45 protein-coding genes and 1 pseudogene (1 of these 46 only partly in view) are annotated in these 48,085 nt (G+C 63.0%); 34 read left to right on the plus strand and 12 right to left on the minus strand.

The window, feature by feature from the left end; genetic code table 11:
• The 3 genes in view from DBO86_RS20915 to DBO86_RS20925 are tightly spaced (at most 43 nt apart) and all read left to right on the plus strand, a layout consistent with a single transcriptional unit that may run on beyond the window.
• Positions 1-867: the 3' portion of an MFS transporter gene (locus tag DBO86_RS20915; protein WP_096825764.1), read on the plus strand. Its footprint begins 354 nt before the window's first position; 867 of the gene's 1,221 nt are visible here — the last part of the coding sequence; its start codon lies beyond the left edge, outside the window; it ends in the stop codon at positions 865-867.
• 43 nt (positions 868-910) lie between these two features.
• A complete protein-coding gene (locus tag DBO86_RS20920; protein ID WP_108234724.1) occupies positions 911-2,155 on the plus strand; it encodes an aminotransferase class I/II-fold pyridoxal phosphate-dependent enzyme in 1,245 nt (414 codons plus the stop codon).
• Between the two features lie 14 nt (positions 2,156-2,169).
• On the plus strand, positions 2,170-2,376 hold the full coding sequence (locus tag DBO86_RS20925) for a hypothetical protein (RefSeq protein ID WP_125873882.1): 207 nt from the start codon (positions 2,170-2,172) through the stop codon (positions 2,374-2,376).
• A gap of 121 nt (positions 2,377-2,497) precedes the next feature.
• On the opposite strand, the gene DBO86_RS20930 is transcribed toward DBO86_RS20925, so the two are convergent.
• Together DBO86_RS20930 and DBO86_RS20940 are read right to left on the minus strand one after the other, a co-directional pair.
• On the minus strand, positions 2,498-3,463 hold the full coding sequence (locus DBO86_RS20930; RefSeq protein WP_096825767.1) for a GlxA family transcriptional regulator: 966 nt from the start codon (positions 3,461-3,463) through the stop codon (positions 2,498-2,500).
• Between the two features lie 421 nt (positions 3,464-3,884).
• Complete coding sequence (locus DBO86_RS20940) at positions 3,885-4,139, minus strand: hypothetical protein (RefSeq protein WP_244185586.1); 255 nt, start codon at positions 4,137-4,139, stop codon at positions 3,885-3,887.
• Between the two features lie 365 nt (positions 4,140-4,504).
• On the opposite strand from DBO86_RS20940, the gene DBO86_RS20945 reads away from it, so the two are divergent.
• The 4 genes from DBO86_RS20945 to DBO86_RS20965 all read left to right on the plus strand — a co-directional run bounded on the left by DBO86_RS20945 (position 4,505) and on the right by DBO86_RS20965 (position 8,602).
• Positions 4,505-5,053, plus strand: coding sequence for a rhomboid family intramembrane serine protease (locus DBO86_RS20945; protein WP_039964876.1), 549 nt, complete (start codon positions 4,505-4,507; stop codon positions 5,051-5,053).
• A gap of 254 nt (positions 5,054-5,307) precedes the next feature.
• Complete coding sequence (locus DBO86_RS20950; protein WP_074858014.1) at positions 5,308-5,847, plus strand: YaeQ family protein; 540 nt, start codon at positions 5,308-5,310, stop codon at positions 5,845-5,847.
• A 72-nt stretch (positions 5,848-5,919) separates the two neighbouring features.
• Positions 5,920-7,629, plus strand: coding sequence for a single-stranded-DNA-specific exonuclease RecJ (gene recJ, locus DBO86_RS20955; protein WP_108234725.1), 1,710 nt, complete (start codon positions 5,920-5,922; stop codon positions 7,627-7,629).
• A gap of 232 nt (positions 7,630-7,861) precedes the next feature.
• Entirely contained in the window at positions 7,862-8,602 is a 741-nt protein-coding gene (locus tag DBO86_RS20965) for a tellurite resistance TerB family protein (RefSeq protein ID WP_108234726.1), read from the plus strand.
• A gap of 14 nt (positions 8,603-8,616) precedes the next feature.
• Here the strand turns inward: DBO86_RS20965 and DBO86_RS20970 are convergent, their stop codons facing one another.
• Entirely contained in the window at positions 8,617-10,389 is a 1,773-nt protein-coding gene (locus DBO86_RS20970) for a SulP family inorganic anion transporter (RefSeq protein WP_108234727.1), read from the minus strand.
• Positions 10,390-10,568: 179 nt separating this feature from the next.
• Here DBO86_RS20970 and DBO86_RS20975 point away from each other — a divergent pair, with 179 nt between their 5' ends.
• Entirely contained in the window at positions 10,569-12,215 is a 1,647-nt protein-coding gene (locus tag DBO86_RS20975; protein ID WP_108234728.1) for a GMC family oxidoreductase, read from the plus strand.
• A 201-nt stretch (positions 12,216-12,416) separates the two neighbouring features.
• On the opposite strand, the gene DBO86_RS26880 is transcribed toward DBO86_RS20975, so the two are convergent.
• Positions 12,417-12,635, minus strand: a complete 219-nt coding sequence (locus DBO86_RS26880; protein WP_244185588.1) for a hypothetical protein — start codon at positions 12,633-12,635, stop codon at positions 12,417-12,419.
• Between DBO86_RS26880 and DBO86_RS27365 the strand changes: the two genes are divergently transcribed.
• The 10 genes from DBO86_RS27365 to DBO86_RS21020 all read left to right on the plus strand — a co-directional run bounded on the left by DBO86_RS27365 (position 12,546) and on the right by DBO86_RS21020 (position 21,082).
• Entirely contained in the window at positions 12,546-12,836 is a 291-nt protein-coding gene (locus tag DBO86_RS27365) for an autotransporter outer membrane beta-barrel domain-containing protein (RefSeq protein ID WP_482764209.1), read from the plus strand. The genes DBO86_RS26880 and DBO86_RS27365 overlap by 90 nt on opposite strands.
• Positions 12,731-13,210 carry an autotransporter outer membrane beta-barrel domain-containing protein gene (locus tag DBO86_RS26885; protein WP_425266818.1) on the plus strand — a complete coding sequence of 160 codons (480 nt, stop codon included), beginning with the start codon at positions 12,731-12,733 and terminating at the stop codon, positions 13,208-13,210. Before DBO86_RS27365 ends, DBO86_RS26885 begins: the two co-directional genes overlap by 106 nt.
• A 180-nt stretch (positions 13,211-13,390) precedes the next feature.
• Positions 13,391-14,486 (plus strand): peptide chain release factor 2 gene (gene prfB, locus DBO86_RS20985; RefSeq protein WP_108234729.1). Its coding sequence is split into 2 segments (ribosomal slippage): positions 13,391-13,462 and positions 13,464-14,486, totalling 1,095 coding nucleotides; the frame shifts between segments, so codons are not numbered across the junction.
• 115 nt (positions 14,487-14,601) lie between these two features.
• On the plus strand, positions 14,602-16,104 hold the full coding sequence (gene lysS, locus DBO86_RS20990; protein WP_108234748.1) for a lysine--tRNA ligase: 1,503 nt from the start codon (positions 14,602-14,604) through the stop codon (positions 16,102-16,104).
• Between the two features lie 333 nt (positions 16,105-16,437).
• Positions 16,438-17,151, plus strand: coding sequence for a TetR/AcrR family transcriptional regulator (locus tag DBO86_RS20995; RefSeq protein WP_074858003.1), 714 nt, complete (start codon positions 16,438-16,440; stop codon positions 17,149-17,151).
• A 43-nt stretch (positions 17,152-17,194) separates the two neighbouring features.
• Positions 17,195-17,746 (plus strand): hypothetical protein, encoded by a 552-nt coding sequence (locus DBO86_RS21000; protein ID WP_108234730.1) that lies wholly within the window; start codon positions 17,195-17,197, stop codon positions 17,744-17,746.
• 8 nt (positions 17,747-17,754) lie between these two features.
• The gene (locus DBO86_RS21005; protein WP_108234731.1) at positions 17,755-19,044 is read left to right on the plus strand and encodes a flavohemoglobin expression-modulating QEGLA motif protein; all 1,290 of its coding nucleotides are present in this window, start codon (positions 17,755-17,757) and stop codon (positions 19,042-19,044) included.
• 88 nt (positions 19,045-19,132) lie between these two features.
• Positions 19,133-19,879: a TIGR00266 family protein gene (locus DBO86_RS21010; RefSeq protein ID WP_108234749.1), complete on the plus strand. Its 747-nt coding sequence runs from the start codon at positions 19,133-19,135 to the stop codon at positions 19,877-19,879.
• Positions 19,830-20,762, plus strand: a complete 933-nt coding sequence (locus DBO86_RS21015; RefSeq protein WP_425266816.1) for an alpha/beta hydrolase — start codon at positions 19,830-19,832, stop codon at positions 20,760-20,762. The genes DBO86_RS21010 and DBO86_RS21015 overlap by 50 nt, the downstream gene beginning before the upstream one ends.
• On the plus strand, positions 20,759-21,082 hold the full coding sequence (locus DBO86_RS21020; protein ID WP_003462641.1) for a PA3694 family proteiin: 324 nt from the start codon (positions 20,759-20,761) through the stop codon (positions 21,080-21,082). The genes DBO86_RS21015 and DBO86_RS21020 overlap by 4 nt, the downstream gene beginning before the upstream one ends.
• A 769-nt stretch (positions 21,083-21,851) precedes the next feature.
• Here DBO86_RS21020 and DBO86_RS27370 read toward each other — a convergent pair.
• Positions 21,852-22,079, minus strand: a pseudogene (locus tag DBO86_RS27370) (pilin assembly protein); the annotation flags it as partial.
• On the opposite strand from DBO86_RS27370, the gene ppc reads away from it, so the two are divergent.
• The 8 genes from ppc (at position 22,078) to DBO86_RS21065 (ending at position 29,408) form a co-directional block, all read left to right on the plus strand.
• Entirely contained in the window at positions 22,078-24,714 is a 2,637-nt protein-coding gene (gene ppc / locus DBO86_RS21035; protein ID WP_108234733.1) for a phosphoenolpyruvate carboxylase, read from the plus strand. The pseudogene DBO86_RS27370 and the gene ppc sit on opposite strands and share 2 nt — an antisense overlap.
• A gap of 222 nt (positions 24,715-24,936) precedes the next feature.
• Complete coding sequence (gene adk, locus DBO86_RS21040; RefSeq protein ID WP_003462636.1) at positions 24,937-25,584, plus strand: adenylate kinase; 648 nt, start codon at positions 24,937-24,939, stop codon at positions 25,582-25,584.
• A 180-nt stretch (positions 25,585-25,764) separates the two neighbouring features.
• Positions 25,765-26,118 (plus strand): HAD family acid phosphatase, encoded by a 354-nt coding sequence (locus DBO86_RS27085; RefSeq protein WP_279630314.1) that lies wholly within the window; start codon positions 25,765-25,767, stop codon positions 26,116-26,118.
• Positions 26,118-26,510, plus strand: coding sequence for an HAD family acid phosphatase (locus tag DBO86_RS27090; protein WP_279630316.1), 393 nt, complete (start codon positions 26,118-26,120; stop codon positions 26,508-26,510). The genes DBO86_RS27085 and DBO86_RS27090 overlap by 1 nt, the downstream gene beginning before the upstream one ends.
• Before the next feature lie 130 nt (positions 26,511-26,640).
• Complete coding sequence (tsaB, locus tag DBO86_RS21050; protein ID WP_074857994.1) at positions 26,641-27,324, plus strand: tRNA (adenosine(37)-N6)-threonylcarbamoyltransferase complex dimerization subunit type 1 TsaB; 684 nt, start codon at positions 26,641-26,643, stop codon at positions 27,322-27,324.
• Positions 27,325-27,437: 113 nt separating this feature from the next.
• Positions 27,438-27,782, plus strand: coding sequence for a hypothetical protein (locus tag DBO86_RS21055; RefSeq protein ID WP_106734408.1), 345 nt, complete (start codon positions 27,438-27,440; stop codon positions 27,780-27,782).
• 42 nt (positions 27,783-27,824) lie between these two features.
• Positions 27,825-28,694 (plus strand): DUF72 domain-containing protein, encoded by an 870-nt coding sequence (locus DBO86_RS21060; RefSeq protein ID WP_108234734.1) that lies wholly within the window; start codon positions 27,825-27,827, stop codon positions 28,692-28,694.
• Positions 28,695-28,706: 12 nt separating this feature from the next.
• Positions 28,707-29,408, plus strand: coding sequence for an extensin-like domain-containing protein (locus tag DBO86_RS21065; RefSeq protein ID WP_108234735.1), 702 nt, complete (start codon positions 28,707-28,709; stop codon positions 29,406-29,408).
• 251 nt (positions 29,409-29,659) lie between these two features.
• On the opposite strand, the gene DBO86_RS21070 is transcribed toward DBO86_RS21065, so the two are convergent.
• Complete coding sequence (locus tag DBO86_RS21070; protein WP_244185587.1) at positions 29,660-30,427, minus strand: hypothetical protein; 768 nt, start codon at positions 30,425-30,427, stop codon at positions 29,660-29,662.
• Positions 30,428-30,533: 106 nt separating this feature from the next.
• Between DBO86_RS21070 and DBO86_RS21075 the strand changes: the two genes are divergently transcribed.
• The gene (locus DBO86_RS21075; protein ID WP_003462628.1) at positions 30,534-31,325 is read left to right on the plus strand and encodes a class I SAM-dependent methyltransferase; all 792 of its coding nucleotides are present in this window, start codon (positions 30,534-30,536) and stop codon (positions 31,323-31,325) included.
• A 4-nt stretch (positions 31,326-31,329) separates the two neighbouring features.
• Here DBO86_RS21075 and DBO86_RS21080 read toward each other — a convergent pair whose 3' ends face one another.
• Complete coding sequence (locus tag DBO86_RS21080) at positions 31,330-31,965, minus strand: TetR/AcrR family transcriptional regulator (protein ID WP_108234737.1); 636 nt, start codon at positions 31,963-31,965, stop codon at positions 31,330-31,332.
• A gap of 91 nt (positions 31,966-32,056) precedes the next feature.
• On the opposite strand from DBO86_RS21080, the gene DBO86_RS21085 reads away from it, so the two are divergent.
• Both DBO86_RS21085 and DBO86_RS21090 read left to right on the plus strand, forming a co-directional pair.
• Positions 32,057-33,160, plus strand: coding sequence for an efflux RND transporter periplasmic adaptor subunit (locus DBO86_RS21085; RefSeq protein WP_108234738.1), 1,104 nt, complete (start codon positions 32,057-32,059; stop codon positions 33,158-33,160).
• Positions 33,161-33,166: 6 nt separating this feature from the next.
• Positions 33,167-36,241 (plus strand): efflux RND transporter permease subunit, encoded by a 3,075-nt coding sequence (locus tag DBO86_RS21090; protein WP_108234739.1) that lies wholly within the window; start codon positions 33,167-33,169, stop codon positions 36,239-36,241.
• Between the two features lie 287 nt (positions 36,242-36,528).
• Here the strand turns inward: DBO86_RS21090 and bfr are convergent, their stop codons facing one another.
• The 3 genes from bfr to DBO86_RS21105 all read right to left on the minus strand — a co-directional run bounded on the left by bfr (position 36,529) and on the right by DBO86_RS21105 (position 39,762).
• On the minus strand, positions 36,529-36,999 hold the full coding sequence (bfr, locus tag DBO86_RS21095) for a bacterioferritin (protein WP_003462607.1): 471 nt from the start codon (positions 36,997-36,999) through the stop codon (positions 36,529-36,531).
• 269 nt (positions 37,000-37,268) lie between these two features.
• Positions 37,269-38,798, minus strand: coding sequence for a glycerol-3-phosphate dehydrogenase (gene glpD, locus DBO86_RS21100; protein ID WP_108234740.1), 1,530 nt, complete (start codon positions 38,796-38,798; stop codon positions 37,269-37,271).
• Positions 38,799-39,003: 205 nt separating this feature from the next.
• A complete protein-coding gene (locus DBO86_RS21105; protein ID WP_104728832.1) occupies positions 39,004-39,762 on the minus strand; it encodes a DeoR/GlpR family DNA-binding transcription regulator in 759 nt (252 codons plus the stop codon).
• A gap of 98 nt (positions 39,763-39,860) precedes the next feature.
• Here DBO86_RS21105 and ybaK point away from each other — a divergent pair, with 98 nt between their 5' ends.
• The 3 genes from ybaK to DBO86_RS21120 all read left to right on the plus strand — a co-directional run bounded on the left by ybaK (position 39,861) and on the right by DBO86_RS21120 (position 42,836).
• Complete coding sequence (gene ybaK, locus DBO86_RS21110; RefSeq protein ID WP_104728835.1) at positions 39,861-40,331, plus strand: Cys-tRNA(Pro) deacylase; 471 nt, start codon at positions 39,861-39,863, stop codon at positions 40,329-40,331.
• 82 nt (positions 40,332-40,413) lie between these two features.
• Positions 40,414-41,901 (plus strand): glycerol kinase GlpK, encoded by a 1,488-nt coding sequence (gene glpK, locus DBO86_RS21115; protein ID WP_108234741.1) that lies wholly within the window; start codon positions 40,414-40,416, stop codon positions 41,899-41,901.
• Between the two features lie 128 nt (positions 41,902-42,029).
• A complete protein-coding gene (locus DBO86_RS21120; RefSeq protein WP_108234742.1) occupies positions 42,030-42,836 on the plus strand; it encodes a PhzF family phenazine biosynthesis protein in 807 nt (268 codons plus the stop codon).
• Here the strand turns inward: DBO86_RS21120 and DBO86_RS21125 are convergent, their stop codons facing one another.
• Together DBO86_RS21125 and argF are read right to left on the minus strand one after the other, a co-directional pair.
• A complete protein-coding gene (locus tag DBO86_RS21125) occupies positions 42,837-43,943 on the minus strand; it encodes an ABC transporter ATP-binding protein (RefSeq protein ID WP_108234743.1) in 1,107 nt (368 codons plus the stop codon).
• Positions 43,940-44,860 carry an ornithine carbamoyltransferase gene (gene argF / locus DBO86_RS21130; protein ID WP_108234744.1) on the minus strand — a complete coding sequence of 307 codons (921 nt, stop codon included), beginning with the start codon at positions 44,858-44,860 and terminating at the stop codon, positions 43,940-43,942. Before argF ends, DBO86_RS21125 begins: the two co-directional genes overlap by 4 nt.
• Positions 44,861-45,242: 382 nt before the next feature.
• Between argF and DBO86_RS21135 the strand changes: the two genes are divergently transcribed.
• Together DBO86_RS21135 and grxD are read left to right on the plus strand one after the other, a co-directional pair.
• The gene (locus DBO86_RS21135) at positions 45,243-47,351 is read left to right on the plus strand and encodes a molybdopterin oxidoreductase family protein (RefSeq protein ID WP_108234745.1); all 2,109 of its coding nucleotides are present in this window, start codon (positions 45,243-45,245) and stop codon (positions 47,349-47,351) included.
• Between the two features lie 221 nt (positions 47,352-47,572).
• The gene (grxD, locus tag DBO86_RS21140; RefSeq protein WP_003246056.1) at positions 47,573-47,899 is read left to right on the plus strand and encodes a Grx4 family monothiol glutaredoxin; all 327 of its coding nucleotides are present in this window, start codon (positions 47,573-47,575) and stop codon (positions 47,897-47,899) included.
• The last annotated feature ends 186 nt before the right edge of the window (positions 47,900-48,085 follow it).

Consider the following 48,085-nt stretch of genomic DNA (forward strand, 5'->3'; position numbering starts at 1 on the left):
ATGACCTACGTGCCTATGGGTATCCTGGTGGATCGCATGGTCGGTGAGAAGTCCAAGGCCTTTGCTTTTGCCGTGGTTACCAACGGTACCGCCATCGGTTTCATCGTGCTGTCGCCACTATGGATCTGGTTGGAGCAATGGGTGTCCTGGCAGAGCCTGTTCAGTGTGATCGGCCTGATCTTCCTGCTGCCGCTGAGTGCAGCGCTGTTCTGGGTGGCCCGCCGCGTACCATTGGCTGCGCCAGCATCCGGTGTGGAGGGCAAGGTCTCGCTGAGATTTCTCCTGGGTGACCCGCGGTTCTTCGTGTTGGCGCTGAGCTTTGCCAGTTGCGGTGCGACCATGGCGTTCATCGACGTGCATTTGGTGCCTTACTGGCAGGGGCAGGAAGTGGTGCCATCGATACAGGCCAGCAGCTTGAGCCTGCTCGGTGTATTGGAGCTGATCAGTGGTCTGTTGGCCGGTTGGTTGGCGACACGTTTCAACAAGGGAGCCTTGCTGGCGGCGTTCTATCTACTGCGTTGTGCTGCTGTGGCGCTGTTGCTGGTGCAGCCGAGCACGCTTTCGGTGTACCTGTTCGCGATCATCTTCGGCGCCAGTTATCTGGGTACCGTGGTACTGACCTCGGCCTTTTGCTTCGACCTCTATGGGAGTGCGATCAAGGGCAAGGTATTCGGTGCGCTTTTCCTGGTGCATCAATTGGGCGCCATGGCCGTGACCCAGCTCGGTGCCATGGACTACGACCGCCACCAGAGCTATCAGATGACGGCACTGGTGCTCACTCTGGTGACCCTGCTGGCCGCTGGGCTGTCGCTGACTTTGCTGCCCTGGGGGCGGAGTGCGGCTGCTCGAGAGCTGGTCAGGAGTTGAAGCGTTTGATCACTTCACATCATCAGCAGAGGATGAGGAATTCATGGATCACGATACGCCACACTCTCGCGATTTCGATGCCAGTGCGGCTCTGCATGTCGGCCGGGGAGAGGACTTTTCCGATACCTTCTGTGAGCCTTTGGCGATGACGTCCGCTTATACCTTCGCTTCGGCTCGTGATGCTTGGGAAAAGTTCACTGGCCAGCAGCCAGGCAATGTCTACAGCCGTTTTACCAATCCCACTGTGCGTGCCTTCGAGCGGCGTATCGCATCGCTCGAAGGGGCCGAAGATGCGGCAGCCTTCGCCTCCGGTATGGGGGCGATAGCCGGTCTTTGCCAGGCGCTGTTGAGCCAGGGCGAGAACATTGTCTGCAGCCGTGATGTGTTCGGTACAACCTTGAGTGCTTTGCGCAACTACATGGGCCGGTTTGGTGTCGAGGTGCGCCTGGTTGAGCTGACCGATCTGGATGCCTGGCAGCGCAATATCGATAGCAGGACGCGTCTGGTGCTGCTGGAGTCGCCGTCCAATCCGGTGCTGAAGATCGCTGACATCGGCGAAATCAGCCGCATCGCCCATGCCAAGGGGGCCTTGCTGGCGGTGGACAACACGATGCTCACCCCGGTTTTTCAGAGCCCGCACTGCCTGGGGGCGGATATGGTGGTGCATTCTGCCGGCAAATACATCGACGGTCAGGGGCGGGCGCTGGCAGGGGTGGTTACCGGCAGCGCCGCCCTGATCAGTGAGTTGCGTGGAGTACTGCGTACCCTGGGCATCTCGTGTAGTCCTTTCAATGCCTGGCTGCTGCTCAAGAGCCTGGAAACCCTCGAGGTACGCATGCAGCGTGTGGCCAGCAGCGCCTTGGAGTTGGCGCAGTGGCTGCGTGAGCAAGCTCTGGTGGAGGCGGTTTACTACAGCGGCCTGACCGAGCATCCGCAACATGCGTTGGCCTGTCGTCAACAGCGCGGCCATGGCGGCCTGCTCAGCTTTCGCATGAGTGGAGGGCAAGCGGCTGCCTGGCAGTGGATCGATGCGCTGCAACTGGTAGCGCGTTGTACCAATATCGGCGATACACGGAGCATGGTCACTCATCCGGCTACCACCACGCATTGCCGCTTGACCTGGGAGGAGCGTCAAAGCGCTGGAATTCCCGATGGCCTGGTGAGACTGTCCGTAGGGCTTGAACGTCTTGATGACCTGCGTTGCGATCTGGCTCGGGCCTTCGCCGAAGTCGAGCATGGTCGGCGCCACTCTTCGTTGAGTGTGCTGTACCGGGGGCTGGCCTCTTGAGCCAGGGGGCGTTGGTGTCGCTGAGCATCGGCGGGGTGATCTTGCTCTTGCAGGGGCTGGCATTGCTGGTTCTTGCGGGTGAAGGCTGGCGGCTGCCACGGGGGCTGTGGTGCTGGCTGCTACCGCTGACCGTCGTGTTGCTCTATCTGGTCGATCTGGCCCCGTTGTCCCAGGTGCTGCTACATCTGCAAAGTGATCTGCCGATGTTCTCCTGTTTTTAGAGGCATGATGATCCGTTCACGAGGGGTTCAAAAAACTGCCTCGATCTAGGCTTTCTGCTGCATCGCGCAGCGAGCGCACCGGTACGCCAGCAGCGTGGGGCGGTAGCCCCCCGATTGTGTTTCAGAGGGTTGCGGCTGATTTTCGATACTGCAGGGGAGGCAGAGGCATTTCCTTGCTCCAGGCCAGGCGAAAGGCTTGGCTGCTGCTGAAACCGCAACGTTCGGCGAGGGACTCGATAGGGATGCGCTGTTGCTCCAGCAACTGCTTGGCATGTTCCACTCGTAATTTGCGCAGGTATGCCTGAAGGGTTATGCCGGTGTTCTGGCGAAACAGCCGTGCCAGGTGGCGGTAGCTCAGGTTGAAGCGGCGGGCGACGTCCTCCATGGCAAGCGAGCTGGCAAACTGTTGCTCAAGATAGCTCTGTACCTCATGAATCAGTGGGTGGATGTGGTTGCGGGTCAGGTCGCGCATGCTCAACTGTGGATCATTGCCGGCGCGGCGGCGGTAGATCACCAGTTCCTGGGCCACGCGCCCGGCCTCGCTGCGGCCGAGCCGTTGGCTGATCACGTGCAGTGCCAGATCGATACCGGTGGAAACCCCGGCGGAGGTGTAGAGGTTGCCGTCTTGCACGAACAGATGGTTGCTCAGCACCTCCGCGAGGGGAAAGTGCTGCTGTAGCTGTTCCGCGTAACGGTGGTGGGTCGTGCAGCGGCGACCGTCGAGCAGGCCGGCTTGGCCGAGCAGAAAGGCGCCTGTGCAGATTGAACAGATCGCCAGGTCAGGCGTGTGGCTGGCGATTCGTTGCAGCCAGTGCGCGACTTGCTGCAGGATGCTTTGCTCGGCAGGGATTTGGGGTAATTTGTGGCCAATGACGAACAACAGGTCGCCAGCTTCGAGGCTTTCTGGCAGTGGCTCCAGCCCGGTCACACTGATGTTCTGGAAGCACTCGATCTGCGTTATCGGCCCGATGCAGCGGACGCATAACGGCGCCATGTCCAGTTCAAAACAGGTTGATATGGTTTGCAGCGGGCCTGCAAGATCGAGCAGATGAGTGTGGGGCAGTAGCAGGAACCAGACATTGCGCATCGGTACTTCCTTGTCGACAATAATAAAGTGCAGGGCAGGGTGTTACCACTTTCTGCGGTCAACAGGACGGTATTCTTAAAGCATGAAACGGGCCAGGGTTTGCAAAAAAGGCTTGCTCTGCCATAGCTCCGACGGTCGCTCAGCACTCCGGTATGAGTTCGTTCAGGCTGGCTGGAGTCGGTGAGCGATTTTGCAGCATGCGACGTTACACTCAGGGAAGTTCGCTGCGTTGGTGAAGCCGACGCCCAGATCAAACTGTGTGAAAACTACTGCGCTCGGCCATGCTGCGTTAAAAAACGGCTCAAAGTGCTCATTTACAACTCGTAAACCGCGCTTTTTCGCCGTTTTTTGCCTTGCCTGACCTGCGCTCGCTACGTTTTCACGCGGTCTGCAAGTGGCTCGGGTTTCGTTTGTGGCTGGCTCAGAGCGCGAAGATCAGCGCCAGGAGCGCCATCAGGACGATCAGTATCAGCCAGACCAGGGCGTTGAGGCGACTGGCGCGCACAACGGCTGGGCCGCGCATGTGTACGGGTGGATCGTCCTCCAGGTACTGATCGATGCGGCGTTCGGCTTCCTTCTGGTCGTTTGCCAGGTTTTCGCTGAGCAGGTCGATGGCGGCCTGGCGTTGATTGGCATGCAGCAGTTGGCGTACGGCCGGGGGGAGTTCGTCAATCATGCGGCCGATCCTCTTGGTCAGGTGAGCGTCAGTCCCTGCTGGTGGCGACTGTTGGTCGGCACCTGATGTCGTCACAGTGGCAAGCTGGCAGTCATGGAGATGCTGCAGTTACCTTTAATAAGCCCTCGTAGTCGAGATATTGGCAAGGCGCCAGTTGACCATCGCCACTGCATGTCTGCGCTGCCGGTATCGAACGGTGCTTGCAGCGCTTGCGCAGGGCACGCAAGAATTGCCGGAGAGGGCAATAGCCTCCTGTCGCGAATAAGGGTTATGCAAACGAATACCGATATTGGCTGGCGTAGTTGTGGCGTTACATGGGAGGTATCCATCTCGATCCTTTGCATGACGGCAGGCGGCGTAGCATCGTGAGGCGAGGCTGGCTGGTCGAGTTGCGTCCGCTGCTGTTGATCAGTGGCGCGCTGCTGCTGGTGCAACTGGTCAATGCTTCGCTCGGTGGCGCCTTGAACGTCTGGGGGCTGGTGCCCCGGCATATCGAGGCGCTGCCTGGCATTCTCCTCGCGCCCTGGCTGCACGGCAGTTGGGCGCATTTGCTGAGTAACCTCAGTGGACTACTGGTGCTCGGTAGCCTGGTGTTGTTGCGTTCGCGTAGAGACTTCTATTTGTCCAGCGCCTTCATCATTGTCGGTAGCGGTGTGTTGGTCTGGTTGTTCGGACGCACTGGTCTGCACGTTGGAGCCAGTGGCTGGCTTTTTGGCTTCTGGGGATTGCTGTTGGCGCGAGCCTGGTTCGAACGCAGCCTGCTCGACCTGTTGCTGGCTGTGCTGGTTTTTTGCCTTTATGGCGGCTGGTTTTTCGGTCTGTTGCCGCGTGCCGATGTCTCCTTTGAGTACCACCTGGCGGGTGCGTTTTGTGGCGTGTTATATGCCGCGCTGAGTCGCCGACAATATCGTTGAATGGACTGCAGCCGGCTCGGTGAGTAACTGGTGTGATTGCCTGGTTGGCCTGTGCCGAAGTAGCGATGCGCGCGACGGGGCAGGTGGTGTGAGGGTGGGGCGGGTTATGGCCTGAGCTCTTGCAGATAGAGCATCCTGTCGTGCCGGGCATCAGGGCGGCTCAAGTGGCTGACGATGCGCTTGTGTCCGGTCGGGCGGCGGAAGAGGTTTCGCGGTAGACTTGGCGACTTTCCCGACCAGCCAAGAAGCCCGCCATGGCCCTGCCATCGACCACGTACAAGATCGAACTGAACCTCACCGACATGGATCGCAGCGTCTATGAAAACCTGCGTTTCACCGTCGCGCGTCACCCGTCCGAAACCGAAGAGCGCCTGGCCGCGCGGTTGATCGCCTATGCGCTGTTCTATCACGAGCAACTGGCGTTCGGCCGCGGTCTGTCGGATGTCGACGAGCCGGCGCTGTGGGAAAAGAGCCTGGATGATCGCGTGCTGCACTGGATCGAAGTGGGGCAGCCGGATAGCGAGCGCATTACCTGGTGCTCGCGGCGTACCGAAAAATTCAGCCTGGTGGCCTACGGTAACCTGCGCGTGTGGCAAACCAAGTGCCTCGATCCCGTACGCAGCCTGAAGAATATCAACGTGGTCGCCCTGGGCCAGGAAGCATTGGCCGACCTGGCGCTGGACATGCCACGTTCGCTGAATTGGAGCGTGATGATCAGCGATGGTGAGTTGTTCGTCACCGACGAGCGTGGTCAGCACGAAATCCCCATTGAGTGGCTCGCTGGTCAGCGTTGAAATCATAGGGCGGGTGCAACCCGCCGGATCACTGTGGCGGGTTGCACCCGCCCTACAAGAAAAAGACCCAAGATGCGTATCGAAGCCCGTCCCTTACCCGCACAACTGCCTGACCTGGGCAATCTGCCGCCTTTGCTGACCCGTCTCTACGCCGCCCGCGGCGTGCAGTCTGCCGAGGAGCTGGACAAGGGCCTTGCACGGTTGATCCCGTACCAGCAGCTCAAGGGCATCGATGCGGCGGTGGAGCTGTTGGTGCAGGCGCTTGAACAGCGTCAGCGTATCCTGATCGTCGGCGACTTCGACGCCGACGGCGCCACCGCCAGCTCGGTCGGCGTGCTTGGCCTGCGTCTGCTTGGCGCGGCGCATGTGGATTATCTGGTGCCGAACCGCTTCGAGTACGGCTATGGCCTGACTCCGGAGATCGTTGCCGTGGCGCTGGAGCGCCAACCCGATCTGTTGCTGACCGTCGACAACGGCATCTCCAGCGTCGACGGCGTGGCTGCCGCCAAGGCGGCCGGGCTGACGGTGCTGGTCACCGACCACCACCTGCCTGGGCCGGAGCTGCCGGCGGCCGATGCCATCGTCAACCCCAATCAGCCGGGTTGCGAGTTTCCGAGCAAGGCCATGGCTGGTGTCGGCGTGATGTTCTATGTGCTGTTGGCGCTGCGCGCGCGGCTGCGCGAGATCGGCTGGTTTGCCAGTCGGCAGGAGCCGAATCTAGGCGAGCTGCTCGACCTGGTAGCGCTGGGCAGCGTCGCCGATGTGGTACCGCTGGATGCCAACAACCGCATCCTGGTGCATCAGGGGTTGGCGCGTATCCGTGCCGGGCGGGCAAGGCCGGGCCTGCGGGCGATTCTCGAAGTAGCCGGGCGCGATCATCGGCGTATCACCTCCACCGATCTCGGTTTCATCCTCGGCCCACGGCTGAATGCGGCCGGGCGCCTGGACGACATGAGCCTCGGTATCGAATGCCTGCTCTGCGACGACGAAGCCCTGGCCCGTGACATGGCGGTGCAGCTCGACCAGCTCAACCAGGATCGCAAGGCCATCGAGCAGGGCATGCAGCGTGAGGCGCTGGCCCAGCTCAAGGATCTGCCAGTGGCGGACATGCCATTCGGCCTGTGCCTGTTCGAGCCGGACTGGCACCAGGGGGTGATCGGCATTCTCGCTTCGCGCCTGAAGGAGCGCTATCACCGCCCGGCCATCGCCTTCGCCGATGCCGGCGACGGCCTGCTCAAGGGCTCGGCGCGTTCGGTGCCGGGGCTGCATATCCGCGATGCGCTGGACGCCGTGGCGGCGCGTCATCCGGGGCTGATCAGCAAGTTCGGCGGGCATGCCATGGCTGCCGGGATGTCGCTGCCGCAGGAGAATTTCGGCGCCTTCGCCGTCGCCTTCGATGCCGAGGTACGCCGCCAGTTGTGCGAGGACGACCTGACCGGTCGCTTGCTCTCAGACGGCCAGTTAGACGCCACCGAATTCCATCTGGAGCTGGCCCGCGCTCTGCGCAATGCCGGCCCCTGGGGCCAGCACTTTCCCGAGCCGCTATTTCATGGCGTGTTCCAGATCGTCAATCAGCGCATCGTCGGTGAGCGTCACCTGAAACTGGTGCTCAAGACCGAGTGCGGCAGCGTGCAACTCGACGGCATCGCCTTCAACATCGATCGCGAGGTCTGGCCCAACCCGACGCTACGCTGGGTCGAAGTGGCGTACAAGCTCGACCTCAACGAGTTTCGTGGCAATGAAACCGTGCAACTGATGGTGGCGCATATCGCTCCGCGCTAAGGCGCAAGGCTAGCCAGCGCCGCCTTGATCGCCGACGGGTTGGCTTCACTGAAAGCCGCCTGCATCCAGGGCAATAGGCGGTAGTGCAACTGCCGAAATCGTTCGACGCTGGGCGTGGGTGCTGGTGCGGGCTGTCAAGCGGCCCCGGCGGTAATATCTGGAAGCATTCAGCCGGCTGCCGGGCCAACGTCCGAGGCCTACACTCGGCGAGATTTCCTCAGGAGAATGCGCGATGAATACCCGTGGCTTGCTCGATCAACTGCTCAAATCCGGTCAGGAGATGCTGCAACAGAAAGGTGCTGGTGGTGCCTCATCCGGGCTGGGTGGTGCGCTGGGTGGCCTGCTTGGCGGCGCTGCCGGCAAGGGCAAGGGGGGCGGCAGCGATCTCGGCTCGATGCTCAAGGGCGCCGGTGGCGGCGCAGCGCTGGCCATGCTGCTGGGTAACAAGCGGGTACGCAAGGTCGGTGGCAAGGTGGCGGTGTATGGCGGTCTGGCTGCGCTGGGCGTGCTCGCCTACAAGGCCTACGGCAACTGGCAGGCGCAGCAAGCCCAGCAGGGTGGCGCGCAGCCGGTCGAGCCGCAAACCCTGGATCGCTTGCCGGCGCCGCAGGTCGAACAGCACAGCCGCGCCATTCTCAAGGCATTGGTGGCGGCAGCCAAGGCCGATGGGCATGTCGATGAACGTGAGCGGCAGCTGATCGAAGAAGAACTGGGCAAGCTGGCGCAGGACGCCGAGTTGCAGAGCTGGCTGCACACCGAGCTGAACAAGCCGCTGGATCCGGCCGACGTCGCGCGTGCTGCCAGCACGCCGGAAATGGCCGCAGAGATGTACCTGGCCAGCGTGCTGATGGTCGATGAGGAGCACTTCATGGAGCGCGCCTACCTCGAGGAGCTGGCGCGTCAACTGAAGCTGCCGCTGGCGCTGAAGAGCGAGCTGGAAACCCAGGTGCGCTCGCTGTCGGCCGGTGTCTGAGTCGTCTTCTCGTTTCAGTCTGCATGCCGGGCATGACCCGGCATCGCCTCACCCCCATGATCGTTCAGGTAGGCATCGACCGCCGCGCCAACGGTCGGTTGCAGGTGCCGTGCCTGACCGTCGTGCAGTAGGCCGAAGCGCCGCAGCTTGTCCTTGAGCGGCCCCTTCACCTCGGCAAAATGCAGTTCGATGCCGGCTTCGGCGAGCATGCGCTCCAGTTCGCCGAGCATATCGGCAGAGGTCACGTCGATGCTGGTAACCGGTTCGGCCGCGATCACCACGCGGCGTACCGGCGCCGTAGCGCTCTCCAGCGCCTGCAGCAGGCATTGCTGAAACAGCTCGGCATTGGCGAAGAACAGCGGTGCGTCCCAGCGAAACAGCAACAGACCGGGGATCTGCCGTGCATCGGGGTGTCGCTTGATGTCATGGTAGCCACGGATGCCCTCCACCTGGCCGAGCACGGTGTAGTACGGGCGCCAGCCGTCCCAGAGAAATTCGATCACCGCCAGCACCACGGCAATGCCGATGCCGGGGATCACGCCGAAGGTCACCACGCCGGCGAAGCAGGCCATCGACAGCCAGAACTCCCATTGCTGCACGCGGAAGATGCGCAGCAGATCGCTGACCACGAACAGGCCGATAACGGCGGCAATCACCACCGCAGCCAAGGCACTGGTGGGCAGGTATTGCATCAGATCCGGGGCCAGCAACAGCAGTAGAGCGACACTCAGGGCGCCGACCACGCCGGCGATCTGGGTCTTGGCGCCTGCCGCTTCGGCCACCGGCGTGCGTGACGCGCTGCTGCTGATGGGGAAACCCTGGAACAGACCGCCAGCCAGGTTGGCCGCACCCAGGGCGACCAGCTCCTGATTGGGGTCTACCGGGCGTCCGGTACGGGCTGCGTAGGTGCGCGACAGCACGCTGGTGTCGGCGAACGCGACCAGGGCAACGGCGATACCACCCAGCACTACGCTGGCCAGATCGACACCGCTGAGCCAGGGCAGGGTGAAACTGGGTAGCCCCTGGGGCAGTTCGCCGAGCACCTGCACGCCCTGGCTATCGAGATCGAACAGAGCGACCGCCAGGGTTGCCAGGGTCACGGCGATGAGGATGCCGGGCAATTGCCGGAAGCGGCTCAGCAGCAGGATCAAGGTCAGGGTGCCGACGCCGACGAGCAGGCTGTAGAGATGAACCTGGCCCTCGCTCAGCGCGCTGACGATGGCCTGGATATCACTGAGCGGCCCCTGGCTGTCGATGTAGAAACCGAACAACTTGGGCGTCTGGCTAATCAGCACGCTCAGCGCGATGCCGTTCATGTAGCCATAGCGGATGGGCTTGGACAGCAGTTCGGTGATGAAGCCCAGGCGCAGCAATCCGGCAATCAGGCAGGTGAGGCCGGCCACTACGGCCATCATGCTGGCCAGCGTCACCGCACGCATCGGATCGCCGCCGGAGAGCGGTAGCACCACGGCGAGAATCAGCGCCGCCAGGGCCGAGTCCGGGCCGAGCACGAGAATCCGGCTTGGGCCGAACAGCGCGTAGGCCAGCAGCGGCACGATGGTCGCGTACAGACCATAGATGCCCGGCACGCCGGACGCCTCGGCATAGGCAATGCCCACCGGCACCAGCATGGTGGTCAGCACCAGGCCGGCGGCAATGTCCTTCGGCAGCCAGGCCAGGCGATAGTCCCTGAGCGTTTGCAGCCCCGGAAGCCAGCGGAGCCAGCCGCGCTGTCGCGATAAGCGGGGAAGGGGCTTGTGTGGCGTGCTGGCTGGCGCTGGTGGCATCACGGGTGGGCTCTGGCAGGATTACGTGCAAGTAAAGCGCAGAGCGCAGGTGCTTCACCATAGCTGCCAGGCGATGAAGGCGCATTCAGCATGCGCATCAGACCAAAAGACCATTCATCCCGGCCCCCGGCTTGTTTTAGGCTGAAGACCAACGACAAGAACGACACGCGAGGATGCCCATGTCGCAAGCGCTCCTGGATGCCTATGACTACCTGATCGTCGGTGCCGGTCCGGCCGGCTGTCTGTTGGCCAATCGGCTGTCTGCCGACCCTGGCGTCAGCGTGTTGCTGGTCGAGGCGGGTGGGCGTGACAACTACCCCTGGATCCACATTCCGGTCGGCTACCTCTACTGCATCGGCAATCCGCGTACCGACTGGTGCTACAGCACCGAGGCCGATCCCGGTCTGCATGGCCGTTCGTTAAAGTACCCGCGTGGCCGCGTGCTTGGCGGCAGCTCGTCGATCAACGGCATGATCTATATGCGTGGCCAGGCCGCGGACTATGATGGCTGGGCTGCGGCGGGTAATCCCGGTTGGGCCTGGCGTGATGTGTTGCCGCTGTTCAAACGCTCGGAGAATCATTTTGCTGGCACCAGCGAATGGCACGGTGGCGACGGCGAATGGCGGGTCGAGCGCCAGCGTTTGTCGTGGGAGATTCTCGAGGCCTTCCGTGAGGCAGCGGAGCAGAGTGGTATTGCCAGCGTCGATGATTTCAACGGTGGGGATAACGAAGGCTGCAGCTACTTTCAGGTCAACCAGAAGCGCGGTGTGCGCTGGAATGCCTCCAAGGCCTTTCTGCGCGATATTCGCCAGCGCCCCAATCTGCAGGTGCTGACCGGCGCCGAAGCCGAACGGCTGGAGCTGGAGGGCGGTCGCGCCCGTGCCCTGCATCTGCGCAGCCAGGGGCGGGCGCTGCGGGTGGCGGCACGTCGCGAGATCATCCTGTGTGCCGGCGCCATCGGCTCACCGGTCTTGCTGCAGCGTTCCGGCATCGGCCCACGGCCGCTGCTCGAACGCCTGGGCATCGGCGTCAGGCACGAGCTGCCAGGTGTCGGTGAGAGCCTGCAGGATCACCTGCAACTGCGCCTGATCTATCGCGTCGAGGGCGTGAAGACGCTCAACCGCATTGCAGCCACCCCCTGGGGCAAGCTGGGCATGGGCCTGGAGTACCTGCTCAGGCGCAGCGGGCCGCTGTCCATGGCGCCCAGCCAGCTTGGTGCCTTCGCCAAGTCCGACCTCGGCCAGGCGCGCGCCAACCTGCAGTATCACGTGCAGCCATTGTCGCTGGAGCGCTTTGGCGAGCCCTTGCACGATTTTCCGGCCTTCACCGCATCGGTATGCAACCTGCGCCCGACCAGCCGCGGCAGCGTTCAGATTGCCTCCGTCGATACCAGCGTAGCCCCGCTGATACGGCCAAACTACCTCAGTGACGAACGGGATCTACAGGTGGCGACCGATGCCATTCGCCTGACCCGGCGCATCGTCGCCGCGCCCGCCCTGGCCCGCTACCGGCCCGAGGAATACAAGCCGGGGCCGCAGTACCAGAGCGAGGAGGACCTGCAGCGTGCTGCGGGCGAGATCGGCACTACCATCTTCCACCCGGTCGGCACCTGCGCCATGGGCCAGGGCCGTGAAGCGGTGGTCGATGCGCGTCTGCGCGTGCATGGTATCGCCGGTTTGCGTGTGGTCGACGCGTCGATCATGCCGAGCATCACCTCGGGCAATACCTGCTCGCCGGTACTGATGATCGCGGAAAAGGCCGCGCAGATGATCGCCGCCGATGCGCGAGCGGCGATAAGCTTGGTGCCGCAGTGCGAGCCTGGTTGAGGGGTGAGCGCGTGACCGCTCGACCGAGGTGCCTCGGTGGGCGTGGCTGACTGGAGGCGAACATGGCTCTGCGTGTAGCGCTGCTCGGGTTGGGCTTGTTTCAGGTCGCCACGGGCGTAGTCGCTGGCGACCTGGCGTTGGACCAGCGCGCCCTGCTCCTGGAGGGCGATAGGTTGCCGCGTGAGGCAGCCCTGGATCGTCTCAGCAGGTGCGCTTCGCTTTTCGCGAGGCGGCGCCTGAGGCCGGCGAGTGGCCGCTGTGGTCGCGCACCTGCGGCATCCAGGGGAGCTGGGACGACGCCGGCCTCGAGCGCGCGGCGAGGGGTTGCTGATGGGGATGGATCGTGCGCTGGGCGGACAGTGGATCGGTGGTGTGCTGGGTGGAGTGGCGCGTGCCCGGCTGGATCATGATCAGGGTCATGGCCGCACCGACAGTCGTTACCTTGGGGTCTACGCCGCGACTCGGGTATACAGCCAGTTGGGGTTCGGCTCGGGTTGCTGCACGGCTGGCATGAGCTGGAACGGCGCGATAACGCGTGCAGTTGGCAGCTGTTTGGCGAAAGCAGTTACGCCATGGACTATCGCAATTTCACCTTGGAGCCATTTGCCGGCCTGGCGTTAGTGCATCTGGATGCCGACGCCCGTCGTTTCGACGGACAGCGCCTGGTGGCAGCGTACGAGCAGGCTGGCTACCTGACGCTTGGCTGGCGCCTGGCCGCACCCTGGCACTGGCAACAGCGCAACTGGGTAGGGCGTGCCAGTCTGGCGCTGCGGCAGAACCTGGGCAGCGACCGCTTGCGTGACGAGGCGGTCGACGGCCAGGGCGTACTCCAGCAGATGCACAGTCGTGAGTTCGAGCGCAGCAGCCTGCGTCTTGATCTGAGTCTGGATCATGAGCTCAGCCGCAGTCTCTACCTGGGCCTGACCTATGTGGGCCATTACGCCGAAGACGCGCGCGACAACGCCTTGGTCGCACGCCTGAGCCTGAAGTTCTGAGCGCGCCCCCGCCGGTCAGCCAGCGGGCTGCCAGGGGGGCTTCGAGTCGGGTATACTCTCCGGCTTTTCAGAAACTTTGCGGTCACGGCTCTTGCCGTGCTCGGCCAGGGCAGCGCATTAGTCGCCCGGGCGAGCCGGATTGGGCCGTTTCGCGTCTTTTGCCCGAGAGTGCTGCCCACCATGGAAATCAATCCGATCCTCAACAGCATCAAGGACCTGTCCGAGCGAACCCAGTCAATTCGGGGGTATCTTTGACTACGATCACAAGCATGAACGCCTGGTCGAAGTAAACCGCGAGCTGGAAGACGCCAGCGTCTGGAACAAGCCCGAGTACGCCCAAGCCCTGGGCCGTGAGCGCGCCATGCTGGCGCAGATCGTCGAAACCATCGACGACCTCACCGGCAGCCTGGCCGATTCCAAAGATCTGCTGGAAATGGCTGCTGAAGAAAACGACGAAGGCGCCGTGAACGATATCGCCGCCGAAGTCGAGCGCCTGCGCGAAATCCTCGAGAAGCTGGAATTCCGCCGCATGTTCAGCGGCGAGATGGACCCGAACAACTGCTACCTGGATATCCAGGCCGGTTCCGGCGGCACCGAGGCCCAGGACTGGGCCAACATCCTGCTGCGCATGTACCTGCGCTGGGCCGACAAGCGCGGCTTTGACGCCACCATCATCGAGCTGTCCGAGGGTGAAGTCGCCGGTATCAAGGGTGCCACCGTGCACATCAAGGGCGAATATGCCTTCGGCTGGCTGCGCACCGAGAGCGGCGTGCACCGCCTGGTGCGCAAGAGCCCGTTCGACTCCGGCGCGCGTCGCCACACCTCGTTCTCGGCGGTGTTCGTCTCGCCCGAGATCGACGACAAGGTCGAGATCGAGATCAACCCGGCCGACCTGCGCATCGACACCTACCGCTCCTCCGGTGCCGGTGGCCAGCACGTCAACACCACCGACTCGGCGGTGCGCATCACCCACGTACCGACCAATACCGTGGTCGCGTGTCAGAACGAACGCTCCCAGCACGCCAACAAGGATACGGCGATGAAGATGCTGCGGGCCAAGCTCTACGAGCTGGAGATGCAAAAGCGCAACGCGGCCTCTCAGGCGCTGGAAGACAGCAAGTCCGATATCGGCTGGGGTCATCAGATCCGCTCCTACGTGCTCGATGACTCGCGCATCAAGGACCTGCGTACCGGCGTCGAGCGTAGCGACTGCCAGAAAGTCCTCGATGGCGACCTCGACGGCTATCTCGAGGCCAGCCTCAAGCAGGGCCTGTAAGCCTTACCCTGTAGGAGCCAGCTTGCTGGCGATCACGCTCTCGAAGCGCATCGCCAGCAAGCTGGCTCCTACCAAACCCCCATTTGCATATACACGCCAGGCAGATAAAACGACCATGAGCGACCAACAACTCGACCACAACGAGCTGCAACAGGAAGAAAACAAGCTGATTGCCCAGCGCAAAGAGAAGCTTGCTGCCGTCCGTGAGCAGGGCAATGCCTTCCCCAACGATTTCCGCCGTGACAGCCTGTGCGCCGACCTGCAGAAACAGTACGCGGAGAAGACCAAGGAAGAGCTGGAAGCGGCCGCCATCCCGGTCAAGGTCGCCGGGCGCATCATGCTCAACCGTGGCGCCTTCATGGTTATCCAGGACACCTCCGGGCGCCTGCAGGTCTACGTCAACCGCAAGACCCTGCCAGCCGAGCAGCTGGAAGCGGTCAAGCACTTCGACCTGGGCGACATCATCGCCGCCGAGGGCACCCTGGCCCGCTCGGGCAAGGGCGACCTGTACGTCGACATGCACAACGTGCGCCTGCTGACCAAGTCACTGCGTCCGCTGCCGGACAAGCACCACGGACTGACCGACACCGAGCAGCGCTACCGTCAGCGCTACGTCGACCTGATCGTCAATGAGGAAGTGCGCCACACCTTCCGCGTGCGTTCGCAGGTGATCGCGCACATCCGTCGTTTCCTCAACGAGCGCGGTTTCCTCGAAGTGGAAACCCCGATGCTGCAGACCATCCCCGGCGGCGCTGTGGCCAAGCCGTTCGAGACCCATCACAATGCGCTGGATATGCAGATGTTCCTGCGTATCGCCCCGGAGCTGTACCTCAAGCGTCTGGTGGTCGGTGGCTTCGAGAAAGTCTTCGAGATCAACCGCAACTTCCGTAACGAAGGCGTCTCGACCCGGCACAACCCCGAGTTCACCATGCTCGAGTTCTACCAGGCCTATGCCGACTACCGCGACAACATGGACCTCACCGAAGAGCTGTTCCGCGAGTTGGCCCTGGCCGTGCTGGGCAGTACCGACGTGCCCTATGGCGACAAGGTATTCCACTTCGGCGAGCCGTTCGTGCGCCTGTCGGTGTACGACTCCATCCTCAAGTACAACCCGGACATCACCGAGGCTGACCTCAACGACGTCGAGAAGGCCCGCGCCATTGCCAAGAAGGCCGGCGCCAAGGTGCTCGGCCACGAAGGCCAGGGCAAGCTGCAGGTGATGATTTTCGAAGAGCTGGTGGAGAGCAAGCTGGAGCAGCCGCACTTCATCACCGAGTATCCGTTCGAAGTGTCGCCACTGGCGCGTCGTAACGACGACAATCCCAACGTCACCGACCGCTTCGAGCTGTTCATCGGTGGTCGTGAGATCGCCAACGCCTACTCCGAGCTCAATGACGCCGAAGATCAGGCCGAGCGTTTCCTCGCCCAGGTGGCCGAGAAGGACGCCGGTGATGACGAAGCCATGCACTATGACGCCGACTTCATCCGCGCCCTGGAGTACGGCATGCCGCCGACGGCTGGTGAAGGCATCGGTATCGACCGCCTGGTGATGCTGCTGACCAACTCACCGTCGATCCGCGACGTCATCCTGTTCCCGCATATGCGTCCGCAGGCTTGATGCCAGACAGAAAGCCGCCTTCGGGCTAATGCCGGTCAGTTAAGCCGTTGCACTCGATTTTTGTAGGAGCCGGCTTGCCGGCGATCCGCCATAAAAAGCATCGCCAGCAAGCTGGCTCCTACGAAAAGCGCCCCCTCTACTGCAAGTAGGAGGGGGTGGTGACGAACTTATCTGATCAGCATTAGCCTTCGGGCGGCTTTTTGCTACTTGTCGTTATGCATTTCGCGGCGATTTCGCTGGGTGCCTGGCCTGTAAGCGAAACGGAGCCTTTTGCTTGCCTGTCCAAGCCATTACTCTCCCTGTCATAACTAGAACGTAGAGGGTCGACCCACCGTGAGCTCCGTGCCCGCGCCCCCGAATGCCACCCGGGCAGCCAATGCCGTCGCCGAAAGCGTCCAGTACCAGGGCCGCAAGGCCAGTCGCCAGGGCAGCGAGCAGCGCCGTCAGGCGATTCTCGATGCCGCCATGCGCATCATCGTGCGCGATGGCGTGCGCGCCGTGCGCCATCGCGCTGTGGCGGCCGAGGCGCAGGTACCCTTGTCGGCCACGACCTACTATTTCAAGGACATCGATGACCTGATCACCGATACCTTCGCCCAGTTCGTCGAGCGCAGCGCTGCGCAGATGGCGGCATTCTGGGCCGGTACCCAGGGTGTGCTGGAGGAGATGGTCGGGCGCCTGGATGGCAGCGAGCAGGCGCGTCGGCAATTGGCTGACGAAATCGCCGCTCTGGCGGTGCAGTACGTGCAGCGCCAATTGCGTGAGCGTCGTGATCACCTGATCGCCGAGCAGGCATTCCAGCAGGAAGTCTTGCTCAATCCGCGACTGCGCGAGCTGGTGCGAGCTCACCGGCAGATCCTGCAGCAGGGGGTCACCCACTTCTTCGAGGTGCTGGGCTCGCGCCAGCCTGAACAGGACGCCGTGCTGTTGACGGCCGCCATCGTGCGGATGGAGTATCAGGGCCTGCTAGACGGTGTAGAGCACCTGGACAGCCAAGGAATGCTGGCCATCCTTAAACGCTACATGAATCTGGTTCTGGGGTTGTAAACCGTCGATCATCGGGTCGAACGGTCTTCACAAGGAGAGCGTAATGAAAGCCTGGCGCGCATTGGTCGCCCTGTCCTTCCTGCTGTTGAGTGGTTGCCTGGTTACCTTCAAGGACCCGATTCCGGCCAACGAGGCTGCCCCGATACCTCTGCTGGGCGAATGGACCCGGCAGGACGAGTGGGGCGACCAGCTATTTCTGGAGATCACCCGTGCCGGCTCCAACCTCTACCTGGCGCGTATCTATGAAGGCAGCGCGGACAACGAAAGCAGCTTCGAGGAGTTCGGTTTCACCGTCGCTCATCATGGCCGCCGCTGGTACCTCTCGGCGGGCCTGCCGAAGAGCCTGGGGGCCAATTTCGCCATTGCCGGTTTCGAGTTGACCAAGGACAACGAGCTGGTGCTGTACAACCTCGACACCGACCGCATTCTTCAGGATATGGAAAAGGGCCTGCTGGAAGGGCAGACCGTTTCCATGCCCGAAGCGGACGGCGCACTGATCACCAGCCCGCTGGACAAGGTATTCGCCTATCTCGATGACCCGGCCAATGCCGACCTGTTCGTCGAGGTGGCGCGTTACCAGCGGGTGGCCGAATAGGAATCGTAATGAACAGCCCGCAAAAACTGGATGACTACCAACTCTGTATTCGCGCTCTCAGCGACCGTATCGTCGAGGCACAGACCCCGATCCGTGTGCTGGATGCGGTGAAATGGGATGACGGTATCCGTGAGGCGTTTCTCCAGGCCAAGGGCAAGCAGTTGCCAGCGGTGGATCGCGACTACTACCTGAGTCGGCCGCTGGCCTTCGATGCCGCCGCGAAGAAACTGGAATTCCAGAACATCGAGCGTGACATCACCCGTCAACTCGGCCAGTTCAACCCGGTCGGGCAGATCATGCGGCGCATGTGCAAGGAATACCGCATGGTCATCCGCATGCTCGAAGCGCGTGGCACCGAGGACTTCGGCCTGATCAGCCAGGAGTTGTATGGCGCTGCCTCCGACGCCTTCCATGCCGGTGATCCGACCTTGGCCGACCTTGGCCTGATGCTCTCGGACTACCTCAACAACATCGCTGCGCGTGGTGACCTCGAAGACGAGGCCAAGACCCTCGGTGCCAGTGATGCGGTGAACATCCTGCAGCAGCGCCTGGCTGGCGTATTTGGCGACGAAACCATTCGTGTGTTCGAGTCCGACGGTATTCTCGCCGATGCCGCGGCTGGCGCCGACTACATCAAGATCCGCAGCGATGCGCGTTTCAACGAGCGTGATGTCAAGGCGCTGGAGGTGCACGAAGGTCTGGTGCATGTCGGCACCACGCTCAACGGGCTCAACCAGCCGATCTGCACGTTCCTGGCCAAGGGCCCGCCCTCATCGACGGTGACCCAGGAAGGTCTGGCCATTCTCATGGAGGTGATCGCCTTTGCTTCCTACCCCACGCGCTTGCGCAAGCTGACCAACCGCACCCGCGCCATCCACATGGCCGAAGAGGGCGCGGATTTTCTCGAGGTATTCGAGTTCTTCCGCGAGCAGGGCTATGGCCTTGAAGGCGGTTACAGCAATGCCAGCCGGGTGTTCCGTGGGTCCTTGCCGACGGGCCTGCCGTTCACCAAGGACCTGTCGTACCTCAAGGGCTTCATCCTGATCTACAACTACATCCAGCTGGCGGTGCGCAAAGGCAAGCTGGAGCAGATTCCGCTGCTGTTCTGCGGCAAGACTACCCTGGAAGACATGCGCACCCTGCGCAAACTGGTGGACGAGGGCCTGGTGCAGCCGCCGAAGTACCTGCCGCCGCAGTTTCAGGACATGAACGCGCTGTCGGCCTGGATGTGCTTCTCCAACTTCCTCAATCACCTGAGCCTGGATCGCATCGAAGCGGACTACGCCAATATTCTTTGATCGCAGTCCGGTAGGGTGCGCTGTGCGCACCGTCGGCGCCACGCTTCGCCAGGCATACACCGTCTTGGCCTACTTCGGAGACCAGCAAGTGCCCAGCCATCAACTCGAATACGAAATCCTCGGCGCTTCGGCGCAATCGGTGGAGATCATTCTCGACCCCGGTGAGACGGTGGTCGCCGAAGCCGGGGCGATGAACTACATGACCGACGGCGTGCGCTTCGAGACGCGCATGGGCGATGGCTCGTCCAGCGGTCTGCTGGGCAAGCTGTGGAGCGTCGGCAAACGCATGCTCACCGGCGAGTCACTGTTCATGACCCACTTCAGCAATGCCGGCAAAAGTCAGGCACGAGTGGCCTTCGCCGCGCCTTATCCGGGCACCGTGGTGCCCATCGACCTGGCGAAGATCGGCGGGCGCTTGATCTGCCAGAAAGACGCCTTCCTCTGCGCCGCGCATGGCACCAGCATCGGCATCAGCTTCGCCAAACGCCTGGGCGCCGGCTTCTTCGGCGGCGAGGGTTTCATCCTGCAGAAGCTCGAAGGTGACGGCCTGGCCTTCGTGCATGCCGGTGGCACGGTGATCCGCAAGGAGCTGAACAACGAAACCCTGCGCCTGGACACCGGCTGCCTGGTGGCCTTCAGCAGTGGCATCGATTACGACATCGCTCTGGCCGGCGGCCTCAAGAGCATGCTGTTCGGCGGCGAAGGCATCTTGCTGACCACGCTCAAGGGTACCGGCACGGTGTGGATTCAGAGCCTGCCGTTCTCGCGCCTGGCCGAGCGCGTCTATGCGGCGACTGTTCAGGCGCGCGAAGAGGTGCGCGCCGGTGGCAAGTAGCCTACGGGCGCTGGTGTTGCTGCTGGCCAGCCTGTGGCTGGCCGGTTGCAGCGGCCTGCTGTTCTACCCGGAACCAGGGCTGCCGATTACCCCGGAGCGTGCCGGGCTGGAATACCGCGACATCGAGCTGCGCGCCGCCGATGGCACGCGTTTACACGCCTGGTGGCTGCCGGCCAAGGCTGGGGTGCAGGTCAAGGGCACGGTACTGCACCTGCATGGCAATGGCGGCAACCTGGCCTGGCACCTGGGTGGCGTTCACTGGCTGCCGGAGCAGGGCTATCAGGTGCTGATGCTGGATTACCGGGGGTATGGCCTGTCCGCTGGCAAGCCGCGTTTGCCCGAGGTCTACCAGGATATCGACGCGGCCTTCGCCTGGCTCGATCAGGCGCCGCAGGTGCAGGGCGCGCCGCTTTTCCTGCTTGGGCAGAGCCTCGGTGGTGCGTTGGCCGTGCATTATCTGGCCGAGCATCCCGAGCGCCAATCGACCTTGCAGGCCATTGCACTGGACGGTGTGCCGGCCAGCTATCGCGACGTTGCCCAGCATGCGCTGAGCAAGTCCTGGTTGACCTGGCCGCTGCAGGTGCCGCTGTCCTGGCTGGTGCCGGACGGCGACAGCGCGATTCACAGCATCGATCGACTCGCAGGCGCGCCCTTGCTGATCTATCACAGTGTTGACGACGCGATCGTGCCGCTTTCCAATGGCCAGCATTTGTATCAAGCTGCGCGCCCGCCACGCGCCTTTCAGGCGACCCGTGGCCCGCATGTGCAAACCTTTGCCGAGCCCGCCTGGCGTCAGTCGCTACTGGCGTTCTTCGTCGCGCCGCAGGCCTACGTCGAGCGCCTGGGACCGGCTACCGAATCCGCAACAGAGAGTCCGCAATGACCGAACGTAACCCCATTCCCCTGATCCTCACAGGTATCGCCAGCATCGTCGGCACCATCGGCGTGCTTTGGTACTACGGCTACGTGCATTTCGCCAAACCGGAAGATGCGCTGCTGCTGTCCGATTTCACCATGCTCAAGACCATTCCTGGTGAGGACTACAAGGTCTCGCTGAAACCGGCCAATCAGGTGGCGCAGTGCATCGATGGCGTGCTGGTATTGTTCGACATGCAGCAGAAGGGGCTGACCGGCGTGCTGGTGGACAACAAGAAGCAGGCGGTGCGCTGCATCGGCCAGGAAACCCCGGCCCTGGAGCAGTAAGGTCCGGCGCTAAAAAGAAGGTCCTTCGCATAGTTTGGGGAAAGTGCGGGTTGACACACCGGACTGGCAATTATGTGTGGGCTTTCGATGACTTGGTACTCTCCATTCTCACGCCGCCTGGCCTGATGGGTTTCGCCCCTTACGGGGGCGAGTCACTTGATTCGCTGCGCTCACCCTTCGGGCCAGCCTGCGGCTGTTACTTCGCTGCGCTTCGTAGCTCTTGCCCAAGAGAAAGTAACCAAAGAGAAGGGCACCCCGACATCCGAGCTAGACGCCCCCGCCCTGCTGCGCCGGGGTTCCCTCGCTCCATCACCACTCCAGGGGCACGACCGGATGCGGCCCACTGACGAAGGGCCATCCATGGCCCATCGCAGCTCTCGCGACATCCATGTCGCTCAACCCCTTACGTGGCGATTCCACTCGGCCTCCTGAGGGGAATTGGACGTCGCCTGTACCATCGCAGTTGAAGAGCAAAGGCAAAGGCCAGACGCCGCCAATTCCAATTCCGCAAAGATTACGTAAGCTCGCGACCTGGCCCCTTCAGGAGGCCGAGTGAAGGTGTTGCGTAGGGGGAGCGAGCCGCATGGATGCACCCAGTGCCAGGGCAGCCAGTTTGATCCCGTGCAGGCGGCTGCGCGGGGCTTTCTCGGTATGGGGCTTCATGGCGGCTAACTTCATTTGAAACACTCCTATGAACGACGTTATCCGTGGCAATTGGCCCATCGTGATGCTCGTCTACCAAGGGGCTTGGCGATATTGGCGTGTCACGATGGCTTGTCTCTTTGCCCAGGTCACTCAGTTCACGCAGGTATTTGCGCGACAGCGCCAGAAAGCGCGGTGTGGGCCCTATGTCCTCTTACAGCGGGTCGCCTTGCTCGTCCAGCGCCACGACCTTGCTGCCGCGCACGTAGGGCTGCCTGGGTACGCGTCGCACCCTTGTAAGAAGTTGGCGCGCTGGGCACTCTGTTGACACCGGACAGGAGAAGGAGTGCGACATGGCGGAAATCGATGCGCGCCTGCGTGAAGAGGTGCACCTGCTCGGCGAGCTGCTCGGGCACACCATCAGCACCCAGTTGGGCGACGAGTTTCTCGACAAGATCGAACGCATACGCAAGTCGGCCAAGGCCGGTCGTCGTGGCTCTGCCGCGGGTGCCGAGCAGTTGACCAGCACCCTGGGGGACCTGGGTGACGACGAACTGCTGCCGGTGGCGCGGGCCTTCAATCAGTTTCTCAACCTGGCCAACATCGCCGAGCAGCAGCACCGTGTGCGCCGTCGCCGTGCCGGTGAGCCCGAGCCATTCGAGTTGCGCGTGCTCGACGAGCTGCTCGAGCGCCTGCTCGCCGCCGGGCAGGGCAGCGATGATCTGGCGCGGCAACTGGGGCGTCTGGACATCGAACTGGTGCTGACCGCGCACCCCACCGAAGTGGCGCGGCGTACGCTGATCCAGAAATACGATGCCATCGCCGCGCAACTGACGGCGCTGGATCACAGCGACCTGTCGCCGAGTGAACGTGAGCGCATCGTCGAACGTTTGCAGCGGCTGATCGCCGAGGCTTGGCACACCGAGGAAATTCGTCGTAGCCGGCCCAGCCCGGTGGACGAAGCCAAGTGGGGTTTCGCTGTCATCGAGCATTCGCTATGGCAGGCCGTGCCGCAGTTCCTGCGCCGTGCCGATCAGAGCCTGCAGGCCGCTACCGGCCTGCGTCTGCCGCTGGAGGCTGCGCCGATTCGCTTCGCCTCGTGGATGGGCGGTGACCGTGACGGCAACCCCAATGTCACCGCGCGCGTGACCCGTGAGGTGTTGCTGCTGGCGCGCTGGATGGCCGCTGATCTCTACCTGCGCGACGTGGACAATCTGGCCGCGGAACTGTCCATGCAGCAGGCCAGTGACGAACTGCGCGCGCAGGTGGGCGACAGTGCCGAACCGTACCGTGCCTTGCTCAAGCAGCTGCGCGAGCGCCTGCGCGAAACGCGTAGCTGGGCGCAGCAGGCCCTCACTGCCGATGTGGCGCCGAGTACTGCAGTGCTGTGCGACAACCATGAGCTGCTGGCGCCGCTGCAGCTCTGCTACCAGTCGCTGCATGCCTGCGGCATGGGTGTGATTGCCGATGGTCCGTTGCTCGATTGCCTGCGCCGGGCAGCCACCTTCGGTCTATTTCTGGTACGCCTCGATGTTCGTCAGGATTCCTCCCGGCACGCTGCGGCGATGTCGGAAATCACCGATTATCTCGGCCTCGGTCGCTACGTCGAATGGGATGAGGAGGCGCGCCTCAGTTTTCTCCAGCGCGAGCTGGATAACCGCCGGCCACTGCTGCCGAACGACTATCGTCCTTCGGCCGATACTGCCGAGGTACTCGCCACCTGCCGCGAGGTGGCTGCCGCTCCCGCCGCATCGCTGGGCTCCTACGTGATCTCCATGGCCGGTGCTGCCTCCGACGTGCTGGCCGTGCAACTGCTGCTGAAAGAGGCCGGGTTGCGCCGGCCGATGCGGGTGGTGCCACTTTTCGAAACCCTGGCCGATTTGGACCACGCCGGGCCGGTTATCGACCGGCTACTGGGGTTGCCCGGCTATCGCGCGCGGCTGCATGGCCCTCAGGAAGTGATGATCGGTTATTCCGATTCGGCCAAGGACGCCGGCACCACCGCGGCAGCCTGGGCGCAGTACCGCGCCCAGGAGGAACTGGTGCGCCTGTGTCGCGAGCACCAGGTCGAGTTGCTCCTGTTCCACGGTCGTGGTGGCACCGTCGGTCGCGGGGGTGGCCCCGCTCACGCGGCTATCCTGTCGCAACCCCCTGGCTCGGTGGCGGGGCGGTTCCGCACGACCGAGCAGGGTGAAATGATCCGCTTCAAGTTCGGCCTGCCGGATATCGCCGAGCAGAATCTCAACCTCTATCTGGCTGCAGTGCTGGAAGCCACGCTACTGCCACCGCCAGCACCGGAGCCGAGCTGGCGGGCGATGATGGACCGCCTCGCCGATGCCGGAGTGAAGGCTTATCGCGACGTGGTGCGCGAGCATCCGCAGTTCGTCGAATATTTCCGCCAGGCCACGCCGGAGCAGGAGCTCGGCCGTTTGCCGCTGGGCAGCCGCCCGGCCAAGCGGCGCGAAGGCGGTGTGGAGAGCCTGCGGGCGATCCCGTGGATCTTCGCCTGGACCCAGACGCGACTGATGCTGCCGGCCTGGCTCGGCTGGGAGCAGGCCCTGGGACAAGCCCTGCAAGGCGGTGATGCTGACCTGCTGAAAAGCATGCGCGAACAATGGCCGTTCTTTCGCACCCGCATCGACATGCTGGAAATGGTCCTGACCAAGGCGGACGCCAATATCGCTGCCCTGTATGACCAGCGCCTGGTCGAGCCGGCACTGCAGCCGCTGGGTGCGCAGTTACGCGACCTATTGTCGCAGGCGTGCGCTGCCGTGCTGGAATTGACCGGGCAGTCGCGCCTGCTCGCGCACAATCCGGAAACCCTGGAATCGATCAGCGTACGCAACACCTACCTCGACCCGCTGCACCTGCTGCAGGTCGAGCTGCTGGCGCGCTGCCGGCAACGTCAACAGGCGCCCGAGAGCCCTCTGGAGCAGGCGTTGCTGGTCAGCGTGGCAGGTATCGCTGCAGGTTTGCGCAACACCGGTTGAAGGACGGCAGGTGCTGGCCGTCATATGCCTGGCCAGCGTCATGTGCCTGATTCAGGCCGCCAGGAGGAGGGTTTTATCCGACTTTTGGCGGCTTGTGCGCCTGGGGTGCGCTGTGTATCTTGAGCAGCCTTTTGGCCGCTACGGCAGCCGCACTACATTCAAGAGATTGGCCCCACGAGGCGAGTCCGACCGATTACTACATAACTCTTGAGGAGCACATCGATGCGCGTGATTCTGCTGGGGGCGCCCGGTGCCGGCAAAGGTACCCAGGCTCGCTACATCACCGAGAAATTCGGCATTCCGCAAATCTCCACTGGCGACATGTTGCGTGCTGCGGTCAAGGCTGGCACCGAGCTCGGCCTGAAGGCCAAGAGCGTTATGGACGCAGGCGGTCTGGTCTCCGACGACCTGATCATCAATCTGGTCAAGGAGCGTATCGCTCAGGCCGATTGTGCCAATGGCTTTTTGTTCGACGGTTTCCCGCGCACCATTCCGCAAGCCGAAGCGCTGCGCGAGGCCGGCGTAGCGCTGGATCACGTGGTTGAAATCGCCGTTGAGGACGAGGAAATCGTCAAGCGTCTGTCCGGCCGCCGTGTCCACCCGGCTTCCGGCCGCGTCTACCACATCGAGTACAACCCGCCGAAGGTTGCCGGCAAGGACGACATCAGCGGTGAAGAGCTGGTTCAGCGCGAAGACGACAAGGAAGAAACCGTGCGTCATCGCCTGTCCGTCTACCACTCGCAGACCAAGCCGTTGGTGGACTTCTACAAGAAGCTCTCCGCCGAGACCGGTACGCCGAAATACAGCCATATCCCGGGTGTCGGCAGCGTCGAAGAAATCACCGCGAAGACCCTGGCAGCCCTTGGCTGAGTCCAGCTCACCCAGCGTTATCGCAACAAGGCCCCGCAAGGGGCCTTGTTCGTTTATGGAACCTGATACGTTCAGGTCGTTCTCAAGCATGGCCGCGCAATGTGTGCCGGCTAGTATCGACGATGTAGCTTCCGGCCGGCGCCGGGGCGTGTCGATAACCTATAAGGAAGAGGGCATTCAATGACCGAGAAACGCATCTGGCTGGGCCTTGCGGTATCGCTGCTGGCCACTCCGCTGGCATTTGCTGACAGCAAAGAAGATTGTTCCGTCGCCGAATTCACCATGGGTTTGCGCTTTCAGCAGCAGTCCGCGGAGGTCCAGGCGCTACAACTGCAGGCCTACAACATCGCCACGGAGAAGCTCGACAAGGCTGTGGCGGCGGCGAAGGATCCCTCGAAGCTGGCCATCGTCACCGACCTCGATGAAACCGTGATCGACAACAGCGCGCTGCTGGCCCGCGATCTGGCCAACGTCATCAGTACGACGCCTGGGACACCTGGCTGCCCTGGGAGCGTGACGGCACCCCCGAACTGATCCCCGGCGCGAAGAAATTCCTCGAGCATGCCGACAAGCTCGGTGTGACCATCCGCTACATCTCCGACCGCGCCGACGAGCAGAAGAAGTACACCCTGGCCACCCTGAGCAAGCTGGGCCTGCCGCAGGTGTCGGAGGAGAGCGTGCTGCTGCTCGGGCCGCCCAAGGTCGAGCGCCGCGCCATCGTCAGCGCCGATCATCAGATCATCATGCTGCTGGGCGACACGCTGCATGATTTCGACGCACGTTTTCGCAAGACACCGCTCGACGCACAGCGTAATACCGTTGCCGAAGAGTCCGGCAAGTGGGGCGTCGAGTGGATCGTGTCCCCAATGCCGGCTACGGCACCTGGTCCAAGGCGCCGCTTAAAGGCTGGGAGGCCGAGCCGGTAGTCGAGCCTTGGTAGGGCAACGCTGATCCCCGTCGGTCGCTCGGCGCAAGTCGGGCGCCGACATAGTGCTGGAAAAAATGTCGTCGAGCCGGTCTAATGCCGGCTCTTTTTTATTCAGCTGTCCGAATGCAATGACCACTCTCCTGGCCCTCGATACCGCCACCGAAGCCTGCTCCGTCGCACTGCTGCATGATGGTCGCGTGCTCAGCCACTACGAAGTCGCCCCGCGCATGCACGCGCAGCGCCTGTTGCCGATGATTCAGCAACTGCTGGGCGAGGCGGGTATCGCCGCATCGGCGCTGGATGCCATCGCCTTCGGTCGTGGCCCGGGTGCGTTCACCGGTGTGCGCATCGCCATCGGCGTGGTGCAGGGGCTGGCCTTTGCCCTGGATCGTCCTGTGCTGCCGGTATCCAATCTGGCCGTGTTGGCCCAGCGTGCGCTGCGTGAGCAGGGCGCGACTCAGGTCGCAGCCGCCATCGACGCGCGCATGGACGAAGTCTATTGGGGCTGCTACCGCGTCGAAGCCGGCGAGATGCGTCTGCTCGGTCAGGAGGCGGTGTTGCCGCCGGAGCATGCCGAGGCGCCGCGTGGCAGCGATGGTGAGTGGTTCGGCGCCGGCACCGGTTGGGGTACCTTCGCCGCGCGTATCGCCCTCACACCTGTGAGCATGGATGGCAGCATGCTGCCGCACGCCGAAGACCTGCTGACTCTGGCCCGTTTTGCCTGGGCCCGTGGCGAGGCGGTACCGGCCGATCAGGCGCAGCCGGTGTACCTGCGTGACCAGGTCGCCACGCCGAAAGCACCGCCGGCATGACAACTGGTCGGATGCTTGGCGTCAGGATTCCTTCGGCATTTGCCAAGGACGCAGCCCGCCGCTACATTGCCAGCACTGTCCCTTGTTCAGCCGAGCCCACCGAGCAGTCCTAGATGCGGATCGACGGTTACTTACCCTCCTACTCGCCAGACCGTGGCCCCCGTTCGGGCACCGCGGTCACGCCCTATCGCGAGGCGCAGCGGGAGGTCGAGGCTCAGCGTGAACAACCGGCTGCACCCGCCAGTAGCCAGGGGCTGGAGCAGGCGCCGCAGATTCGCCGCGTACAGGCCAGCAGCAGTAACACCGACAGCCTGCCGACCCGTTCGCAGGATCTCGGTTATCAACAGCCTGCGCTGAGCAACCGTGCTGCACAGGCGTTGGCCAGCTACAGCACCACCGCCGCTTACGCCAGCGATTACGATGCGCAGGAAGTGCTCGGGCTCGATCTCTACGCGTAACCCCGTTTCACGCCCTCTCAGCCAGGCCCGCTAAACCGATCGATGAGCGCTGCGCTTCCCTATTACCTCGGTTGCCCATCCTGGAGCGAAGCGGCCTGGCGCGCCACGCTGTATCCGCAGGATACCCGGCCAACCGAGTTTCTCAGCCGCTACACCGAGGTGTTCAACGCGGTGGAAGGCAACACCACGTTCTATGCCAGGCCCAGCGAGCAAACGGTGGCGCGCTGGGCGCAGGTCATGCCGGCGCACTTTCGTTTCTGCGCCAAGTTGCCGCGAGACATCAGTCATAGCGAGGATCTTTGCCAGCAACTGGATGAGGTCACGCAGTTTCGCCAGTTGCTGGCGCCGCTCGGCGAACGGGTGGCGCCTTACTGGCTGCAGCTGCCGGCCAGCTTCGCGCCGTCGCGGTTGGCGGAACTGGCGGCGTTCATCGAACAGTGGGGAGACTGGCCACTGGCGATAGAGGTGCGCCACCCGGAGTTCTTCGCCAAGGGCAATGCCGAGCGTATGCTCAATCGCCAGCTGCACGAGCGTGGTATCGAGCGCATCTGCCTGGATTCGCGCGCGCTGTTCAGCTGCGACTCGCAGGAACCCGCCGTGCTGCATGCGCAAGCCAAGAAGCCGCGCCTGCCGACTCGGCCTACCGCGTTCAGTCAGGGCCCGCAGTTGCGCTTCATCGGTCACCCCGAGTTGCTGGCTAACGACCCCTTCATGATGCCCTGGGTGGACAAGGTCGCCGGCTGGATCGAGCTGGGGTTGCGCCCTCATGTCTTCGCCCATACCTCGGACAACCGCCTGGCACCGGAGCTGGCGCGGCGTTTTCATGAGCAGCTGATGCAGCGCCTGCCTGGCTTGCCCGAACTGCCGGTTTTGCAGACGGAGCCGGAACTGGAGCAGCTTGGCTTACTCTGATGGAGCATGGATATGCTGATACGGATAATCGGCCGTTTGCTGTTTCTCTTCGTGCTACTGGGCGCGGCGTTGCTGGTAGCGCTGTGGCGTGGTTGGCTGGATGTGGCGCCGCGTTTCAACCCCTGGGCGCCGCTGGATGTGCGAGAGACGCCGAACCTGCTGACCCCCTTCAAACTCTTGCGTCTGGGTGACGATCGCGAGTTGTGCGACTTGGCCCTGGCGACGTCCGGGCTGCGTTTTACCCGTCTGGCCGACAGCGCGCCGTACCCGGGTTGCCCGGTGGAAAACGCCGTGCGCATCCAGGGCGCCAACGTTGGCCTGAGCAGCAGCTTCATGGCCACCTGCCCGCTGGCGGTGAGTTTCGCCCTGTTCGAGCGACATGGCTTGCAGCCGGCTGCGCAAGCGGTGTTCGGCCAGCCGGTGAGCCGCGTCGAGCATGTCGGCAGCTTCACCTGTCGCAGCATTGCCGGTAGCCAGCGGCCCAGCCAGCATTCCTATGCCAACGCGCTGGATATGGTCGGCTTCCGTCTGCGCGACGGCCAGCACATAAGCGTGCTGCGCGACTGGCCGGGGCAGGGCGACAAGGCGCGCTTTCTGCGTCTGGTGCAGGAAGCGGCCTGTGACAGCTTCAACGTCACCCTGGGCCCGGAATACAACGCCGCCCACCGCGATCACTTTCACGTGGACATGGGCATGTGGCGGATGTGTCGCTGAGGCGCTTGCGATCCGTAGGGCGGGTGCAACCCGCCATAGCGCCAATGACGGGTTGCACCCGCCTTACGGCAACGAAAACGCTTCGCCATCCCTAGCAGGCTGTTGAAAAACTACCTGCGTTGCCATTGCTGCGTTAAAAACAGGCTCGCGTGCGAGCCCAGTCAAAATGCTCATTTACAACTCGTAAACTCCGCTTTTTCGCCTGTATTTGCCTTGCACTGGCTGCCTCGGCTACGTTTTTCAACGGCCTGCTAGCGCTTGGCCAACAGCAGATCGGCCGCCTGTCCGCTGCGCCCATCGGCGAACTCGAATCGGCCCAACTGGGCGATCTGGTCGTAAGCGCCGAGGGCGATGCTGACGTCGCGGGCACGCAGGTCGATGGCGCTGACGCCTGCTTCGCCGAGTGTCTGCAACTGCTGGCGGCCCTGGGCATCGAAACGCAGCAGGCGCAGCTGGTCGAATACCGCATCGGCCGCATCGATACGGCCGTCGCCGTTGTCGTCGAAGCGGGCCAGTTCGGCGAAGCCATTGGCAGCGCCATGCTGATCGCCGAACAGCTCGCGACCATCGTCGATATACCCGTTGCCGTTACGATCCAGCGCCAGTAGTGCGTCGTCACCGGTGGGTACGCTGATCGAGTCCATGCGTCCGTCGGCATCCAGATCGAAGCGCACCGGACGGCCAAGACCGCTGGTGGAGAAGCCGTTGCCAGCCATATCCAGCACCAGCGGATCGACCTGCTGGGGCGCCTGGCCCACGCTGACATTCAGCTCCAGACCGCGTTGATCGATTACCGCCTGGCTGACCACGGCGGCGCTGCTGGACACGGCAGGTGGTTCGGCAGTTTCCCGCAGTTCACGAGCGATCTCACCGGGTTTCTGCTCTTCGTCTATCCCAAGGGTGCGGCGCAGAATCTGATAGTTGATGGATTCGCGCGCCGCACGGTCGAGCTCGTCGTCCAGCGGACGGGGGCTGGCAGGGCTGCTACCAGGACGCGGGGCGGAGAGGGCGTCGAACATGTTCACTCTCGATGCGGCTGTCGGCGGCCGGGTCTGGCAGAATGCCGCTTCTTCGATATCGGCCGTGTGGCCGGTGCTTTGAGTGATTTTTGAGCAGAACGAGCCAATGACCGACGAGCGGCACAACGCCAGCATCCGTATCCAAGCCCTTCACCCCCAGTACGCCGCAGCGGCCGCTCAATGGGCATCGCGCCTGGGCTTGAGGCAGGACGGCGAGACCGAGTTCGCCCTGCAGCTGGGTGATGACGGGCTGCAACTGGTCGAGCTGGGCGACAAGGCGCCTGGCCCGGTACGGGTGGATTTCGTCGAGGGGGCGGCGGCGCATCGGCGCCAGTTCGGCGGCGGCAGTGGGCAGATGATCGCCAAGGCGGTGGGCGTGCAGTCGGGCATTCGGCCACGGATTCTCGACGCGACTGCGGGGCTGGGGCGTGACTCGTTCGTGCTGGCCAGCCTGGGCTGCGAGATGACCCTGATCGAGCGCCAGCCGCTGGTGGCGGCGTTGCTGGAGGACGGCCTGCAGCGTGCGGCACTGAACCTCGATGTGGCGCCCATCGTGGCGCGCATGCGCCTGCTTACCGGTAACGCCATCGAGCTGATGCGCAGTTGGCAAGGGGAGGCGCCACAGGTGATCTACCTCGATCCGATGTTCCCGCATCGCGACAAGAGTGCGCTGGTGAAGAAGGAAATGCGCCTGTTCCGCCCGTTTGTCGGCGATGACCTGGATGCGCCGGCGTTGCTCGAAGCGGCGCTGGCGCTGGCCACTCACCGCGTGGTGGTCAAGCGCCCGCGCAAGGCCCCGGCCATCGAAGGTGGCAAGCCGGGCTATGTGCTCGAGGGCAAATCCAGCCGTTACGACATCTACCCGAAGAAGAAGCTGGAGCCCGGCGCTCAGGTGTAAGCAGTCAGGGTCTGTAGGAGCGCAGGAACAGTTGCACGGCGTCCTGCACGTGATGCTCGGCGGCTTCACCTTCCAGCGGTTCGCCACAACCGATCAGCAGGCGAAAGTGCGCGCCGCCCTTGAGCAGGCTGAAGAAGTGATCGGCGGCCAGATGCGGATTATCCAGGCTCAGCAGACCGCGCTTGGCGGCCTTGCGCAGTAGCACTTCCATCTCTTCCTGCACCCGCTTCGGACCGGCTTCGTAGAACAGCTGCGACAACTTCGAGCCCTGGCTGGCCAGGTTCACCATCATCCGGTGCATTTCTACCGATTCGCGACTGTTGACCAGCGCCAGGAAGCCGCGCGCGATTTCCAGGAGCTGGCTTTCCAGCGGCACGTTATCCGGCAGTTCGAACAGCAGTTCGGGAAGCTGCTCCTCGCACTTGGCCTTGATCGCCGCAGAAAACAGGGTCTCCTTGTTGGTGAAATGGCTGTACACCGTGAGCTTGGAAACCCCAGCCTCGGCGGCGATGGCGTCCATGCTGCTGCCGTCGTAACCATTACGCAGGAACAGGCTCTTGGCCGCCTCGAGGATGGCACGACGTTTGGCGGGATCCTTTGGTCGGCCGGGGCCGGAAGGTTGTAACAACTTGTCAGTCATTGGCGGATTTTAATACTGGACTGGTGAGTTTGCTATTTTTACTATACCCGCCAGTACAAATATTCCAAACCTTCTCTGAAAGGTCTTACACATGTCTGGCCATGTTCTCCCGCTTGTTGCTTCTCTGGGTCTCGTCTTCCTGCTGTCTGCCTGCGGTAACGGTGAACAGGCGGAACAACCGATCCGTCCTGCCATGGTGGTGCAGCCGCAGCCGGCTACTGCGCTGGTCGACAGCTATCCGGGCGAGGTGCGTGCACGTTACGAGCCGGAGCTGGCCTTCCGTATCGCCGGCAAGGTGAGCAAGCGCATGGTGGATGTCGGCGACCGGGTGAAGAAGGATCAGCCACTGGCCGAGCTGGACCCGCAGGACGTGCGCCTGCAGCTGGAAGCCATCCGCGCGCAGATGGCGGCCGCCGAGGCCAACCTGCAGACCGTGCGCGCCGAGCGTGAGCGCTACAAGGCGTTGCTTGGGCGCAATCTGGTCAGCCGCTCGCAGTTCGACAACGTCGAGAACCAGTACCGTGCTGGCGAAGCGCGTCTGAAACAGGTCAAGGCCGAGTACGACGTGGCCCGCAATCAGACCGACTATGCCGTGCTGCGGGCCTCGCAGGACGGCGTGATCGCCCGTCGTGCGGTCGAGGTGGGGCAGGTGGTGGCGGCTGGTCAGACGGTGTTCACTCTGGCTGCCGACGGTGAGCGTGAGGTGTCGATCAGCCTGCCGGAGCAGAGCTTTGGTCGTTTCGAGATTAGTCAGGTGGTCGAGGTGGAACTCTGGTCGCAGCCCGATCAGCGTTTCCCCGGACGCATCCGCGAGATGGCGCCGGCGGCCGATCCGCAGTCGCGCACTTTCGCCGCCCGTGTCGCTTTCACCGAAGGCAAGGTGCCGGCTGAGTTGGGGCAGAGCGCGCGGGTATTCATCGCCAGCAATGGCGAGGTACCGCTGGCGGTGCCGCTGTCGGCACTCAGCGCCGAGCAGGACCAGGCGTTCGTCTGGGTCGTGGACCCCAAGGAGCACACTGTGCAACGCCGGCCGGTCCGAGTGGGCGCCTATGGTGACGACCGGGTGCCGGTGCTGGAGGGGCTTTCCGCCTCCGACTGGGTAGTGGCCGCCGGCGTCCAGTTGCTGCGCGAGGGCCAGAGGGTGCGCCCCGTGGATCGCGACAATCGCAACGTCGAACTGGCCGCCAAGGAGTAAGCCGGCATGAATTTCAACCTGTCTGCCTGGGCGCTACGTAACCGCCAGATCGTTCTCTACATCATGCTGCTGTTTGCCGTGGTCGGCGCGCTTTCCTATACCAAGCTGGGGCAGAGCGAAGACCCGCCGTTCACCTTCAAGGCCATGGTGATTCGCACCAACTGGCCGGGCGCCAGCGCCGAAGAGGTATCGCGCCAGGTCACCGAGCGCATCGAGAAGAAGCTGATGGAGACCGGTGAGTACGAGCGCATCACCAGTTTCTCCCGTCCGGGCGAGTCGCAGGTCACCTTCATGGCGCGCGACTCCATGCGCAGCTCGGAGATTCCCGAGCTGTGGTATCAGGTGCGCAAGAAGATCAGCGACATTCGCCACACGCTGCCGCCCGGCATCCAGGGGCCGTTCTTCAACGACGAGTTCGGCACCACCTTCGGCAATATTTATGCGCTGACTGGCAACGGTTTCGACTATGCCGTGCTCAAGGACTACGCCGACCGCCTGCAGTTGCAGCTGCAGCGGGTCAAGGATGTGGGCAAGGTCGAGCTGGTGGGGCTGCAGGACGAGAAGATCTGGATCGAACTGTCCAATACCAAGCTGGCGACCCTCGGTCTGCCATTGTCCGCCGTGCAGCAGGCGCTGGAGGCGCAGAATGCGGTGGCGGCTGCCGGTTTCTTCGAAACCGCCAGCGAGCGTATTCAACTACGTGTGACCGGGCGCTTCCAATCGGTGGAGGAAATTCGCGATTTTCCCATTCGCGTCGCCGATCGTACCTTCCGCATCGCCGACGTGGCCGAGGTCAAGCGCGGTTTCAATGATCCACCCGCGCCGCGCATGCGATTCATGGGCGAGGACGCCCTGGGCATTGCCGTATCGATGAAGGACGGCGGCGATATCCTGGTGCTGGGCAAGGCATTGGAAGACGAGTTCGCCCGTCTGCAACAGACGCTGCCGCTGGGCATGGAGCTGCGCAAGGTGTCGGATCAGCCGGCAGCGGTGAAGACCGGCGTGGGCGAGTTCGTCAAGGTGCTGGTGGAGGCGTTGGTGATCGTGCTCGCGGTCAGCTTTTTCTCCCTCGGTCTGCGCACCGGCCTGGTGGTGGCGCTGGTGATCCCGCTGGTGTTGGCGATGACCTTCGCCGCCATGTATTACTTGGGGATAGGCCTGCACAAGATTTCTCTCGGTGCGCTGGTGCTCGGCCTCGGCCTGCTGGTGGACGACGCGATCATTGCGGTGGAGATGATGGCGATCAAGATGGAGCAGGGCTACGACCGCTTCAAGGCGGCCAGCTTCGCCTGGACCAGCACCGCCTTTCCGATGCTCACCGGCACGCTGATTACCGCGGCCGGGTTCCTGCCCATCGCCACCGCGCAGTCCGTTACGGGTGAGTACACCCGGTCGATCTTCCAGGTGGTGGCCATTTCGCTGATCGCCTCATGGATCGCGGCGGTGATGTTCGTGCCCTATCTGGGCGACAAGCTGCTGCCCGATCTGGCCAAACTGCATGCGGCGAAACACGGTGGCAGCGCAGGCGGTCATGACCCTTATTCGACGCCGTTCTACCGCCGTGTTCGCGCCACGGTGCAATGGTGCGTGCGTCGTCGCGGCATCGTGATCCTGCTGACCGTTGCGTTGTTCGTCGCCTCTGTGTTGCTGTTTCGCTTCGTGCCGCAACAGTTCTTCCCGGCCTCCGGGCGCCTGGAGCTGATGGTCGACATCAAGCTGGAGGAGGGCGCCTCGCTGAGCGCCACCGAGGCCGAAGTGCATCGTCTGGAGAAGCTGCTCAAGGAGCAGCCCGGCATCGACAACTACGTGGCCTATGTTGGCACCGGCTCACCGCGTTTCTATCTGCCGCTCGATCAACAATTGCCGGCGGCAAGCTTTGCACAGTTCGTGGTACTGGCCAAAAGCATCGAAGAGCGCGAGCGCCTGCGTGGTTGGCTGATCAAGGTGATGAACGACGAGTTCCCGACCCTGCGTAGCCGCGTCAGCCGCCTGGAGAACGGGCCGCCCGTGGGCTACCCGATCCAGTTCCGCGTCAGCGGCGAGCATATCGACGAGGTGCGTGCCCTGGCCCGTCAGGTGGCGGACAAGGTGCGCGAGAACCCGCATGTGGTGAACGTGCACCTGGACTGGGAGGAGCCGAGCAAGGTGGTGATCCTCAATATCGATCAGGATCGTGCCCGTGCCCTGGGGGTCAACACCGCCGAGCTGTCGCGCTTCCTGCAAGGCTCGCTGTCCGGCACCAGCGTCAGCCAGTACCGTGAGGGCAATGAGCTGATCGAGATTCTTCAGCGTGGCACGCCGCAGGAACGCAAGGCACTGAGCCTGCTGCCGAGCCTGGCGGTGCCGACCGACAGCGGTCGCAGCGTGGCGCTGTCGCAGGTGGCAACCCTGGAATACGGCTTCGAGGAGGGCATCATCTGGCACCGCAATCGCCTGCCCAACGTCACCGTGCGTGCCGACGTCTATGGCAAGCAGCAACCGGCCAGTCTGACCCAGCAGATCCTGCCGACGCTGGACCCGATCCGCGCGGAACTGCCAGCGGGTTATCTGCTGGAGGTCGGCGGCACGGTGGAGGACTCGCAACGCGGACAGAAATCGGTGAACGCCGGTATCCCGCTGTTCATCGTGGTGGTGCTGACGCTGCTGATGCTGCAGCTGAAAAGCTTCTCGCGCTCGGCGATGGTGTTTCTCACCGCGCCACTTGGCTTGATCGGCGTCACCCTGTTCCTGTTGATCTTCCGCCAGCCGTTCGGCTTCGTTGCCATGCTCGGCACCATCGCCCTGGCCGGGATGATCATGCGTAACTCGGTGATCCTGGTCGATCAGATCGAGCAGGACATCAGCCACGGTCTGGATCGTTGGCACGCCGTTATCGAGGCCACGGTGCGCCGCTTCCGTCCCATCGTGCTCACTGCACTGGCGGCGGTGTTGGCGATGATTCCGCTGTCGCGCAGCGTGTTTTTCGGGCCGATGGCGGTAGCGATCATGGGCGGGCTGGTGGTGGCCACGGCATTGACCCTGTTGTTCCTGCCGGCGCTGTATGCGGCGTGGTTCCGGGTCAAGGAGAGCGAGGCGCGTTGAGTCGTGGGAGGCGCTTCAGCGGCGACTTGCTATCGCGGCTTGAGTCCCTTCCACGAGATTCTTCATAGCAATAAAAAACGGGAGCCAGTGGCTAATGTCAGTCAGTTAAGCCGTTGCACTCGATCTTTGTAGGAGCCGGCTTGCCGGCGATCCGCCATAAAAAGCATCGCCAGCAAGCTGGCTCCTACGAAAAGCGCCCCCTCTACTGCAAGTAGGAGGGGGTGGTGACGAACTTATCTGATCAGCATTAAGCCAGTGGCTCCCGTTTTTCGTCGAGCGGATCGGACTTATTCGTCCATCTGCGATTGCAGGTAGTTCTGCAGGCCGACGGCTTCGATCAGGCTGAGCTGGGTTTCCAGCCAGTCGATATGATCCTCTTCGGAGCAGAGGATTTCTTCGAGCAGTTCGCGGCTGGCGTAGTCACCGATGCTCTCGCAATAGGCGATGGCGGCCTTCAGGTCACCGTGGGCCTTGTGCTCGATCTTCAGGTCGCACTCGAGCATTTCCTTGGTGTTTTCACCAATCAGGATCTTGCCCAGATCCTGCAGGTTGGGAATGCCTTCGAGGAAGAGAATGCGCTTGATCAGCTTGTCGGCATGCTTCATCTCGTCGATGGACTCGTGGTACTCGTGTTCGCCGAGTTTCTTCAGGCCCCAATCTTCGTACATGCGCGCATGCAGGAAGTACTGGTTGATGGCGACCAGTTCGTTACCAAGAATCTTGTTCAGGTGTTGAATGACCTTCTTGTCGCCTTTCATGACCGCTCCTGCTGCTTCAATGACCGTGATGACCTCGGATTTTCGGCCTGGTTTTCCCTTATGTCAAACTTAAGTGTTTGAAACATAAGTAAAAATAAAACTGAATAAGAATGTTTTTATTCCGCATCATGACGCCAAGTTATTGAATCAACGCAATAAAAAAGTTACTGAAAGTTCTACGCTGACTGAAACGGGGAAGTAACCCCGATATTTTATTTTTCCGTGCCCATAAAAAAGCCCCGCAGAGCGGGGCATGGGGCACGCAGAATTCAGGCAGCGTAAGCCGAATGCGGGTCGCGGCTGTTCAGGTAGTCCTGGAGGCGGGCCTGCTGCGCCGGGGTCATGAACAGGCCCAGTTTGCTGCGCCGCCAGAGAATGTCGGCACTGCTGCGCGCCCATTCTTCACGGCGCAGGTATTCCACTTCGCGGGTGTAAAGCCCGGCACCGAGATGTTCGCCGAGGTCGGTAAGGTTGTGTACGCCGTCGAGCAGGCGCCAGGTACGGCTGCCATAGCTGGTAGCCCAGCGTCTGGCCAGGCTGGTGGGTAGCCAGCCATAGCGTTCGCAGAGCGCTTCGACCAGGGCGCTCTGGCCTTGCAGATCCTCGCCACCGGGGAGCGGGGCGGTGGCTGTCCAGCTCGGCCCCAGGTTGCTGAAATGCGCGGCCAGTTCATGCATGGCGGATTCGGCCAGCTTGCGATAGGTGGTCAGCTTGCCGCCGAACACTGAAAGCAGCGGCGCCTCGCCCGGCGCGCCGGAGAGCGAAAGGGTGTAGTCGCGGGTAATGGCCGACGGCTCATCGGATTCGTCATCGCACAGTGGGCGCACACCCGCGAAGCTGTGCAGCACATCGTCGCGGCTGAGCTGCTGCTTGAAGTGATCATTGACCACCTTGAGCAGATAGTCGGTTTCCTCGGCGGTGATCGTCACCTGGGCGGGGTCGCCCTGATATTCGCGATCAGTAGTGCCGATCAGGGTGAAGCGCTCCAGATAAGGAATGGCGAAGACAATGCGACGGTCTTCGTTCTGCAGGATGTAGGCCTGCTCACCGTCATACAGGCGCGGCACGACGATATGGCTGCCCTGGATCAGGCGAATGCCGTACGGCGATTGCTGCTTGAGGTCTTCACGGATGAAGCGCGCGACCCAGGGGCCGGCAGCGTTGACCAGAGCGCGGGCGCGAATGGACAGCAGGCTGCCGTCGCTGCGCTCCAGGTGGATATGCCACAGGCCCTTGCTGCGCCGCGCACTGACGCAGCGAGTGCGCGTGTGGATGTGCGCGCCTTTTTCCCGCGCGGCCATGGCGTTGAGCACCACCAGGCGAGCATCGTCCACCCAGCAGTCGGAATATTCGAAACCGCGGCTGATCTCCGCTTTCAACGGGCTACCGGCGCCGAAGCGCACGCCGCGCGAAGCCGGCAGGCGCTTGCGCTTGCCCAGGTGGTCGTAGAGGAACAGGCCGGCGCGGATCATCCAGGCCGGACGCAGGTGTGGGCGGTGCGGCAGAACGAAGCGCATCGGTTTGACGATATGCGGCGCCTTGGCCAGCAACACTTCGCGCTCGGCCAGGGCCTCACGTACCAGGCGGAACTCGTGGTGCTCCAGGTAGCGCAGGCCGCCATGGATCAGTTTGCTGCTGGCAGATGAAGTATGGCTGGCCAGGTCGTCCTTTTCACAAAGGAACACGGACAGGCCGCGGCCGGCTGCATCGGCGGCGATGCCCACACCATTGATACCGCCGCCAACGACGGCGAGGTCATAGACTTCCGCAACGGGGCTGGCGAACTGGTCGTGGGGCATGTAGTACGCTCGGCTGTTGGATTCGAATGTGGTTATGTTCACTTTCGAAAATATGCTAGACGAAGATGCGCAGCTTCGCTACCCCGGCACGCGATTGCGCGCCGAGCGGTAGTTAAGAGGTGGGTTTGCAGTAGGGCGGGTGCAACCCGCCGATACGTTGCTGGCGGGTTGCACCCGCCCTACGCGATAGCCGTCGAGAGACCAATCAGACCAGATCGAGCTGGACCTTGTGGCTGTGCAGCAGGCGGGAGATGGCGGCTGAAGGTGCGCTATCGGTAAAGACGCGGTCGACCAGGGCGATGGAGCCCAGGCGTACCACGGCGTTACGGCCGAACTTGCTGGAGTCGACGGCGAGGAAAACCTGCCGCGCGTTGTCGATGATCGCCTGGGAAACGCGTACTTCCTGGTAGTCGAAGTCGAGCAGGCTGCCGTCGTCGTCGATGCCGCTGATGCCGACGATGGCGTAGTCGACCTTGAACTGCTGGATGAAATCCACCGCTGCCTGACCGACGATACCGCCGTCGCTGCGCACCGTACCGCCGGCCACCAGGACCTCGAAGTCGGCCTTGGCGCTGAGTTGCGCGGCGACGTGCAGGTTGTTGGTGATGATCTTCAGACCCTTGTGGTTCTGCAGCTCACGGGCGATGGCCTCGGTGGTGGTGCCGATATTGATGAACAGTGAGGCGTGATCAGGTATCTGCGCCGCCACGGCTTCGGCGATACGCTGTTTTTCTTCGCGCATCTGCCCGGCGCGCATGCCATAGGCGGTGTTCTGAATGCTTGATGATTCGCACGCCGCGCCGCCATGGGTACGACGCAACAGGCCGTGCTCGGCCAACAGGTTGATGTCGCGGCGAATGGTCTGTGGGGTAACGGCGAAGGCTTGAGCCAGTTCATCGATGCTGACGTAGCCACGGTCGCGGGCGAGGTTGAGGATGTCGTGCTGGCGGGGAGCGAGATTCATGAGCGCTTCCTGTGATGGTCACCCATTATAGGCTGTAGATGCGGAGGATTTCGGCCTGTTAATGTAGGGCATCTTTCACAGCGTTTTCACATTCGAACATGACTCCCGCAATCGATCTGTTGAAAAAGGCCAAGGCCGAACACCGCGTGCACAGCTACCAGCACGATCCCAAGGCGCCGTCCTACGGGCTAGAGGCGGCCGAGAAGCTGGGGCTGGCACCCGAGTGCGTGTACAAGACCCTGCTCGCAGCGACCGAGAAGGGCGAGCTGCTGGTGGCTGTCGTGCCGGTGGCGGGCAGCCTCGATCTCAAGGCGCTGGCAGCAGCTGCTGGGGCGAAGAAAGCGGACATGGCCGACCCGGCAGCCGCACAGCGCGCCACCGGTTATCTGGTTGGCGGCATCAGCCCGCTAGGGCAGAAGAAGCGCCTGCGTACCTTTATCGACGAAAGTGCACGCCAGCATCCCACCATTCACGTGAGTGGTGGCCGGCGAGGGCTGGAGCTGGAGCTCTCGGCCGAGACCCTGGCACAGCACACTCAGGGGCAGTTCGCCGCTATCGGCAAAGCCTGAAACGAGCAGTATGCTGCCAGCAAAATAAGCCAATCTGCGGTCAACAGCAGCGAACGTTACCGATAACAACAAGGAATCTTGCATGACCCAATACCTGCTAGCCATCGACCAGGGCACCACCAGCTCCCGCGCCATCATCTTCAGTGCCCAGGGATTGCCGGTTGCGCGCGCCCAGCAGGAGTTCAAGCAGTACTTCCCTCAGGATGGCTGGGTCGAGCACGACGGTGAGGAGATATGGTCCTCCACGCTCAAGGTTTGCCGCGATGCGATTGCCAGCAGCGGTCTGCAGCCCGAGGCGATTGCCGCCATCGGTATCACCAACCAGCGCGAAACCACCCTGGTGTGGGATGCCGTCAGTGGTACGCCTATCCATCCGGCCATCGTCTGGCAGGATCGCCGCACCGCCGACTATTGCGCCGGGCTCAAGGAGCAAGGCCACGAGGCGGAGGTCTCGGCCAAGACCGGCCTGTTGATCGACCCGTATTTTTCCGCCACCAAGCTGCGCTGGATACTGGAGAACGTACCCGGTGCCCGGGCGCGGGCCGAGCGCGGTGAGCTGCGCTTCGGTACCGTCGACAGCTTCCTGTTGTGGCGTCTGACCGATGGCAAGGTGCACCGCACCGACGCCAGCAACGCCTCGCGCACGCTGATGTTCAACATCCATACCCAACAGTGGGATGAAGAGCTGCTCAAGCTGTTCGAGATCCCGGCCAGCCTGCTGCCCGAGGTGCTCGATTGTGCCGCCGAGTTCGGTCACACCGACAGCGTGCTGCTCGGCGCCAGCATTCCGGTGCTGGGCATGGCCGGTGACCAGCAGGCGGCCCTGATCGGCCAGGCCTGCTTCGAGCCGGGCATGGTCAAGAGCACCTACGGTACTGGCTGTTTCATGATCCAGAACACCGGCGATCAGCCGGTGAGTTCGAAGAACCGTCTGCTCACCACGGTCGGCTATCGCCTTAATGGCAAGGTCACCTACGCGGTGGAGGGCAGCATCTTCGTGGCCGGTGCTGCGGTGCAGTGGTTGCGTGACGGTATCAAGCTGATCAGCCATGCGCGCGAAAGCGAGGCGCTGGCCGAGGCCACTGGTGAAGCCTGCGGCGTCTACCTGGTGCCGGCATTCACCGGCCTGGGGGCGCCGTATTGGGACCCCAAGGCGCGCGGTGCCATCTTCGGCCTGACCCGCGATACCGGGATCAAGGAGATCGTCACCGCCGGCCTGCAGTCGGTGTGCTACCAGACCCGTGACCTGCTCGAAGCCATGCGCCAGGATGGGGCGGCGGCGCCTAGCGCCCTGCGTGTCGACGGCGGCATGGTAGAGAACAACTGGGTCATGCAGTTTCTCGCCGACATTCTCGGCGTCAGTGTCGAGCGCCCCGAGGTCACCGAGACCACTGCGCTCGGCGTCGCCTACCTGGCGGGTCTGAAGCTGGGCCTGTACCAGGACCTGAACGCCATCGCCAGTCATTGGCATCGTCAGCAGCGTTTCGAGCCGCGGATGAACGATGCGCACCGCGAACGCCTTTACGCTGGTTGGCTGGATGCGGTGAAGCGGGTGCGCAGCGAGCCTTGAAGCACCCCGGGATCGTAGAAGCGGCTTTAGCCGCGATGCTCGGGCTTAACTGGAAAACAGCAACTGTATCTGTTGCGGCTTACCCTGCGCAGGCATGCTGGCGGCTCTCATCTGGCCAGGAATGCAGCATGCCTCTCGAATTCCATCAAGTTGACGCCTTTACCGATCAGCCGTTCGCGGGCAATCCCGCCATGGTCTATCGCCTGAATGCCTGGCTCGACGATGCCCTGATGCAGCGCATCGCTGCCGAGCACAACCTGGCCGAGACCGCATTCGTGGTGAAAGAGAGCGGTGCCTGGCATATCCGCTGGTTCACCCCAGTCAGCGAGGTGCCGCTGTGCGGGCATGCCACCCTGGCGGCGGCCAAGGTGCTATTCGACATCTATCAGGAACCGGCCGAGGTGCTGGATTTCACCTGCTTGTCCGGAGCGCTGCAGGTCACCCGGCAGGGCGAACGTCTGCAATTGGATTTCCCGGTGCGGCGCGCGGAGTTGGTGGCGCGGGAATTACACGAGCAGGCCGAGCGTGCGCTGGAGCGTCAGGTGGAGCAGGTACTGGCGCTGGGTAATGCTGATGGCGGCGTGCAGGAACTGATGGTGGTGCTGGATTCCGAGGCAGAACTCCGCGAGCTGAAGCCGAACCTGCCCGCGCTGGCTACCTTGCCTGGGCTTGGCGTGCTGGTCACGGCTGCCGGGGCCCAACATGACTTCGTTTCGCGCTACTTCGCGCCCAGTATCGGTATCGATGAAGACCCGGTCACCGGTTCGACCCACTGCATCCTGATGCCTTATTGGGGCGAGCGTCTGGGCCGCAACACGCTCAGTGCCTTCCAGTGTTCGGCGCGTGGTGGTGAGTTGCTCTGTCGTCTGGAGGGCGAGCGGGTGAAGATCGCTGGCCACGCGCGGCATATCGCCAGTGGCCAGCTGATGCTCTGATCAGTTGCTGCTGACCCGGCGCACGCCACCGGAGTCGCTGAGTTGCAATTGCGCGGCGACGCTGCCGAGAGCCGGGAAGGCCACCAGGTGATCGGCGGCGACGCGGATGCCTACCTCGTCGCCTGGCTGGTGATCGGCATGGCTGGGGAAGATCGATTCCAACTGACTGCCGGTCGGCAGTTGCAGGCGGTAGAGCGTGGCAGCGCCGAGGAAGGTCTTGCCGACGATGCGCGCCTTCAGTTCGCTGTGCTCGTCCGGGACGATGTCGTCCGGGCGCAGCAAGACGTCTACCGCGCTGCCCTGAGCCCAGGTATAGGCGCGGTTGCCGCGGATCATGCCGAGCTCGGTCTGCACCGTTTCCGGGCCGAGCAACTGGCCGCGAATGAAGTAACCCTGACCGATGAAGCTGGCGACGAAAGGCGTCAGCGGCTCGTGATAGAGATTGAACGGCGTATCCCACTGCTCCAGGCGACCATCCTTGAACACGCCGACGTGATCGCTGACGGCGAAGGCTTCTTCCTGATCGTGAGTGACCAGAATGGCGCTGGTGCCACGCGCCTTGAGAATTTCTCGTACCTCATGGCTCAGGCGTCTGCGCAGTTCGCCATCGAGGTTGGAGAAGGGTTCGTCGAGTAGCAGCAATTTCGGTTCCGGCGCCAGAGCGCGCGCCAGGGCGACCCGTTGCTGCTGACCACCGGACAGCTCGTGCGGGTAACGTTTGGCCAGGTTACCGAGCTTGACCAGCTCCAGCAGTTCTTGAGTGGCGCGCTCGGTGTTGGGCTGCTTGCGGATACCGAAGGCGACGTTTTCCGCCACACTCAGGTGGGGGAACAGGGCGTAATCCTGGAACACCATGCCGATATGGCGTTTCTCCGGCGCAAGGGTAAAACCGGCGCGGGAAATCACTTCACCTGCCAGTTCGATCTCGCCTTCCAGGACCGGCTCGAAACCGGCGATGGCGCGCAATGTGGTGGTCTTGCCGCAGCCCGATGGACCGAGCAGGCAGCCGATGTCGCCAGGGTTGAGGTGCAGGTCGAGATCCTGCACCACCTTGTGGGCGTGGTAGCCGCAGTTCAGCCCGCGTAGCTGCAGCAGAGGCTGGCTCATGCGTGGTGGTACGCCGGTTCGACCAGCATTTCCAGCAGCGCCTTCTGTGCGTGCAGGCGGTTCTCGGCTTGATCCCAGGCAACCGAGCGCGGGTCGTCGAGCAGGTCGAAGCTGATTTCTTCGCCACGGTGCGCCGGCAGGCAATGCATGAACAGCACGTCTTCGGCGGCGGCGTCGAGCAGCTCGCGGGTGACCTGGTAGGGGCGGAACAACGCCATGCGCTGCTCGGCTTCGTCTTCCTGGCCCATGGAGGCCCACACGTCGGTGCTCACCAGATGGGCGCCGGCCACCGCTTCTCGCGGGTTGCGCACGATCTGCACGCGCTCGCCGGCCTGGGCCAGAAAGCGCGCGTCTGGCTCGTAGCCAGCAGGGCAGGCGACCTTCAGCTGGAAGTCGAACTGCATCGCCGCTTCGATATAGGAGTTGCACATGTTGTTGCCATCGCCGATCCAGGCCACCGTCTTGCCGGTGATGCTGCCACGGTGTTCGAGGAAGGTCTGCATGTCGGCCAGCAACTGGCAGGGGTGCAGATCGTCGGACAGGCCGTTGATCACCGGTACCCTGGATTTAGCCGCGAACTCGGTGAGGTTGCTGTGGGCGAAGGTGCGGATCATCACCGCGTCGAGCATGCTCGACATGACGATGGCGGCATCGCCGATCGGCTCGCCGCGGCCCAGTTGGGTGTCGCGCGGCGAGAGGAAGATGGCCTGGCCACCGAGCTGGATCATGCCGGCTTCGAAGGACAGGCGGGTGCGAGTCGAGGCCTTCTCGAAGATCATGCCCAGCACGCGATTCTTCAGCGGCTCGAAAAGTACACCACGGTTGCGCAGATTCTTCAGCTCGATGCCTCGGCGGATCAACCCCACCAGTTCGTCCGGTGTGTAATCCATCATCGAGAGAAAGTGTCTGACGCTCATCGTTAACTACCTTTATCACTACAGTTCGCAAGCTTGCGTTCGGGGATAAAACCGACAAAAACAGCAGAGCTTGCGGCAGGAGGCCGCAGGGTGCGACGAAACAGGGGAAGGCGCGATCCTATAAGGAAATGACGAGACGGCGCAAGTTAACGCCTGCGGGCGCGCAGAATGATGTTTTACAAGCCTTTTTAGCCAAAGCGCTGGCGCCAGTGATATTGAACGCAGTCGTGCCAGGGGCCACGTACGTGGTGCTGCTGAATCGGCAGGCTTGATGCCTGTCGATTCATGAGACGAACGCTGCTGGCGTCGTCTCCGTGCTCGGCCCATAGTCCATGACCTGCGACCTGACCGGTCGTCTCGGATCAGAACAAGAGGCCAGGCCATGACCAAGTCCCTCCATTACCGTGCATGCCATCTGTGCGAAGCCATCTGTGGGCTCGCCATCGAAACTGAAGTGCAGCCTGATGGCAGCATGCAGATTCGCTCGATCAAGGGCGATGCTCGGGATAGCTTCAGCCGTGGCCATATCTGCCCCAAGGCCGTGGCGCTGCAGGACATCCAGAACGACCCCGACCGTATCCGTCAGCCCATGCGCCGCATTGGCGAGCAGTGGCAGGCCATCGGCTGGGAGGAGGCGTTCGAGCTGGTGGCTGAGCGCCTGAGCACGATTCAGACCGCCCATGGGCAAAATGCCGTGGCCGTGTATCAGGGCAACCCCAGCGTGCATAACTATGGGCTGATGACCCACAGCAACTATTTCCTCGGTCAGCTGAAAACCCGCAATCGCTTTTCCGCCACCTCGGTCGATCAACTGCCGCACCACCTGACCAGCCATCTGATGTATGGCCACGGTCTGCTGATTCCGATTCCCGATATCGATCACACCGACTTCATGCTGATTCTGGGCGGCAACCCCTTGGCCTCCAACGGCAGCATCATGACTGTGCCGGATGTGGAGAAGCGCCTGAAGGCCATCCAGGCCCGCGGTGGCAAGCTGGTGGTGATCGACCCGCGTCGCAGCGAAACCGCGGCCATCGCCGACCAGCACCTGTTCGTACGCCCCGGTAGCGATGCCGCGCTGCTGCTGGCGCTGCTCAACACCCTGTTCGAGGAAGGCCTGACGCGCGACAGCCATCTGCCGGTAGAAGGGCTGGAACAGGTGCGCGAAGCGATTGCTGGCTTCGATGCCGAGGCCATGAGCGCGCGCTGTGGCGTGCCGGCAGAAACCATCCGCCAACTGGCGCGGGATTTCGCCGCCGCAGACAAGGCCGTGTGTTACGGGCGCATGGGCGTTTCCACCCAGGCGTTCGGCACCCTGTGCCAATGGCTGGTACAGATCATCAATCTGGTGACCGGCAACCTCGATCGCGCGGGTGGCGTGCTCTGCACCACACCGGCGGTGGATCTGGTGGCAAGCACCTCCGGTGGGCATTTCAGCCGCTGGCAGAGCCGGGTATCCGGCCTGCCGGAATACGGTGGCGAGCTGCCGGTTTCGGCGCTGGCCGAAGAGATGCTCTCCCCGGGCGAAGGGCAGATCCGTGCCCTGGTCACGGTGGCTGGCAATCCGGTACTGTCCACGCCTAATGGGCGGCAGCTGGAGCAGGCGCTGGACGGCTTGGAGTTCATGCTCTCGGTGGATTTCTACATCAACGAGACCACACGGTACGCCGACCTGATCCTGCCGCCGACCGCGCCGCTGGAGCATGATCACTACGACACCACCTTCAATGTCTTCGCGGTGCGCAACGTCACCCGTTTCAACGAGGCGGTGCTGGCCAAGCCGGACGGCGCCTTGCACGACTGGGAAATCTTCGTCGGCCTGGCCAAGGCCTTCGCGGCGCGTAATGGCCTCGAGCTGAAACCGACCCTGGCGCCTGAGCAGATGATCGATATGGGCCTGCGTTTCGGCCCCCATGGTGATAGTAGCGAGCGCAAACTCAGCCTGGCGGCTTTGCGCGAGCATCCGCATGGGCTCGACCTGGGACCACTGCAACCGAATCTTGCTGCGCGCCTGAAAACGCCGAGCAAGGCGGTGCAGGCCGCGCCTGAGCTGCTGCTGGCCGATCTGGCACGTTTCGCCGAGCAGCAACAACCGGCTGCCCATGAACTGCTGCTGATCGGCCGTCGCCATGTGCGCAGCAACAACTCCTGGATGCACAACTATCACCGTCTGGTGAAGGGCAAGCCGCGTCATCAGTTGTTGATGAACCCGGCGGACCTGGCCAGGCGTGGTCTGAGCGATGGTCAGCGTGTGCAGGTGCGTTCGCGTGTGGGCAGCATCGAGGTGGAGGTCGCCGCCAGCGATGAGGTGATGGCCGGTGTGGTCAGCCTTCCCCATGGCTGGGGCCATGCCCGCCCTGGCGTGCAGATGGACATTGCCCGTGCGCAACCGGGGGCCAGCGCCAATGACCTGACCGACGAGCGCCAGCTCGATGCGCTGTCCGGCAATGCGGTGCTTAATGGTGTGCCAGTCGAAGTGGTGGCCGCGTAGATGGGCGTCTCTCCAGGTCGGGTTGTAGGAGCCGCGCCTCGCGGCGAAGGGTGGCCGTCACGCCATGTTGAGGAAATACCCAAGAGCTTCGCCCCGAGGCGGGGCTCCCACAGGGCATCGCAAGACCGCGTCGGCAAGGCCGAGCATTATGCTCGGCTTTTCGCTACAATCGCGCCACCGTGGCGACCGTCGGGTCGCGAAGTCTATGCTGAGGTGCCCCCATGGATATCATCGAAACCATCAAAGAGCAGATCGCCAACAACACCGTTCTGCTGTACATGAAAGGCTCGCCCAACGCCCCGCAGTGTGGCTTCTCTGCCCGCGCTGCGCAGGTTGTGATGGGCTGCGGCGAGAAGTTCGCCTACGTCGACATCCTGCAGAACCCGGAAATCCGCGCCAACCTGCCGAAGTACGCCAACTGGCCGACTTTCCCGCAGCTGTGGGTGGCTGGTGAGCTGGTCGGCGGTAGCGACATCCTCACCGAGATGTACGAGAAGGGTGAACTGCAGACCCTGATCAAGGATGCCGTGAGCAAAGCCGGCGCCTGATCGCTGCTTCTCGCAACAAAGAACCCGCCTAGGCGGGTTCTTTCGTTGTGCGCCAGGCATGGCGCGTAGCGCCGTGACTGGCGCTGTTCGGTTCACTGTGGTGGTGGACTGGACGACTTGGAGGTGAAAGTCCTCTACACACCCGGCAAGGGGAAGTGTTAGCCAGAGGCAAGGGTGTCGCGGGCG

It is taken from the genome of Ectopseudomonas oleovorans (assembly GCF_003052605.1).
GTDB lineage: Bacteria > Pseudomonadota > Gammaproteobacteria > Pseudomonadales > Pseudomonadaceae > Aquipseudomonas > Aquipseudomonas oleovorans_A.

What these genes read in the sequence shown, in the direction of transcription:
- DBO86_RS20920 (WP_108234724.1), top strand. Translation starts at nt 911, where the DNA reads ATGGATCACGATACGCCACACTCTCGCGATTTCGATGCCAGTGCGGCT.
- DBO86_RS20930 (WP_096825767.1), bottom strand. Translation starts at nt 3,463, where the DNA reads ATGCGCAATGTCTGGTTCCTGCTACTGCCCCACACTCATCTGCTCGAT.
- DBO86_RS20940 (WP_244185586.1), bottom strand. Translation starts at nt 4,139, where the DNA reads ATGATTGACGAACTCCCCCCGGCCGTACGCCAACTGCTGCATGCCAAT.
- DBO86_RS20950 (WP_074858014.1), top strand. Translation starts at nt 5,308, where the DNA reads ATGGCCCTGCCATCGACCACGTACAAGATCGAACTGAACCTCACCGAC.
- recJ (WP_108234725.1), top strand. Translation starts at nt 5,920, where the DNA reads ATGCGTATCGAAGCCCGTCCCTTACCCGCACAACTGCCTGACCTGGGC.
- DBO86_RS20965 (WP_108234726.1), top strand. Translation starts at nt 7,862, where the DNA reads ATGAATACCCGTGGCTTGCTCGATCAACTGCTCAAATCCGGTCAGGAG.
- DBO86_RS20970 (WP_108234727.1), bottom strand. Translation starts at nt 10,389, where the DNA reads ATGCCACCAGCGCCAGCCAGCACGCCACACAAGCCCCTTCCCCGCTTA.
- DBO86_RS20975 (WP_108234728.1), top strand. Translation starts at nt 10,569, where the DNA reads ATGTCGCAAGCGCTCCTGGATGCCTATGACTACCTGATCGTCGGTGCC.
- DBO86_RS27365 (WP_482764209.1), top strand. Translation starts at nt 12,546, where the DNA reads ATGGGGATGGATCGTGCGCTGGGCGGACAGTGGATCGGTGGTGTGCTG.
- DBO86_RS26880 (WP_244185588.1), bottom strand. Translation starts at nt 12,635, where the DNA reads ATGACCCTGATCATGATCCAGCCGGGCACGCGCCACTCCACCCAGCAC.
- lysS (WP_108234748.1), top strand. Translation starts at nt 14,602, where the DNA reads ATGAGCGACCAACAACTCGACCACAACGAGCTGCAACAGGAAGAAAAC.
- DBO86_RS21000 (WP_108234730.1), top strand. Translation starts at nt 17,195, where the DNA reads ATGAAAGCCTGGCGCGCATTGGTCGCCCTGTCCTTCCTGCTGTTGAGT.
- DBO86_RS21005 (WP_108234731.1), top strand. Translation starts at nt 17,755, where the DNA reads ATGAACAGCCCGCAAAAACTGGATGACTACCAACTCTGTATTCGCGCT.
- DBO86_RS21015 (WP_425266816.1), top strand. Translation starts at nt 19,830, where the DNA reads ATGCGGCGACTGTTCAGGCGCGCGAAGAGGTGCGCGCCGGTGGCAAGT.
- DBO86_RS21020 (WP_003462641.1), top strand. Translation starts at nt 20,759, where the DNA reads ATGACCGAACGTAACCCCATTCCCCTGATCCTCACAGGTATCGCCAGC.
- ppc (WP_108234733.1), top strand. Translation starts at nt 22,078, where the DNA reads ATGGCGGAAATCGATGCGCGCCTGCGTGAAGAGGTGCACCTGCTCGGC.
- adk (WP_003462636.1), top strand. Translation starts at nt 24,937, where the DNA reads ATGCGCGTGATTCTGCTGGGGGCGCCCGGTGCCGGCAAAGGTACCCAG.
- DBO86_RS27085 (WP_279630314.1), top strand. Translation starts at nt 25,765, where the DNA reads ATGACCGAGAAACGCATCTGGCTGGGCCTTGCGGTATCGCTGCTGGCC.
- tsaB (WP_074857994.1), top strand. Translation starts at nt 26,641, where the DNA reads ATGACCACTCTCCTGGCCCTCGATACCGCCACCGAAGCCTGCTCCGTC.
- DBO86_RS21055 (WP_106734408.1), top strand. Translation starts at nt 27,438, where the DNA reads ATGCGGATCGACGGTTACTTACCCTCCTACTCGCCAGACCGTGGCCCC.
- DBO86_RS21060 (WP_108234734.1), top strand. Translation starts at nt 27,825, where the DNA reads ATGAGCGCTGCGCTTCCCTATTACCTCGGTTGCCCATCCTGGAGCGAA.
- DBO86_RS21065 (WP_108234735.1), top strand. Translation starts at nt 28,707, where the DNA reads ATGCTGATACGGATAATCGGCCGTTTGCTGTTTCTCTTCGTGCTACTG.
- DBO86_RS21070 (WP_244185587.1), bottom strand. Translation starts at nt 30,427, where the DNA reads ATGTTCGACGCCCTCTCCGCCCCGCGTCCTGGTAGCAGCCCTGCCAGC.
- DBO86_RS21075 (WP_003462628.1), top strand. Translation starts at nt 30,534, where the DNA reads ATGACCGACGAGCGGCACAACGCCAGCATCCGTATCCAAGCCCTTCAC.
- DBO86_RS21080 (WP_108234737.1), bottom strand. Translation starts at nt 31,965, where the DNA reads ATGACTGACAAGTTGTTACAACCTTCCGGCCCCGGCCGACCAAAGGAT.
- DBO86_RS21085 (WP_108234738.1), top strand. Translation starts at nt 32,057, where the DNA reads ATGTCTGGCCATGTTCTCCCGCTTGTTGCTTCTCTGGGTCTCGTCTTC.
- DBO86_RS21090 (WP_108234739.1), top strand. Translation starts at nt 33,167, where the DNA reads ATGAATTTCAACCTGTCTGCCTGGGCGCTACGTAACCGCCAGATCGTT.
- bfr (WP_003462607.1), bottom strand. Translation starts at nt 36,999, where the DNA reads ATGAAAGGCGACAAGAAGGTCATTCAACACCTGAACAAGATTCTTGGT.
- glpD (WP_108234740.1), bottom strand. Translation starts at nt 38,798, where the DNA reads ATGCCCCACGACCAGTTCGCCAGCCCCGTTGCGGAAGTCTATGACCTC.
- DBO86_RS21105 (WP_104728832.1), bottom strand. Translation starts at nt 39,762, where the DNA reads ATGAATCTCGCTCCCCGCCAGCACGACATCCTCAACCTCGCCCGCGAC.
- ybaK (WP_104728835.1), top strand. Translation starts at nt 39,861, where the DNA reads ATGACTCCCGCAATCGATCTGTTGAAAAAGGCCAAGGCCGAACACCGC.
- glpK (WP_108234741.1), top strand. Translation starts at nt 40,414, where the DNA reads ATGACCCAATACCTGCTAGCCATCGACCAGGGCACCACCAGCTCCCGC.
- DBO86_RS21120 (WP_108234742.1), top strand. Translation starts at nt 42,030, where the DNA reads ATGCCTCTCGAATTCCATCAAGTTGACGCCTTTACCGATCAGCCGTTC.
- DBO86_RS21125 (WP_108234743.1), bottom strand. Translation starts at nt 43,943, where the DNA reads ATGAGCCAGCCTCTGCTGCAGCTACGCGGGCTGAACTGCGGCTACCAC.
- argF (WP_108234744.1), bottom strand. Translation starts at nt 44,860, where the DNA reads ATGAGCGTCAGACACTTTCTCTCGATGATGGATTACACACCGGACGAA.
- DBO86_RS21135 (WP_108234745.1), top strand. Translation starts at nt 45,243, where the DNA reads ATGACCAAGTCCCTCCATTACCGTGCATGCCATCTGTGCGAAGCCATC.
- grxD (WP_003246056.1), top strand. Translation starts at nt 47,573, where the DNA reads ATGGATATCATCGAAACCATCAAAGAGCAGATCGCCAACAACACCGTT.